Source organism: Rhodococcus sp. BUPNP1, from assembly GCF_002215235.1.
Classification (GTDB): Bacteria; Actinomycetota; Actinomycetes; order Mycobacteriales; family Mycobacteriaceae; genus Rhodococcus.
In genome coordinates this window covers 1-43998 of record NZ_NERM01000032.1, presented here as the reverse complement: position 1 = coordinate 43998, position 43998 = coordinate 1, and the positions used below count along the sequence as shown (strand labels likewise).

38 protein-coding genes, 3 tRNA genes, 1 other RNA gene and 2 pseudogenes are annotated in these 43998 nt (G+C 68.2%); 17 read left to right on the top strand and 27 right to left on the bottom strand.

Annotated elements, in window-relative coordinates; genetic code table 11:
* The first annotated feature begins 204 nt into the window (after positions 1–204).
* From B9C99_RS22635 to B9C99_RS22625, 3 genes and pseudogenes are all read left to right on the top strand, one after another.
* Positions 205–891 (top strand): TetR/AcrR family transcriptional regulator, encoded by a 687-nt coding sequence (locus tag B9C99_RS22635; RefSeq protein WP_229565158.1) that lies wholly within the window; start codon positions 205–207, stop codon positions 889–891.
* Positions 892–904: 13 nt separating this feature from the next.
* Positions 905–1762, top strand: coding sequence for a 3-hydroxyacyl-CoA dehydrogenase (locus tag B9C99_RS22630; protein WP_024101447.1), 858 nt, complete (start codon positions 905–907; stop codon positions 1760–1762).
* Between the two features lie 45 nt (positions 1763–1807).
* Positions 1808–2895 (top strand): annotated as a pseudogene (locus B9C99_RS22625) (oleate hydratase).
* Positions 2896–3088: 193 nt separating this feature from the next.
* Here B9C99_RS22625 and B9C99_RS22620 read toward each other — a convergent pair.
* Positions 3089–3400, bottom strand: a complete 312-nt coding sequence (locus B9C99_RS22620) for a putative quinol monooxygenase (RefSeq protein WP_006247389.1) — start codon at positions 3398–3400, stop codon at positions 3089–3091.
* 107 nt (positions 3401–3507) lie between these two features.
* On the opposite strand from B9C99_RS22620, the gene B9C99_RS22615 reads away from it, so the two are divergent.
* Complete coding sequence (locus B9C99_RS22615) at positions 3508–4449, top strand: GlxA family transcriptional regulator (RefSeq protein WP_039586057.1); 942 nt, start codon at positions 3508–3510, stop codon at positions 4447–4449.
* Positions 4450–4864: 415 nt separating this feature from the next.
* Here B9C99_RS22615 and B9C99_RS22605 read toward each other — a convergent pair whose 3' ends face one another.
* The 18 genes and pseudogenes from B9C99_RS22605 to prfB all read right to left on the bottom strand — a co-directional run bounded on the left by B9C99_RS22605 (position 4865) and on the right by prfB (position 17916).
* Positions 4865–5350, bottom strand: coding sequence for a hypothetical protein (locus B9C99_RS22605; RefSeq protein ID WP_033097161.1), 486 nt, complete (start codon positions 5348–5350; stop codon positions 4865–4867).
* A 26-nt stretch (positions 5351–5376) separates the two neighbouring features.
* The gene (locus B9C99_RS22600) at positions 5377–5778 is read right to left on the bottom strand and encodes a hypothetical protein (RefSeq protein WP_088899420.1); all 402 of its coding nucleotides are present in this window, start codon (positions 5776–5778) and stop codon (positions 5377–5379) included.
* A gap of 7 nt (positions 5779–5785) precedes the next feature.
* Positions 5786–6151, bottom strand: a complete 366-nt coding sequence (locus tag B9C99_RS22595; RefSeq protein ID WP_143543586.1) for a hypothetical protein — start codon at positions 6149–6151, stop codon at positions 5786–5788.
* Positions 6152–6359: 208 nt separating this feature from the next.
* Positions 6360–6521: pseudogene (locus B9C99_RS26195) on the bottom strand (IS256 family transposase); the annotation flags it as partial.
* Positions 6522–6663: 142 nt separating this feature from the next.
* A tRNA-Ala gene (locus B9C99_RS22585) sits at positions 6664–6736 on the bottom strand.
* Between the two features lie 73 nt (positions 6737–6809).
* Positions 6810–6882: transfer RNA gene (locus tag B9C99_RS22580), tRNA-Ala, on the bottom strand.
* Positions 6883–7028: 146 nt separating this feature from the next.
* Positions 7029–7778, bottom strand: a complete 750-nt coding sequence (locus B9C99_RS22575; protein ID WP_006550359.1) for a DsbA family protein — start codon at positions 7776–7778, stop codon at positions 7029–7031.
* A 41-nt stretch (positions 7779–7819) separates the two neighbouring features.
* Positions 7820–8311: a MauE/DoxX family redox-associated membrane protein gene (locus tag B9C99_RS22570; protein WP_088899418.1), complete on the bottom strand. Its 492-nt coding sequence runs from the start codon at positions 8309–8311 to the stop codon at positions 7820–7822.
* Positions 8312–8337: 26 nt separating this feature from the next.
* Complete coding sequence (locus tag B9C99_RS22565) at positions 8338–9555, bottom strand: MFS transporter (RefSeq protein ID WP_172415061.1); 1218 nt, start codon at positions 9553–9555, stop codon at positions 8338–8340.
* Positions 9556–9615: 60 nt separating this feature from the next.
* Entirely contained in the window at positions 9616–11244 is a 1629-nt protein-coding gene (pgm, locus tag B9C99_RS22560) for a phosphoglucomutase (alpha-D-glucose-1,6-bisphosphate-dependent) (protein ID WP_088899416.1), read from the bottom strand.
* A gap of 478 nt (positions 11245–11722) precedes the next feature.
* Positions 11723–12091, bottom strand: a transfer-messenger RNA (tmRNA) gene (gene ssrA, locus B9C99_RS22555).
* 194 nt (positions 12092–12285) lie between these two features.
* Positions 12286–13143, bottom strand: coding sequence for a DMT family transporter (locus B9C99_RS22550; protein ID WP_172415062.1), 858 nt, complete (start codon positions 13141–13143; stop codon positions 12286–12288).
* Complete coding sequence (gene smpB / locus B9C99_RS22545) at positions 13140–13616, bottom strand: SsrA-binding protein SmpB (protein ID WP_024101458.1); 477 nt, start codon at positions 13614–13616, stop codon at positions 13140–13142. Before smpB ends, B9C99_RS22550 begins: the two co-directional genes overlap by 4 nt.
* 69 nt (positions 13617–13685) lie before the next feature.
* On the bottom strand, positions 13686–14591 hold the full coding sequence (gene ftsX, locus B9C99_RS22540) for a permease-like cell division protein FtsX (RefSeq protein WP_016693133.1): 906 nt from the start codon (positions 14589–14591) through the stop codon (positions 13686–13688).
* Positions 14592–14640: 49 nt separating this feature from the next.
* Entirely contained in the window at positions 14641–15330 is a 690-nt protein-coding gene (gene ftsE, locus B9C99_RS22535) for a cell division ATP-binding protein FtsE (RefSeq protein WP_006550350.1), read from the bottom strand.
* Between the two features lie 55 nt (positions 15331–15385).
* Positions 15386–15892, bottom strand: coding sequence for a hypothetical protein (locus B9C99_RS22530; RefSeq protein WP_016693132.1), 507 nt, complete (start codon positions 15890–15892; stop codon positions 15386–15388).
* The gene (locus B9C99_RS22525; RefSeq protein ID WP_026061332.1) at positions 15889–16776 is read right to left on the bottom strand and encodes a mechanosensitive ion channel family protein; all 888 of its coding nucleotides are present in this window, start codon (positions 16774–16776) and stop codon (positions 15889–15891) included. Before B9C99_RS22525 ends, B9C99_RS22530 begins: the two co-directional genes overlap by 4 nt.
* Positions 16777–16797: 21 nt before the next feature.
* Positions 16798–17916 (bottom strand): peptide chain release factor 2, encoded by a 1119-nt coding sequence (prfB, locus tag B9C99_RS22520; RefSeq protein WP_016693130.1) that lies wholly within the window; start codon positions 17914–17916, stop codon positions 16798–16800.
* A gap of 145 nt (positions 17917–18061) precedes the next feature.
* Between prfB and hisN the strand changes: the two genes are divergently transcribed.
* Positions 18062–18847, top strand: a complete 786-nt coding sequence (hisN, locus tag B9C99_RS22515; protein ID WP_016693129.1) for a histidinol-phosphatase — start codon at positions 18062–18064, stop codon at positions 18845–18847.
* Here hisN and B9C99_RS22510 read toward each other — a convergent pair.
* A complete protein-coding gene (locus tag B9C99_RS22510) occupies positions 18753–19157 on the bottom strand; it encodes a MerR family DNA-binding transcriptional regulator (RefSeq protein WP_253250168.1) in 405 nt (134 codons plus the stop codon). The two genes, hisN and B9C99_RS22510, sit on opposite strands and share 95 nt — an antisense overlap.
* Positions 19158–19279: 122 nt before the next feature.
* Between B9C99_RS22510 and B9C99_RS22505 the strand changes: the two genes are divergently transcribed.
* The 3 genes from B9C99_RS22505 (at position 19280) to B9C99_RS22495 (ending at position 23829) form a co-directional block, all read left to right on the top strand.
* Complete coding sequence (locus B9C99_RS22505; RefSeq protein ID WP_016693127.1) at positions 19280–20674, top strand: acyl-CoA dehydrogenase family protein; 1395 nt, start codon at positions 19280–19282, stop codon at positions 20672–20674.
* A 28-nt stretch (positions 20675–20702) separates the two neighbouring features.
* On the top strand, positions 20703–21917 hold the full coding sequence (locus B9C99_RS22500) for an acyl-CoA dehydrogenase family protein (RefSeq protein WP_016693126.1): 1215 nt from the start codon (positions 20703–20705) through the stop codon (positions 21915–21917).
* 208 nt (positions 21918–22125) lie between these two features.
* The gene (locus B9C99_RS22495; RefSeq protein WP_088899414.1) at positions 22126–23829 is read left to right on the top strand and encodes an acyl-CoA synthetase; all 1704 of its coding nucleotides are present in this window, start codon (positions 22126–22128) and stop codon (positions 23827–23829) included.
* A 48-nt stretch (positions 23830–23877) separates the two neighbouring features.
* Here the strand turns inward: B9C99_RS22495 and B9C99_RS22490 are convergent.
* Positions 23878–23954: transfer RNA gene (locus tag B9C99_RS22490), tRNA-Met, on the bottom strand.
* 468 nt (positions 23955–24422) lie between these two features.
* On the opposite strand from B9C99_RS22490, the gene B9C99_RS22485 reads away from it, so the two are divergent.
* Complete coding sequence (locus B9C99_RS22485; protein WP_088899413.1) at positions 24423–24869, top strand: transglycosylase family protein; 447 nt, start codon at positions 24423–24425, stop codon at positions 24867–24869.
* 95 nt (positions 24870–24964) lie between these two features.
* Here the strand turns inward: B9C99_RS22485 and B9C99_RS22480 are convergent, their stop codons facing one another.
* On the bottom strand, positions 24965–27982 hold the full coding sequence (locus B9C99_RS22480; RefSeq protein WP_172415060.1) for a UPF0182 family protein: 3018 nt from the start codon (positions 27980–27982) through the stop codon (positions 24965–24967).
* Between the two features lie 192 nt (positions 27983–28174).
* Between B9C99_RS22480 and B9C99_RS22475 the strand changes: the two genes are divergently transcribed.
* Positions 28175–28780, top strand: a complete 606-nt coding sequence (locus tag B9C99_RS22475) for a PPA1309 family protein (RefSeq protein ID WP_088899412.1) — start codon at positions 28175–28177, stop codon at positions 28778–28780.
* A gap of 41 nt (positions 28781–28821) precedes the next feature.
* Here the strand turns inward: B9C99_RS22475 and B9C99_RS22470 are convergent, their stop codons facing one another.
* Positions 28822–29847, bottom strand: a complete 1026-nt coding sequence (locus tag B9C99_RS22470) for a PDZ domain-containing protein (RefSeq protein WP_088899411.1) — start codon at positions 29845–29847, stop codon at positions 28822–28824.
* Positions 29848–29962: 115 nt separating this feature from the next.
* Here B9C99_RS22470 and B9C99_RS22465 point away from each other — a divergent pair, with 115 nt between their 5' ends.
* From B9C99_RS22465 to B9C99_RS22455, 3 genes are all read left to right on the top strand, one after another.
* Positions 29963–31408, top strand: coding sequence for a zinc-dependent metalloprotease (locus B9C99_RS22465; RefSeq protein ID WP_088899410.1), 1446 nt, complete (start codon positions 29963–29965; stop codon positions 31406–31408).
* 84 nt (positions 31409–31492) lie between these two features.
* Positions 31493–32386, top strand: coding sequence for a hypothetical protein (locus tag B9C99_RS22460; protein ID WP_088899409.1), 894 nt, complete (start codon positions 31493–31495; stop codon positions 32384–32386).
* A complete protein-coding gene (locus B9C99_RS22455; protein ID WP_088899421.1) occupies positions 32383–33708 on the top strand; it encodes an AarF/UbiB family protein in 1326 nt (441 codons plus the stop codon). The genes B9C99_RS22460 and B9C99_RS22455 overlap by 4 nt, the downstream gene beginning before the upstream one ends.
* A gap of 19 nt (positions 33709–33727) precedes the next feature.
* On the opposite strand, the gene B9C99_RS22450 is transcribed toward B9C99_RS22455, so the two are convergent.
* Positions 33728–34054, bottom strand: a complete 327-nt coding sequence (locus tag B9C99_RS22450) for a WhiB family transcriptional regulator (protein ID WP_051033099.1) — start codon at positions 34052–34054, stop codon at positions 33728–33730.
* Positions 34055–34587: 533 nt separating this feature from the next.
* On the opposite strand from B9C99_RS22450, the gene B9C99_RS22445 reads away from it, so the two are divergent.
* A complete protein-coding gene (locus B9C99_RS22445; protein WP_016693349.1) occupies positions 34588–34947 on the top strand; it encodes a VOC family protein in 360 nt (119 codons plus the stop codon).
* Between the two features lie 98 nt (positions 34948–35045).
* Here the strand turns inward: B9C99_RS22445 and B9C99_RS22440 are convergent, their stop codons facing one another.
* Positions 35046–37190 (bottom strand): ATP-dependent DNA helicase UvrD2, encoded by a 2145-nt coding sequence (locus B9C99_RS22440; RefSeq protein WP_088899408.1) that lies wholly within the window; start codon positions 37188–37190, stop codon positions 35046–35048.
* A 110-nt stretch (positions 37191–37300) separates the two neighbouring features.
* Here B9C99_RS22440 and B9C99_RS22435 point away from each other — a divergent pair, with 110 nt between their 5' ends.
* On the top strand, positions 37301–37555 hold the full coding sequence (locus tag B9C99_RS22435; protein WP_016693351.1) for a mycoredoxin: 255 nt from the start codon (positions 37301–37303) through the stop codon (positions 37553–37555).
* Positions 37556–37632: 77 nt separating this feature from the next.
* Here the strand turns inward: B9C99_RS22435 and nudC are convergent, their stop codons facing one another.
* Positions 37633–38532, bottom strand: coding sequence for an NAD(+) diphosphatase (nudC, locus tag B9C99_RS22430; RefSeq protein WP_088899407.1), 900 nt, complete (start codon positions 38530–38532; stop codon positions 37633–37635).
* A 9-nt stretch (positions 38533–38541) separates the two neighbouring features.
* A complete protein-coding gene (locus tag B9C99_RS22425; RefSeq protein ID WP_026061388.1) occupies positions 38542–39630 on the bottom strand; it encodes a TrkA family potassium uptake protein in 1089 nt (362 codons plus the stop codon).
* A gap of 120 nt (positions 39631–39750) precedes the next feature.
* Between B9C99_RS22425 and B9C99_RS22420 the strand changes: the two genes are divergently transcribed.
* Complete coding sequence (locus B9C99_RS22420) at positions 39751–40140, top strand: hypothetical protein (protein WP_088899406.1); 390 nt, start codon at positions 39751–39753, stop codon at positions 40138–40140.
* 49 nt (positions 40141–40189) lie between these two features.
* Positions 40190–41254: an NAD-dependent epimerase/dehydratase family protein gene (locus B9C99_RS22415; RefSeq protein WP_088899405.1), complete on the top strand. Its 1065-nt coding sequence runs from the start codon at positions 40190–40192 to the stop codon at positions 41252–41254.
* The last annotated feature ends 2744 nt before the right edge of the window (positions 41255–43998 follow it).

The window sequence follows — 43998 nt, the reverse complement described above, 5'->3', positions numbered from 1 at the left end:
CAGTGGCGTCAGAAGAGCCGTGAGCCAGACCCGCCCACCAGACCCATCCTGCGTCCACCGAGCCGAGACCGTCACGCCCATCAAGGAGTCAGACCAACCGGTCCACGAGATCCATAGTGAAGAGCCACAACACCGGCCACGCCTGTCGCCGATCGCGTGCGTACGCCCTTTGCGGTCCGCAAAAAAATGAGTACGCTCATTAATGTGAGCGAGGTGCAGCAGCTTTCAGAGCGCGGACGGCGCCCGGGCGTTCGGGAGATAGAGTCCCGCCGCGAGCAGAACATGCGGCTCAAGCGGGAGCGAATCTTTCGCGCCGCGTCCGACCTGTTGCGTGCGCGCGGGTTCTCCGCAGTGACGACGCAGGAGGTGTCCGCCGCGGCCGGGGTCGCAGCGGGGACCTTGTTCCGGTACGCAGCGACCAAGAGCGAGTTGCTGCTCATGGTCTACAACGAGGCACTCCGGGCATCGATAGATGAGGGCGCCGCGCGTGCGGCGTTGACGCCGGATCCTGCCGCCGCGGTCTTCGCCCGCCTGCACCCGCTCGTCGTCGCTGCCGCACGTGAGCCGGAGAACAGTGCTGCGTACCAGCGGGAGCTGCTGTTCGGCCCTCACGACGCGAAGTTCCGGGCCGAGGGCATGGCGTTGATCTTCGAGCTCGAGGCGTCCCTCTCCGACACGCTACGACGCGCCGCTCCGACCCTCAGCGACGGGGAGGCACGCGTCGCAGGATCCTCGCTGTTCGCCGTCACGCATCTCGCGATCGCTCGGATGACGGCCTCGGACATCCCCGAGGCTGACGCGATCGACGACCTCAGACGTCAGGTCACGCTCATCGTGACCGGCGTGCCGCACACACCCCGGCGGCCGGATCCGCCGCCCGAGAAGGAATGAAGGAAACAGAACAATGAGCAACATCACACACGTGACCGTCCTGGGAACCGGAGTCCTCGGCACCCAGATCGCCTTCCAGACCGCCTACAGCGGCTTCCAGGTCACCGCATATGACATCAGCAGCGACGCCATCGAGGCAGCCAAGAAGCGGTTCGACGCTCTCGTCACCACCTACAAGGACGACGGAGTCGCGGGGGCAGCCGAGGGGAAGGCGGACGAGGCGCTCACCCGCGTCCGGTTCTCCTCCGACCTCGCCGACGCGGTCGCGGACGCGGATCTGGTCATCGAGGCGATCCCCGAGGTACTGTCCATCAAGCAGGACACCTACCGAAGGCTCGGCGAGCTCGCACCGGAGAAGACGATCTTCGCAACGAACTCGTCGACACTTCTGCCCAGCGACCTCAAGGACTCCACCGGACGCCCCGCCAAGTTCCTCGCGCTGCACTTCGCGAACCGGGTCTGGAAGTTCAACACCGCCGAGGTGATGGGCACCGCCGACACCGATCCGGCCGTGTTCGACGAGGTCGTCGCCTTCGCCGGCAACATCGGGATGGTTCCGATCCCCGTGTACAAGGAGAAGTCCGGCTACGTCCTCAACTCGCTACTGGTGCCGTTCCTCAACGCCGGGTACGCACTCGCCGCCGGCGGATACGCCGAGCCGAAGGACATCGACAACGTGTGGCGGATCGGCACGGGAGCGCCGATGGGCCCCTTCCAGATCACCGATGTCATCGGCCTGGCCACCCCGTACAACATCCTCGCCCACGGCGGGGAGGAGGACCAGGCGCTCGCGGCCTGGCTGAAGAGCGAGTACATCGACCACGGCAAGCTGGGCGTCGCCACCGGCGAGGGCTTCTACACCTACAACTGACCCACGACCGCGGCAGAACAGTCCACGAGAGGACGTGCAAGCCAGATGTACTACAGCAGTGGAAACTACGAAGCCTTCGCCCGCCCCCGCAAGCCCGAGGGAGTCGAGAACAAGACCGCCTGGTTCGTCGGCGCCGGGCTCACCTCGATGGCCTCGGCGGTGTTCATGATCCGCGACGGGCAACTCTCCGGCGACAAGATCACAATCCTCGAGCGCCTGGACCTGCCCGGCGGCGCGCTGGACGGTATCAAGAAGCCGGACAAAGGGTTTGTCATCCGCGGCGGGCGCGAGATGGAAGACCACATGGAGTGCCTCTGGGATCTGTTCCGCACCATCCCGTCGCTCGAGGTCGACGGATCCGTCCTCGACGAGTTCTACTGGCTCAACAAAGACGACCCAACTACTCACTCAACCGGGTCACACACCGGCAGGGCGAGGAGTTCGTCACCAACAATGAGTTCGGCCTGAGCGAGAAAGCTCAGAAGGAGTTGGTCAAGGTTTTTCTCGCCTCGCGTGAGGAGATGGAAGACAAGCGCATCAACGAGATCTTCGGTGAAGAGTTCCTGAGCAGCAACTTCTGGCTCTACTGGCGGACGATGTTCGCGTTCGAGAACTGGCACTCCGCACTCGAGCTGAAGCTCTACCTGCACCGGTTCGTGCACCACATCGGCGGGCTCCCCGACCTTTCGGCGCTGAAGTTCACGAAGTACAACCAGTACGAATCGCTCGTGCTGCCCATGTACCGCTGGCTCCTGGACCAGGGCGTGAGATTCGAGTTCTCCACCGAGGTCACCGACATCGACTTCGTTTTCGACGGCGACCGTAAACAGGCCACCCGCATCCACTGGACAAAGGGCGGCGTGCCCGGCGGCGTCGACCTCGGTCCCGACGACCTCGTGCTCGCCACGATCGGTTCGCTCACAGAGAACTCCGACGACGGCACCCACCACAATGCGGCCAGACTCGACGAAGGCCCCGGGCCGGCGTGGGACCTGTGGCGGCGCATCGCGGCCAAGCATTCCTCTTTCGCCAACGACCCGTCATCGCTGCGACGCGCAACGCGTCTCCCGTCACGGCAACGGATCGCAACCACGACCCGCCCACGGCGCCTCGCGGGACGGAGGGCAAGTTGACACAGTTGCGCTGCCATGGAACCGCGCTGGCTCTCTCGATGACCACCGGTGAAACAGTGCCGCTCCAGGCTTGCGCCTGGTGTTGCCTGGCCTCCTCGTGATCGGCCCGTCGGGGATCGTCAACGTGGTGCGGGTGTCGAGGCGGTCGGGTCCGACGGCTCGGCGGGGCGCGATCGTCTCGTGCGTTGGCGGACTACGGGAGCTTGGACGCGAGGACGTCGGCCGCCAGGATCTCGGGTGCTGCGCCGAGGAGGTGCTGGTTGGCCATCAGGGCTGCGACGATGGCGCCGTTGGCGTGGGCGTCGCGAGCGGCCTCGTCGGGGAATGCATCGAAGATCCAGAAGGTGTCGGCGTGGGTCCTAGCCGCGAACCAGACAATCGTTCCTACTTCTTCGTTGGCGAGTGCGACAGCGCCGGCGAGCAGATCGGCGAGCGCGTCGTGCTGTCCATCGGCCGCGACGATCTTGGCGACGAATGCATACGGAAGTGATGCTGGTGTGGACATGAGGGGTTCTCCTTGAAGTCGGGGTTCTTCGTGGGGCGAGTTCAGCGTATGACGAGCGAGGGCCGGTGGGGAGTGGCGTATACGACAGTCTTGCTATTGTTCGCGCCATGCGTATCGGACTGATCGCGATCGACGGCTGCTTCGGTTCGGCTGTCGCGTCGGTCATCGACATCGTGCGGGTGGCCGACGGAGCCCGCGGCGATGTCGACCCGCGGATCGACCCGATCGAACTCGCCATCCTCGGACCGAAACGGCGAGTGACCACGACGGCATCGATGACCCTGTCGGTAGACCACCCGCTGTCGGAGTCCGGAGAGTTCGACGTGGTCGTCGTCCCTGCGCTTGGAACCCTCACGGCCGCCGCTACCAACGACGCCCTCCAGAGCCGAGATGCACGTTCGGTCATCGCCTCACTCGGGCGCCTCGACGACGCGACCACCCGGATCGCCGCGGCGTGCACCGGCGTGTTCGCCGTCGCCGAGACCGGACGGATGCATCATCGGCGGGCGACGACCAGCTGGTTCCTGGGGCCGGAGTTCCTGAAGCGCTATCCGACCGTCGCCCTCGATCTCGACACCATGGTCGTGGTCGACGGGAACCTCGTCACCGCCGGCGCCGCGTTCGCCCACATCGACCTCGCGCTCTCACTCGTGCGATCGATCAGCCCCGACCTGGCCCAATATGTCGCCAAGCTCCTCATCATCGACGAGCGTCCGTCGCAGGCGGCCTTCGTCGCCTACGAACATCTCCGGCACGAGGACCCGATCGTCGTCGAGTTCGAACGCTTCGTGCGCGCCCGCCTGGACGAACCGTTCAACGTCGCCTTCGTCGCGCAGTCGCTCGGCACCAGCCGGCGCACCCTCGAACGACGAGTCCGTGCGGCGCTCAACCTCACTCCGCTCGGCTTCGTCCAACGGCTTCGCATCGAACGAGCTCGGCACCTCTCAGCAACCACGGACCTCACCTCCGCCGAGATCGCGCTACGGGTCGGCTACGCGAACGCCGAGACTCTGCGCTCCCTCCTGCGCAGGGAGCGACGCCGTTCCTGACCTATCGCCATGCCTGTAGCCGGTGTCCTAGCGCTCGGTTGGAACCACCTCTCAGCACGTCGCGTCGACGCTCCTGCGTCGCCCCTGGACGACCCACTCGACACGCCCGCAGCACAGGCCATGTGACGTGCCCCGGCTTCCCGGACGGTCGGGGTTGGGTGGCTGTGATGTCGCTGCGTTCTCGTCGAGGAGGTCAGCAGACCCGATCAGGGTCGATTGGGATGAGCCGCGAAGGCGGTCAGGTCAGGGCGGCCGAAGCCGGCCGGCGGGGTAGCGTCGGACACGTCGAGGTCTTTCGGATGGATGGCGTAGGAACCTCCATCGTCGGGAGACCTCGACGTCTATCTGCGGACCGACGCGCCCGGCCGACCTACACCGTCATCTGGGAAGAGCCTGTAATGGTCGCACGGAATGCTCAGGCTGGGGAGAAGCGGTAGAAGTATTTGGTGACGTAGAGTTCGTCGACGATGGTGGTGACCATCAGGATGAGGTCGGGGCCGTCGGTGAACAGGTTGCTGTTCATGTCGAGGTCGCTGTCGGAGTACTTGCTCACCCAGGTGCCGTCCACGAGTCGCTCCATGCGGAGATATGGCGCCACGCTGCTGACGATGCGTCCGTCCTGGTCCTCGATCGAGTCGGTCAGGACGCCCTGCTCCTTCTCGGCGGAGGTCCAGGGGACCTTGGCGCCGCCTCGCATGGAGAAGTGGACCTCGCCGTCGGAGTCGGTGATCTCGAGCGTTTCGCCTCCGGCGGGGGAGATGGTTTCCGGGGTGTAGAGCGAACGGTCGCGGAAGATGATCGCGTAGCTGCCCGAGCGGTGTCCGGCGTCCTGTTCGGAGAAGCCGGTCAATTCCCACCGGCCGAGCAGCGCTGTCGGGTCAGTCGTCTGGGGAGCGGGCATGCCAAGTCCTCTCAGTGGGGGTCGGGTCAGGGGGGCAGCGCGGCTCGAAGCTCCATGGAGTTGTCATCGTTGAAGCGCCAGGCCTCGGCTTCGTTGCCGAGGTGGTAGGTCACGGTTGCGGACTTCGCCTTGAGGTCGCACTGGATCACCCCTGCGACAGGTTCGCCAGGTTGGTCTTCCCGGTTGTCGAGCCAAGTGTTGTTGACTACCGCTTTTAGAATCCCAAACGTCTTGGGGTGGATGTCGCCGACGTTATCCTCACGCTGAGGCCCATAAGCGGCGGCAAGGAGTTTTATTGTGTTTGACTCGTAAAAGAGGATAAAGGCAGCGTGGTCTGCGGGATATTCGGCGAGAAAATAGCGGTCGTTGGCGAGTTTCTCGACAAGAGCTTCGACTGTTTCGTTATCAACTGTCAATGTGGTTGGCATTGCTGTATCACTTTATCTTTGATCGGCTAAACGTCTGGCCTGCCTCGTTTTTGAATCTCTCGGTTATGGTTTCGGGGAGGCCAAGTGAACTGTATCCAACGGTAACTTCTGACGCCCGAGAGCCATCCGGTGGGTGGCTTAAAACTATCTCACCTCGGACCACCGCCGAGGCTCGATCCTCCAGCCCGAGATCGAGTTCGTGCTGGTTAGCGTTGATTCGTTGCTTAGCAATCTCGATCAATGCCGCAAGCTCGCCGGGCGTGTGGGCCGAGCCGATGTGCGCGATCATCTGGCGCCGACCGCGGATCTTCTCCCAGATCTGCACGCCGATGGCCCCGGAGGCGGTCTTGGACTGCACCACGTACAGATCCACCTCCTCCAAACTCCGCTCGATTAGTGACCCGCGCGCCACATGCTCGAACTCGTGACCTGCAGCGATCCTAACGAATTGGCTAGAAACGACGTCAACTTGTGGAACTCAGGTCTGACACGGGGTGATCCTCGCTGATGCCCTGCACCCGTTTGACGAATTCGTCGCCGGGCTGAACCTCGACCGCGTCGACACTCTCGTCGGCTCGTTCCTCAGCGTCGAGTGCGGTTTCGAGCACGGTCTTCGTCAACTGCCCGAGCAGTCCGTTCGGGCCCATCAGTTAGACGCCTTGTTCCTCGGCCTGGGCCAGTAGTTGCTGCGCCAACTCCAGCTGGTTCATCTCGTCCGCCATGGGCTCCAGTGTTTCCGTCATGGTCGATCCTTCCGCCAAGCTCGCTGCTCGGCGTGTCAGGCCGACCCGGATCACGTCAACACCGACATCCCCGAGCCGGTGACCGCAGAAACGAGCCTGCCCCGCACTCAGGCGGGGCAGGTTTCGATTTGCTCAACTTACGTGGAGCTAAGGGGACTCGAACCCCTGACCCCCACACTGCCAGTGTGGTGCGCTACCAGCTGCGCCATAGCCCCTTGCACGGCCCTGACGGGGACCGCCACCGAAGACTACAGGCGAGAGCGTGAACTCTCGCCTGTAGCGATCTTGTGGAGCTAAGGGGACTCGAACCCCTGACCCCCACACTGCCAGTGTGGTGCGCTACCAGCTGCGCCATAGCCCCGTATTCGGTTGTACCGTCGCGCTCCGGTTGACCCCTTCGCGCTGAAAGAAAACTACACCATCGCGCTCGACGCCAACAAATCGGCTGGTAGACAGCGTGACTGTGGCGGGAGCACGCACCGTGCGCAGCTCCCGCCACCGCTCCGTCTATCCGACGAGTTCGGTCACCCAGTTCTCGTCGCCGAGGGCGTCGATAACGGTCCCCTCGTACACGACAGCCGGCGTGCCGGCCGCTCCGGTCGTCGCGAGCAGACGGCGTCCCGCCTCCGCGTCGGCCGAGGCCTGATCGATCCGGGCGCCGTCGGTGATGCACTGCGCGACGTCCTCGGAGGCACCCGCGTCGCGCGCCATCTGCGCGAGACCCGCGTTGTCGATGTCACCGTCGCCACCCTCGGCCGGTTGGTTGTCGGGCGACAGCAGGGCGTCGTGGAATGCGGAGAACGCGCGGGCATCGCCGCTCTCGGCGACGCACTGCGCCGCCGCCACCGCGCGGGTCGAGTAGTCGCCGCTGCTCGACGCCCGGTCGAGGAAAGCGAGCATCCGGTACCGGATCGCCAATTGGCCGTCGTCGATCGCCTGGGCGAGCTCCTGCGAGTGCTTGTGTTCGAGTTCGGCGCAGTAGGGGCACAGCGGGTCCTCGAACAGGTCGACGGTCCGTGGGGCGTCGGGGCGGCCCAGCAGGATTGCGCCGTCGTCCTCGATCGACACTTCCACCGCGCCGTTCTGCACGGAGCCGTAACCGTCATTGCGGGGATCGCCGCTGCCCGACGACCACAGGACACCACCGATGACGAGCGCACCGATCACCAGGATCGCGATGCCGCCGAGAATGTAGGTGACCCTGTTCGACGTCGGCTGCGGTGTGTACTTGCCGGATGAGACCTTCTTCGCGCTCACGGATGCTGCCCTCTACTGCTCGTCGGTGGGGAAGGACGATCTCACTCTGCCATCGACGGCTGAGGGGCCGCTGAGAGGGAAGCACATGAACCCGGACCGAGCGCGAACCAGGTGCGCGGCCGGACGACCAGCCATATCGACATCGCCAGGAAGCCGACGTCGCGGGCGATCTCGATCGCGTAGTCGCGGCCGTCGACGCCCTCGACCACACCTCCTCCCCCGAAGCAGCCGCAATCGATCGACAGGCCGCGCGCCCACGCCGAGGCGATCGCGACGACGAGCGCGACCAGCCCCAAGGCGCTGACGAGCGCTGCGAAGCGCGTCGCGAGACCGACGAGCAGGACCAGGCCCAGGGCCAGTTCGAGAACGGGGAAGGCGGCGGCGAACGGCCGCACCCAGTCGGTGGGCAGAATGTGGTACGCCCGAACCGCGACGACGGTTTGTGTCGGGTCCGAGAACTTCACCCAACCGGAGACGAGCCACACCGCTGCCAGACCGAATCGGGCGAGCGTGGAGACGAGACCGACCCACATGCGGGCGACAGTACCCGGCGGGCGACTCACCGCGCTGTGTCGCCGGTCACCGGTGCCGCCTGCTCGGCGACGCGGGTGCGCCCGGCCAGGAACCACGGCAGGGTTGCCGCGAGCATGATCACGCCCGTGACCGCGAAGGCCGTCGAGTACGACACCCGGTCCGCGAGGAAACCGGCCGCGATCGGACCGATCACCGCGCCGACGTCGGCGACCATCTGGAATGCGGCGAGCACAGGCCCGCCCCGGGCCTTGCTGCCCACGACGTCGGCGACCGCCGCCTGCTGCGAGGGGTTCGACAGTCCCGAGCCCATGCCCGCCACGAACGAGGTGATGAGGAACCACACGACGCTCTCGGTGAATCCCATCGCGATCGTGCTGACCCCGCACACCAGCAGACCGGCCAGGACGAAGGGGCGCCGCCCGAACCGGTCGGACAGCTTGCCGGACTTGATGAGGACGAGTGCGTTGCCCACTGCGAACGCCGTCAGCGCGACACCCGCGAAGGCCTCCCCTTCCTCGAGGGCCTCGACGACGAACAGCGGCACCATCGCGACGCGGACCCCGAACACCACCCAGCCGTTGGCGAAGTTCGATCCGAGGGCCGCGCGGTAGACCGGCGAGCGCAGCGCGTCGCGCAGGCGCATGACGGGCACGCCGTCCCCCTTGTCGGGACGGGCGAGATCCGACGAGCGCAGGCTGATCCCCACGACCGAGGCCGCCACGAGCAGCGCCACGGCGTAGATCAGGAAGGGTGCGCGCAGACCCAGCCCGATCAGCGCACCACCGACGAGCGGGCCGAGAATGTTGCCCATGAGGAAGCTCGTCGCGTACAGACCGGACACACGCCCCCGGGCATCGGGGGGCGCGATCCGCACGAGCAGGCCGAGCGCCGACACCGTGAACATCGTCGACCCGATGCCGCCGAGCGCTCGGAAGACGAGCAGCTGCCAGTAGCTCGCCGCGAATGCGCACGCGCCCGTCGACAGGGCGACGATGAGCAGACCCGTGATGTAGACGGGCCGCTCCCCCAGCTTCTGCACCAGCGACCCGCTCGCCGGCGCGAAGAGCAGCCGCATCGCCGCGAACGACGACACGACGACCGTCGCCGCCGTCACACCGACGTCGAAGCTGCGCGCGAATTGGGGCAGCGCGGGAGCGACGAGACCGAAGCCGAGCGCGATCACGAAACTCGCGACGACCAGAACCCAGATTTCCCGCGGCAACGCCGCGTCACGTGTCCGCATGATGCCCACGATGTTAGCGAGGCACACGACCTCGCCCGGTCGCGCGGTGGGCGAGCGGCCTCAGGACAGGACGGACGAGACGAGTTCGCGTGCCGCCTGCTGGACCTCGGCGAGATGGTCGGGGCCGCGGAACGATTCGGCGTAGATCTTGTAGACGTCCTCGGTTCCGGAGGGGCGGGCGGCGAACCACGCGTTCTCGGTGGTGACCTTCAGGCCGCCGATCGCGGCGCCGTTGCCGGGTGCCGCGGTGAGCGTCGCGGTGATCGGTTCGCCGGCGAGTTCGGTGGCGCCGACCTGCTCGGGCGACAGCTTCGACAGCACCGCCTTCTGCTCGCGCGTCGCCGGGGCGTCCACGCGCGCGTAGGCGGGGTCGCCGTACCGGTCGACGAGTTCGGCGTAGTAGCGGGACGGACTCTTCTCCGTCACCGCGGTGATCTCCGCTGCGAGCAGGGCGAGGACGATGCCGTCCTTGTCGGTGGTCCACACCGAGCCGTCGCGCCGCAGGAAGGACGCACCGGCGCTCTCCTCACCGCCGAAGCCCAGCGAACCGTCACTCAGGCCGGGGACGAACCACTTGAAGCCCACCGGCACCTCGAGCAGGTCGCGGCCGAGTCCGGCGGCGACCCGGTCGATCATCGACGAACTCACGAGTGTCTTGCCCACCTTGCTCGACTCCGCCCACCCGGGGCGGTTCCGGAACAGGTAGTCGATCGCGACGGCGAGATAGTGGTTCGGGTTGAGCAGACCGGCGTCGGGGGTGACGATGCCGTGCCGGTCGGCGTCGGCGTCGTTGCCGGTCGCGAGGTCGTAGGCCTCGCGGTTGCCGATCAGCGACGCCATGGCGTTCGGCGACGAGCAGTCCATGCGGATCTTCCCGTCGCTGTCGAGCGTCATGAACCGCCAGGTGGCGTCGACGAGCGGATTGACGACGGTGAGGTCGAGGGCGTGCCGTTCGGCGATCGCGCCCCAGTAGTCGACGCTCGCACCGCCCATCGGGTCGGCGCCGATCCGTATCCCGGCAGCGCGGATGACGTCGAGATCGACGATATTGGGCAGATCGTCGATGTAGGCGGCGAGGAAGTCGTGTCGTCCGGCGGACGCGAGGGCCGAGGAGAGCGGCACTCGCTTCACCCCGTCGAGTCCGGCAGCGAGCAGTTCGTTGGCGCGGGCGGCGATGACCGACGTCGCGTCGCTGTCGGCCGGCCCACCCGACGGCGGGTTGTACTTGAAGCCACCGTCGCGCGGAGGATTGTGCGAGGGGGTGACGACTATACCGTCGGCACGGGCACCGGAGCCGGAATTGTGCTGCAGGATCGCGTGACTGACGGCAGGGGTCGGGGTGTAGCGGTCGCGGGAGTCGACGACCACCTCGACGCCGTTCGCAACGAGCACTTCGAGCGCGCTCGCCCACGCCGGTTCGGACAGGGCGTGGGTGTCGCGGCCGAGGAACAGTGGGCCCGAAGTGCCCTGCTGGGCGCGGTATTCGACGATGGCCTGGGTGATCGCGAGGATGTGGGCTTCGTTGAACGCACCGTCGAGGCTCGAGCCGCGATGGCCGGATGTGCCGAAAGCCACCTGCTGCGAGGCGTTCTCGGGATCCGGTTGCACGGTGTAGTAGGCGGTGACAAGGTGTGCGAGATCTTCGAGATCCGCCGCGGTGGCCGGCTGCCCCGCTCGTTCGTGCGCCATGTGCTCTCCTCGTCGATGGTGGTGTTCTCATCTTGCCGCCGATCCGCGGCACGCGCGGGATGAGTACCCCGATCCGCGCGTCGGTACGGATACGGACGAAAAGGTCATCACGGCCGTGGGACCAAAGTTTCTGACCCGAAAGTAATATTGGCGCTCACAATCAGGTGGGCTAACTTCAGTGAACGAAATGAAGACGATGCCGGGGAGGACATTTCTTCGTTTCGCTCTCGCTGTTTCGGCGCCGTCTCCGACGTCTCCGGGACCGACAGCGACCGTGCCCGTCGTCGAGAACTCTCACACCCTGAGTCTCGACGGCGGGCACTGCCGTTTCCAGCGCACTGCCGTTTCCAGCGCACTGCCGTTTCCAGGGCACTGTTGTTTCCAGGGCACCGCTGTTTCCCGACACTGCCGATCAGGCTCACCCGGACAACAAGAAACCCGGGTAGGTGATCGATGGTCGATCTCCTACCCGGGTCGATGGTGGAGCTGCCGGGAATCGAACCCGGGTCCTCCGCCGCCTCGCGAGGGCTTCTCCGTGTGCAGTTCGCTATGTCTCTACTCGGATCTCCCGTTCTCGCGAACAAGACGAGATGACGATCCCAGTCGCTGTTTGTTGTCCCGTACGACTCCGCGACCGAGCCGGACGGTAGAGCTCTCTAGTCGATGCCAGGATCCGGGTCGAGAGCAAACCCGGGCTGACAGAGACGCGCTCGCTTAGGCAGCGAGGGCGTACTCGCGCTGAGTGGACTCGGCGCTTAATTGGTTGCAACGACGCTTACGGTGGTCTCTTGCCTGCACCGACACGCTTCCCCTTGCTCAACGTACGCAGTCGAAACCGTTCAGCCCCGTACGCACCTGCGACCTTCGCAGGACTACCTACTGTAACGACCCGAAGGCCCGATGTCATTCCCATTTCCGGAAACGATTCGCGGCCGGGTCATGAGCCTGCTCACATTGCCGCTCACCAGCCGCGGAACCGCGTCGGAGTCACCCGGACGGGAACGGAGTAGTCGGCCAGGAAGGCGTCCGGGCTGGGACGAATCAGCCAGGCAGGCTGACGAGTGCGACGGCAACGCCGGCTGCGAGCAGGCCGAGCAGTTTCACCCGGCTCACGCGCTCACCGAGCACGATCACGGCGAGCAGCACCGTCACCGCCGGATACAGCGCCGCGATCACACTCACCAGGGAGAGCAGTCCGTGCTGGTAGGCGAACAGCAGTGCACCGTTCGCGATCACGTCGATCGCGCCGATCCCGATCAGGATCGGCAGGAGCGACCGGACCGGCCACACCACGGCGCGCCACGAGAAGGCGATCACGAGCCAGACCACGAGGGTGGCGGTCGCGCGGGAGGAGGCGAGCGGCCACAGTCCGGTGCCGGTCCCGACCTGACCGAGGCCGATGAACGACAACGCGAAGGCGATGCCCGATCCGACCGTCCACCACGCGATCCTCGAGGTGAAGCGCGGGTGTCCCACACCGGTGACGGTCTCGTCGGATTCGCGGCTGACCAACCCCACCGCGATCACCGCGACGACGATGCCGAGATAGGCGAGCAGACCGGGCCGGTCCCCCGTCGCGATCCCGACGAGCACAGGGATACCTGCCACGACGACGGCGGTGACCGGTGAGACGACCGACATCGGCCCGTTCGCCAGTGCGAGATAGAACCACCAGACGGCGATGCCGCCGGCCACACCCGCCGCGGCACCCCACGCGAGGGAGGCCGCGGTGAGGTCGCCGCCGGCGATCGACGCGGCGATCAGGGACACGACGAGCGAGACCGGGTAGGTGACGGCGACGACGCCGAGTGCGCTCGCGCGCCGGGAAGCGGCGCCTCCCGCGAAATCGCTGAGGCCGTAACCGACTGCCGCGAGCAGCGCGAGCGCGACCGCGATCAGCGGCTCATGCCCTTCACCCGCCGGCCGAGCTCGCGGGTCACCTCACGTTCGGCGGTCCGGCGTGCGAGATCCTGACGCTTGTCGTAGTCCTGCTTGCCCTTGGCGAGCGCGAGTTCGACCTTGACCTTGCCGTCGGAGAAGTACATCGACAGCGGCACGAGGGTCTGGTTGCCCTCACGGGTCTTGCCGACGAGCGCGTCGATCTCCCGACGGTGCAGCAGCAGCTTGCGGGTGCGGCGCGGAGCGTGGTTGGTCCACGTGCCGTGCCCGTACTCCGGAATGTGCAGACCCCGCAGCCACACCTCGCCGTCGTCGACGGTCGCGAACGCGTCGACCAGGGAGGCCTTGCCCTCCCGCAGGCTCTTGACCTCGGTACCGACGAGGGCGATACCCGCCTCGTAGGTGTCGAGGATGGTGTAGTTGTGGCGCGCCTTCCGGTTGGTCGCGATGACCTTCCGGCCCTTTTCCTTCACGTGCAGGCCTTTCCGGTCCACGATCGATCGAACAGAACACCGTCCAGCATAGGAACCTCGCACAACACCTTATTCACGCACGTACAGACGCAAGGTCACATACGAGGTGAGAGCGGCCATTCCCACACCCACGAGCACCAGGAACGGCGAGACCAGAAGGATGTCGCTGTCGGTGATGCGGGCGACGATGTTCGCGTCGTAGACCTCGGTGAGCATGTCGTCGACGAACATGCTCTTGGCGACGAACAGACCACCGATGGCGAGCGCGGCACCCACGATCGCGGCGATCACCGCTTCGAGGAGGAAGGGCAGCTGCGTGTACCAGCGGGTCGCGCCGACCAGCCGCATGATGCCGACCTCGGTGCGGCGGGTGAAGGCGGCGATCTGCACCATGTTGGCGATCAGGAGCACGGCCGCGATCGCCTGGATCGTGGCGATGGCGAACGCGCCGTTGCGGATGCCGCCGAGCACACCGAACAGGCGCTCGACGAGATCCTGCTGGTTGAGCACGCTGTCGACGCCGGGTCTGGTGCCGAAGTCGTCCTGGATCGCCGCGAAGCGATCCGGATCGGACATCTTGATCTTGAAGGAGGCCGGGAAGCTGTCGGCGCTCACGAGTTCGGCGAGTTCGGGCTGATCGGCGAAGACGCGGTCGGTGGCGTCGGCGACGGCGTCGTCGCGGCTCAGGTACTGGACCGACACCACGTCGTCGGTGCCCTCGAGGTCGCTGCGCAGGGCGGAGCAGAGGTCCTGCTCGCACTCCGGATCGAGCGAGGAGATGTCCTCGGTCAGGAACACCTGCACCTCGACGCGGTCGAGGAAGATCCGTTCCGTCTTGCCCGCCATCTGGACCACGAGCAGACCCGCACCGAACAGCGCGAGGGAGATCGCCGTGGTGAGGATCATCGCGATGGTCATGGTGAGGTTGCGGCGCAGGCCGGTGGTGACCTCGCTGAACAGGAAGCTGGCACGCATCGGGTGGGAATCCTTCGGTTGCCTGGTGGGGATGCTCGGGTGACGGGATCTACCGGCCGACGCCGTAGACGCCGCGCGCCTCGTCGCGCACGACGCGTCCGAGATCGAGTTCGACGACCCGCCGCCGCATCGAGTCGACGATGTGGTGGTCGTGGGTCGCCATGAGCACCGTCGTGCCCGTGCGGTTGATGCGTTCGAGCAGCAGCATGATGTCCTGGCTGGTCTCGGGGTCGAGGTTGCCGGTCGGTTCGTCGGCCATCAGCACGAGCGGCCGGTTGACGAACGCGCGCGCGATCGCGACGCGCTGCTGTTCGCCGCCGGACAGTTCGGCGGGCAGCCGGTCGGCCTTGCCGGACAGTCCCACCAGGTCGAGCACCTCCGGCACCGTCCGTTCGATCACCCCGCGCGGCTTGCCGATCACCTCGAGAGCGAACGAGATGTTCTCGGCGACGGTCTTGCGCTGGAGCAACCGGAAGTCCTGGAAGACGCACCCGAGATTCTGGCGCAGCTTCGGCACACGACGCGCCGGCAGCCGGTTGACATGGAAATCCGCCACGTGGATGTCGCCGGTGGTGGGCTTCTCCTCGCGCAGGAGCAACCGGAGGAAGGTCGACTTCCCCGATCCGGAGGGACCGATGAGAAAGACGAACTCGCCCTTCTCGACGTGCACCGAGACCCCTTCGAGTGCGGGGCGCGTGGACGTCTTGTAGGACTTGGACACATTCTCCAGCCGGATCACGTGGACATGCTAACCGTTACCGGACGGTGACCTACGGCACCGGCTCGTCGGCGCTCTACGACGGCGGGGCGTCGGTGTCCTCGGTGACCGTCGGATTCTGCTGGTCGTTCAACCCGGGGATCCGCGGCAGATCGAACGGGAACTGCCTGTTCGTCGTGGTGGGAATCTCCGTGGTCGGCACGTCCCGCTGCGGCACGACCCCCTGTTCCGAACCCGGACCGTCGGTCGCCGTCGTGGGCGGGTAGAGCGACGAGGTCGTCGGCGGATAGGGCGTGTCGGTGGTCTCCGGCACGTACTCCTCCTGCGGGGCCGTGGTCGCCGGCGGCACGTACGGCACGTACGGGGTCTCGGAGATGAGCACGGCGGTCGACGGTGCCTCGGGGGTGTCCTCGGGCTGGTTGAGGAACAGGTAGGTCACCCACAGCGCGAGCCACAGGGTGCACAACGCGAAGGTCGTGGTCCTGATCCGTCCGCCCAGCAGGTGCGACGGGATGCGCCTGCGGTGCGTCTCCTCCGGCTCGGTGGCCGCGCCTCCACCCGACGTCCCTCCACCCGGTGTCACTGTGCCTCCACTCGATCGACCACGCTGGCGGTGTCGAGCTGGGGCGTGACGGTGATGCCCTGTTCACGCAGCGCTCGCGCGATCCGCGCACGCAGCAGACGGCCCACCTGGAACTGCTTGCCGGGCAGCGTGCGCGCGACCATGCGGACGCTGAGCTGATCCACCTCGAGGCTCTCGACACCCATCACGCTCGGCTCGTCGAGCAGCAGCTCCCGCAGGCGGGGTTCCTTGTATGCGGCGACACCCAGTTCGCGCAGGATCTCGGTGACGTCGGCGATGTCGGCGCTCACCGGGATCGGCACGTCCACCACGGCGCGCGCCCAGTCCTTCGACAGATTGACGGCCTTGTTGATCTGCCCGTTGGGGACGGTGATGACCTCACCTGCCGTGCTGCGAACCCGGGTGACGCGCAATGTGACGTCCTCGACGGTGCCGATCGCGTCCTCGGACGCACCGGTCACGGAGATCTGCACGGTGTCGCCGAAGCCGTACTGCCGTTCGGTGATGATGAAGAACCCCGCGAGGATGTCCTGCACGATGCGCTGGGCACCGAAGCCGAGTGCCGCGCCGAGCACGGTCGCCGGCGCAACCAGGCTGCCGATGGGCAGCTGGAGATAGTCGAACACCTTCAGGGTCGCGACGATGTACACGAACGAGATGGCCATCCACGTGACCACCTGGGCGACCGAGTGGCGATGCTTCGTCGCCTCGGACCGCACGAGGTCGTCGGACTGGGTGTAGCGATCGTCGATGCGCCGCGTGATGCGGCTGCCGAGCCAGGAGACGAACCGGGCGATGAGAACCGCGCCCAGGATCGTGAGCGCGATCAGCAGCCCGCTCGTCGACAACCAGTCGAGCAGTCTAGCTCCGGGAAGAAACGGCACAGGCCCCTCTCCTGTTTCCGATCACGACTTCTGCTCTTCCCGCATACGCCAGCGGATGCCCGATTCGAGGAATCCGTCGATGTCGCCGTCGAGCACCGCCGAGGGGTTGTTGACCTCGTACTCGGTGCGAAGGTCCTTGACCATCTGGTAGGGGTGCAGCACGTACGAGCGCATCTGGTTGCCCCACGAGCTGCCGCCGTCGCCCTTGAGCGCATCCATCTCGGCGCGCTCCTCCTGGCGCTTGCGCTCGAGGAGCTTGGCCTGCAGGACGCGCATGGCCGCGACCTTGTTCTGCAGCTGCGACTTCTCGTTCTGACAGGTGACGACGATGCCGGTCGGGATGTGCGTCAGACGCACGGCGGAGTCGGTGGTGTTGACCGACTGGCCACCCGGGCCGGACGAACGGTAGACGTCGACGCGGACGTCGTTCTCGTCGACATCGATGTGGTCGGTGGTCTCGACGACGGGCAGCACCTCGACCTCGGCGAAGGAGGTCTGGCGGCGGCCCTGGTTGTCGAAGGGGCTGATGCGGACGAGCCGGTGCGTGCCCATCTCGACCGACAGGGTGCCGTAGGTGTAGGGCGCCTTCACCGCGAAGGTGGCGGACTTGATGCCGGCCTCTTCGGCGTAGGAGGTGTCGTAGACCTCGACGCCGTATCCGTGCTTGTCGGCCCAGCGGATGTACATGCGCATGAGCATCTCGGCCCAGTCGGCGGCGTCGACGCCACCGGCGCCCGCGCGGATGTTGACGAGCGCGTCGCGCTGGTCGTACTCGCCGGACAGCAGCGTGCGTACCTCCATCGCCTCGATGTCGGCGCGCAGGCTCTCGCGTTCGGCATCGGCGTCGGCCATGGCGGCGGTGCGGGCCTCACCCTCCTCGCCCTCGGCGAGTTCGTACAGAACCGGCAGATCCTCGAGTCGCTGACGCAGACCCTCGACCCGGCGCAGCTCACCCTGTGCGTGCGACAGCTCGCTGGTGACCTTCTGGGCGTGCTCCTGGTCGTTCCACAACTCGGGATCGGCGGCCTGGTGCTCGAGTTCGTCGATGCGCCGTCGCAGCTCCTCGACGTCGAGGACCGACTCCACGGTGCGGAGGGTCGTGTCGAGCTCGGTCAGGGCTGCGGAAACATCGGGATGCACGATTCAACAGGTTACCGGAGCGACGAACCGGCCCGCCGTGGGCGGCGATCGACACGTGCAGGGCCCGAGCCGGGTCGAGCATCGCCGACCCCGGAGTGGACGGCAAGCTGCTCGGCCCGGAGCGACGGCGGCTAGCGTTTCCGTCATGACCACCGACTACACCGCCGACCTGGACCTCGCCCTCCGACTCGCCGACGCATCCGACTCCATCACCCGCGACCGTTTCGGTGCGCTGGACCTGAAGGTGGACGACAAGCCGGACCTGAGCCCGGTCTCCGATGCCGACCTCACCGTCGAGCGCACCATCCGCGAGACGCTCGGCGAGCAGCGACCGGACGACGCGGTGCTCGGCGAGGAGTTCGGTGGCGACGCGGTCTTCCGCGGACGGCAGTGGGTCGTCGATCCGATCGACGGCACGAAGAACTTCGTGCGCGGTGTGCCGGTCTGGGCGAGCCTCATCTCGCTCCTCGAGGACGGTGTGCCCGTCGTCGGCGTGGTCAGCGCCCCGGCACTGAACCGTCGGTGGTGGGCGGCTGCGGGCGGCGGCGCCTGGGTATCGCACGACGGCGCCGAGCCCCGACGCATCTCGGTGTCGCAGGTGACCGATCTCGCATCGGCGTCGCTGAGCTTCTCGAGCCTGAGCGGCTGGCACGAGCGCGGCATCCGTGATCGTTTCGTCGCCCTGACCGACGACGTGTGGCGGGTGCGCGCCTACGGCGACTTCTTCTCCTACTGCCTGCTCGCCGAGGGCACCCTCGAGATCGCGCTCGAACCCGAGGTCTCACTGTGGGATCTGGCCGCCCTCGACGTATTGGTGCGCGAGGCCGGTGGACGGTTCACCAACCTCGAGGGCGCGGACGGCCCGCACGGCGGCAGCGCGGTCGCGACCAACGGCACGCTGCACGACGAGGTGCTCGGTCGACTGAAGTGAGGGGCCGGCCGAGTTCGAGTTCCTCCTCCAGCACACGGCGCTGCAGTCGCAGGGCCTGCGTGTAGGCGGGGGTTCCGGCCGTCGCCAGTAGTGCCCCGATGGCGGACACGCCGAAGCCGACGTCGCGCAGGCGCCGGATGCGCGCGGCATCGGCGGTCTGCTCGGGGAGGTATCGGCGGTAACCGCTGACCTCGTCGACCACGGCGGGGATCAGCACTCCGTGCGAGTCGTAGTGCCGCAGCATCCGCACGCTGATCCGGGTCAGGGACGAGAACTCTCCGATGGACATCAACCTGGTGGTGTCGGTCATGGCGCCGAGTCTGCGACCTCACACGGTGTGAGGGTCAACCCGCGGAACTTACCGCGCAGTAGACACCGACCTTACTCAGAAGTAAGATCGGAGCCGTCCGCTGCCGCATCGAGAGACTTCTGGTGATCATGAGCAAGCAAGACAGCGTGGCCCGCCACACGCCTCGCGACACGTCCGCCGTCGGCCTCAATCCGATCAAACGCGACGCCATGGGCGCTGCCATGCGCGTGCTCACCCGGATCACGGGCTCCGAACTGGCCGACCGGTACAAGATCCGCGAGACGATCGACCGGATCACGTACCAGTCCACGAAGACGGGCTTCAAGACCCTGGGTGCCGCCACGCGCACCTTCAAGAAGATGTCGGGCGGCGCGAGCGGCCCGCAGCGTCTCGCCACCGCGAAGAACGCCGACTTCTTCGATCTCACCCCCACCGACGATCAGCAGATGATCACGGAGACGGTGCGCGAGTTCGCCGCCGAGATCCTGCGGCCCGCCGCGCACGACGCCGACGAGGCCGCCGCGGCCCCGGCCGACCTGCTCGCGCGCGCAGCCGAACTCGGCATCACCATGGTCAACGTGCCCGAGGCGTTCGACGGCGCCGCCGACGAGCGCGGCGTGGTCACCAACGTGCTGGTCGCCGAGGCCCTCGCGCACGGCGACATGGGCCTGGCCCTGCCGATCCTCGCACCGAGCGGTGTGGCCGTGGCGCTGACGCAGTGGGGCACCGAGGACCAGCAGAAGACCTACCTGCCGGCCTTCGCCGGCGACGACGTCCCCCAGGCGTCCGTCGTCATCGCCGAGCCGCGCGCCCTGTTCGATCCCTTCGCGCTGCAGACCAAGGCGGTCCGCTCCCCCAGCGGCTACCGGCTCAACGGCGTGAAGTCGTTCGTCCCGGCCGCGGGCAGCGCCGAACTGTTCGTCGTGGCAGCCGAACTCGACGGCAAGCCGTCCCTCTTCCTCGTCGAGGCGAAGAGCAAGGGCGTCGTCATCGAGGCCGATCCGGGCATGGGCCTGCGCGCCGCCGGGCTGGGCCGCCTCCTGCTCGAGGACGTCGCGGTGCCGGAATCGGCACGTCTCGGCGACGACGACGCCGACATCCGCGCCGAGCAGTACGCCGATGCCGTGCGCCTGTCCCGCCTGGGCTGGGCCGCTCTGGCGATGGGCACCGGTCAGGCCGTGCTCGACTACGTGGTCCCCTACGTCAACGAGCGCGAGGCGTTCGGCGAGCCCATCAGCCACCGGCAGGCGGTGGCATTCATGGTGGCCAACATCAAGATCGAGCTCGACGGTCTGCGCCTGGTCACCCTGCGCGGTGCGTCGCGGGCCGAGCAGGGCCTGTCGTTCGCTCGCGAGGCGGCCCTGGCCCGCAAGCTCGCCACCGACAAGGGCATGCAGTTCGGCCTCGACGGCGTCCAGCTGCTCGGCGGCCACGGCTACACCAAGGAACACCCCGTCGAACGTTGGTACCGCGACCTGCGAGCAATCGGAGTCGCCGAGGGCGTCGTCCTCGTCTGATCGGCCCGACCCGAACAAGGAACCTGTGATGATCAATCTCGAACTTCCCCGGAAGCTCAAGGCTTCCGCGAACCAGGCCCATCAGGTCGCCGCGCAGATCTTCCGGCCGATCTCCCGCAAGTACGACCTCGCCGAGCACGAGTACCCCGTCGAACTCGACACGATGGCCGCGATGGTCGAGGGACTCAACGACTCCGGTCAGGGCGCGGCGGGCGCCACGCTCGGCCGCGACAGCAAGGCCAAGCAGGACGGTGCCGCCGGAAATGCCAACGGCGGCAACATGGCCGGCCTCCTCAATGTCATCGAGACGTGCTGGGGCGACGTCGGCCTGACCCTGTCGATCCCCTACCAGGGCCTCGGCAACTCCGCGATCGCTGCGGTGGCCACCGACGAGCAGCTCGAACGTTTCGGCAAGGTGTGGGCCTCGATGGCGATCACCGAGCCCGGTTTCGGGTCCGACTCGGCGGCCGTGACGACCACGGCCGTGCTCGACGGCGACGAGTGGGTCCTCAACGGCGAGAAGATCTTCGTCACCGCCGGTGAGCGTTCCACGCACATCGTCGTGTGGGCGTCCGTCGACAGATCGAAGGGCCGCGCCGCGATCAAGTCGTTCGTCGTGCCGCGCGAGGCTCCCGGACTCTCGGTCGCGCGTCTCGAGAAGAAGCTCGGCATCAAGGCGTCCGACACCGCCGTGCTCGTGCTCGACAACTGCCGCATCCCGAAGGACAACATCCTCGGTTCCCCGGAGGTGAACACCGAGAAGGGGTTCGCCGGGGTCATGCAGACCTTCGACAACACGCGTCCGATCGTGGCCGGCATGGCCGTGGGTCTCGGTCGCGCGGTGCTCGAGGAACTGCGCACGATCCTGAAGGAGGCGGGCGTCGAGGTCTCCTACGACATCCCCGCGAACAACCAGCACGCCGCGGCCGCCGAGTTCCTGGCGCTCGAGGCCGACTGGGAGGCCGCCTACCTGCTCGCGCTGCGCGCGACGTGGATGGCCGACAACAAGAAGCCCAACTCCCTCGAGGCGTCGGTGTCCAAGGCGAAGGCCGGCCGTACCGGCACCGCGGTCTCGCTCAAGGCCGTCGAACTCGCCGGCACCTACGGGTACTCGCAGCGGCCGCTGCTCGAGAAGTGGGCACGTGATTCCAAGATCCTCGACATCTTCGAGGGCACCCAGCAGATCCAGCAGCTCATCGTCGCTCGACGAGTGCTCGGAAAGTCGTCCTCCGAACTGAAATAACGTCCGGGGCATGGGGTCCGTTCGCGGGTCCCGGCGGGATGGGACCAGGGGCCGGCGACGGTACCGGGCGTTTCGGAGGATCCATCGGGGGATGAGCCCTCGCCGCAGGTGCGGCGAGGGCTCTACCCGTTCGAGGACATTTGCCTGGAATGTGAGCTATGTCACGGCTACTGTGTGTCCTGACACCGACACACAGCCAGGGGGACGGATGCTCGGTCAGGACATTCTCGGCAGGATCACGGGCGGGCGGATCACGCTCGACGACACGATCGGCCAGGTCAAGGACACCGTCGGATCACTCGCGGTACTCCATCGCGCAGGTCTGCTGCACTTCCCACGCGTGGACCACAGCATCGGGACGATCATGGCGGCCAACAAGTACGGCCCCTTCGCCGGTGCCGTGCACGCACAGGCCGAACGCGGTCTGGACGCCGTCGCACTGATCGACGAGGCCGGCGACGTCACCTACAAGGAACTCGAGGCCCGCTCCAACGCCCTCGTACGTGCGTGGCAGCGCGCCGGGGTCGAACCGGGATCGGTCATGGGCATCATGGCCCGCAACCACCGCGGTCTCGTGCTGACGATGCTCGCCACCGCCAAGCTCGGCGTGCGGCTCGTGATGATGAACACCGGCTTCGCCCCACGGCAACTCGTCGACGTCGCCGCGCGCGAACAGGTCTCGACGTTCGTCTTCGACAGCGAGTTCGCCGAGGTCGCCGCCGCGCTCCCGGACGACGTGCGCCGGTACGTCTCCTGGGTGGACGACGAGGTCCCCGGCATCCCGACGCTGGAGCAGTCGATCGAAGGGCTGGACGGCTCGTCCCTGCCCGCCCCGGACGTCTTCGGTGGATTCGTATTGCTCACCAGCGGCACCACCGGCACCCCGAAGGGCGCGCCGCGCGGCCGCACGTCGCCGTTCGCGTCGGCCCAGTTCCTCGACCGGGTTCCGCTGCGTCCCGGACAGACGATGCTCATGGCCGCCCCCGCCTTCCACGGCACCGGCGTCTCGCAGTTCGCGCTCGCCCTCGCGCTCGGTCAGACCGTGGTGATGATGCGGCGCTTCTCCCCCGTCGACACCCTGGGTCTCGTCGAGCAGCACGGGGCGAACGTGCTGGTCGTGGTCCCGACCATGCTGCAGCGGATCCTCGACCTCGGACCGGAGAAGATCGCCGAGTACGACACCTCGAGCCTGAGGATCGTCTTCTCCGCGGGTTCGTCGCTCTCGCCCGACGTGTGCCGCCGGACGACGGAGGCCTTCGGGCACGTGCTGTACAACCTGTACGGATCCACCGAATGCGCCGTCGCGACGGTCGCGACCCCCGACGACATCCGGCAGGCCCCCGGCACGGCCGGTCGCCCTCCGGTGACCTGCCGGGTGGTGCTGTTCGACGACGACGGCAAGCGCATCACCGAACCGCACGTCTCCGGCCGCATCTTCGTCTCGAGCGGTCTGTCCTTCGCCGGCTACACCGACGGTCGCGACAAGGAACGCATCGACGGACTGCTGTCGATCGGCGACATCGGGCACTGGGACGAGAACGGCCTGCTCTTCGTCGACGGCCGCGACGACGACATGATCGTCTCCGGCGGCGAGAACGTCTATCCGCTCGAGGTCGAGAACCTGCTCGCCGAACGGGAGGACGTGCTCGACGCCGCCGTGGTCGGTGTCGCCGATTCGCAGTTCGGGCAGCGGCTGCGGGCCTTCGTGGTCCCCTCCCCCGATTCCTCCCGCGACGCCGAGGACATCAAGGCGTTCGTGAAGGCGAATCTCGCCCGGTACAAGGTCCCGCGCGAGGTGGTCTTCCTCGACGAGCTGCCACGCAATGCCACCGGGAAGCTGCTGCGCCGGGTGCTGGAGGAGATGGATGTGCCCGAGGATCCCGAGAAGGGGTACACCGCGGCCCGGGGCTGACCCTCGAACGAACGAAGGCCGGTCGTCCGAGACGACCGGCCTTCGTGGTGGTAGCGGGGACAGGATTTGAACCTGCGACCTCTGGGTTATGAGCCCAGCGAGCTACCGAGCTGCTCCACCCCGCGTTGCATGAACGAACCTACACGAGCGCGGAAACGGAATGCAAATCGCCTCGTCGGACGCGGATGCGCCTCGACGACAACCGGAATCGCGCCTTCCCGCAGGTGGTCCGGTTCACATTTCCACCATGACTATCACCACATAACGGAGGTGTAACGATCTTGCATCGACCCCCGTTATCATCTTCCTGAACTGGGGAAACCCGACGCCGTCATCCCATCAGGTGGACAGGCTCCCCTCTCGGCGCGGGGATGACGGGCCGCGACCCGCTTTGTACTGTCGGTCCCGGCTCGAAACAGCCGAGCCACCACCGGCCCGTCGCCGCCAGTCTGCCCCGCGGGATCCGGTGCCTACGAAGACCCGAGGGGCAGGGACGCGACCGACACGGTCCCCGATCCGGACGGAGACATTCTCCGTCGGCCGAGATCGACGAGGGCCGTCGCGCTCCGCGAGCGCGGGAAGGACTCCACAGCATGACCAACTTCAGCACGCGTGCATTCCGCACTGCCGTCGTCACCGGTGCACTCGCCGCGGTTCCGTTCGCGCTCGCCACCGGCACCGCGTCCGCCGCCCAGCACAACTGGGACGGCGTCGCCCAGTGCGAGAGCGGTGGCAACTGGGCCATCAACACCGGCAACGGCTACTACGGCGGCCTGCAGTTCTCGCAGAGCACCTGGGAGGCCAACGGCGGCAACGGTCGCGCAGACCAGGCCTCGAAGGCGGAGCAGATCCGCGTCGCCGAGAACGTCCTGCAGACGCAGGGCCCCGGTGCATGGCCCGTCTGCGGTCAGTACCTGACCACCGAATCCGCGCCGGCCGAGGTCGCCCAGGCCGTCGACACTGCGAACCAGCTCGCCCAGCAGTACGGCTTCGGCGCCGAGTTCGCGCAGATCGTCGACATCACGCTGGCCGGTCGCTGACGCAGACCGCCTCCAAGAACACGACGAAGGCCCGCGGTTCGCACCGCGGGCCTTCGTCGTGTCCGTTTCCGTTACCGGATCAGCCGCCGGTGGACTCAGCCGCCAGTGGATTCGTAGGCGTCGACGGCCTGCTGCACCCGCCGCAGCGCCCGACCGTAGGCTTCGAAATCGCCGCTGGTCTGCGCGTTGGCCAGCTCCGCAAGTGCCGAATCGAGCTCCGCGACCGCGGCATCGCGATTCGCGGGAGCGGTCGGCGCCGGCGAGGCGGGCTGCTGTTGCTGCTGATCGGAAGGCTGGTTCTGCTCCTCCGTGCCCTCGCCGATCGCCTCACCGCGGGTCTCGTCGTCGACCTCGGCGGTGGGCAGCGCCTCACCACCGGGAGCGGTGGCCGCGTCGCCGACACCGGATCCGAAGACCTGGTCGAGCGCCCCGGCCAGGGTGGGCGCGTAACCGATCCGGACACCACCGCTGGCACCGGGCTCCCGGTAGCTGACGAGCACGCGCGACAGCTGCGGGAAGGTCGACGTACTGCCCGCCGTCGCATTGCGCTCGGTGTACATCGGCTGGACGTACAGGATGCCGCCGTCCGCGATGGGCAGGGTGAGCAGATTGCCGTACTGGATCCGGTTGGACCGTTCGAGCAGGGTCCGCTCCGAAGCCACTCGGGTGTCGGAGATCATCGCGTTCTGCGTCTGCTCCGGACCGAAGGTCTGCGTGTCCGTCGGTAGCTGCAGGATCGTGAACTTCCCGTAGTTCTCCGGATCGGACTCGACCGAGATGTAAGCCGACAGGAACTGCCGGTTGTAACCCACCATCGCCGAGGTCAGACGGAACCGCGGATCCGCCGACTCACGATCGCCCATCAGCAGGTAGTAGGGCGGCTGGTTCGCGCTCGTGTCGACCGTCGGATCGGCCGGCACCGACCAGAACGCGTTGTTCGTGAAGAACTCGCGCGGGTCGTCGACGTGGTACTTGGCGAGCATCTCGCGCTGCACCTTGAACAGATCCTCCGGGTACCGGAAGTGCGCCCGCAGTTCGTCGGAGATCTGGTCCTGCGGGGTCACCGCCTCGGGGAAGACACCCATCCACGCCTTCAGGACCGGATCCTGATCGTCGACCTGGTAGAGCGTGACGGTGCCGTCGTAGGCGTCGACCGTCGCCTTGACCGAGTTGCGGATGTACGAGACCTCCTTGCGGGGCAGCAACCGGCCGGTGTTCTGGTCGATGCTGTCCTCGACGAGGCCCTCGAGCGACGCGCGCTGCGCATACGGGTAGTAGTCGAGTGTGGTGTACGCGTCGACGACCCACTTGATGCGGCCGTCGATCGCCGCCGGGTAGGCGTCGCCGTCGGCCGTCAGCCACGGCGCGACCTTCGTCACGCGCTCACGCGGGTCGCGGTTGAACAGGATCTTCGAGTCGCTGCCGATGGCGCTCGAGAACAGGATGTTGCGTTCGCCGTACTTCGCGGCGAAGGCGAGCCGGTTGAACCAGTTGCCGATGTCGACGCCGCCCGTACCGGTGTAGGTGTACTTCTCGGTGTCGGTGTCGTACTCGCGCGGACCGGACGAGTCGGCGCTGTTGCCGACGATCGCGTAGTCCGGATCGGCCTCGGCGATGACCTCGCCGTAGTAGATGCGGGGCTGCTCGACGGGGATGACCTGGTTCTCCGCGGCGAGCGACGCCAGGTCGCTGACGAAGTAGACCGGGTAGCCGCTGTTGCTGTTGGCGGCCTCCTCCGCCGAGGCACTCGCGGCGGCGTTCACACGGTTGGCGGGCGCCGCGACGAGACCGTTGCCGTGCGTGTACACGGTGTGGCGGTTGATCCAGTCGGTCTGGTTGCCGGTCAGGCTCGTGGGCGAGAGCTCACGCGCCGCGACGATGTAGTCCTCCATACGACCGTCGAGCTCGTACCGGTCGATGTCGAGCGACTCGGGGTAGCCGTAGAAGTTCTTCAGCTGCGTCTGCTGCGTGAAGGTGCGGGGAAGCACGTTCGGGTCGAGCAGGCGGGCGTTCGCGATCGTGGTGATGTCGGCCGGGATGTTCTCGGGCGAGGTGGTGCCCACACCCGGGTAGTCCTCGTACGCCACCTTGTCGTCGGTGATGCCGTACGCCTCACGGGTCGCGGCGATGTTGCGCTCGATGTACTCGCTCTCCTTGTCGGCAGCGTTCGGGCGCACCGAGAACTGCTCGACCATGAGCGGGTACACCGCGCCGACGAGGATCGACGAGAGCACGAGCAGCGCCGTCGCGAGCGCGGGGATCCGCAGGTCGCGCAGGAAGATCGCGGCGAAGAACGCGATCGCGCAGATGACGGCGATCGCGAGCAGGATGAGCTTGGCCGGCAGCACCGCGTTGATGTCGGTGAAGCCACCACCGGTGAAGGTGGGTTCCTTGCGGCTGCTCCACAGCAGTTCGTACCGGTCGAGCCAGTAGGCGACCGCCTTGAACGCGACGAACAGTCCGGCGAGGACGGCGAGCTGGACACGCGAGGCCGTCGACATGCTTCCACCCCGACCGGCGAGGCGGATGCCGCCGAAGATGTAGTGCGTGACGAGGTTCGCGATGAACCCGAGCACGATCGCGACGAAGAACCAGTTGAGCAGGAATCGGTAGAACGGCAGGTCGAAGGCGTAGAAGCCGACGTCGAGACCGAACTGCGGATCGGTGGTGCCGAAGTCACCGCCGTTGAAGAACATCTGCACGGTGACCCAGCCGGCCTGGGCGACCAGACCGGAGAGCACACCGAGCACGACCGGGATACCGATCCCGAAGGCGCGCATGCGCGTCATCACGGTGGTGCGGTAGCGCGCCACCGGATCGTTGGGTCCGGTGGTCGGTACGAAGACCGGGCGCGACCGGTAGGCGAGCAGCATCGCCAGCCAGACGACACCGCCGATGAACAACCCGACCACCAGGAACAGTGCGATCCGGGTCAGGAGAACCTTGACGTATACGTCCCGGAAGTCGACCTCGCCGAACCAGAGCCAGTTGGTGTAGGTGTCCACCAACCGCGGTCCGAGCAGGAGCAGCACTGCGGCCACCACTGCCAGGATCAGCAGAACTCTGCTCCGCTTCGACAATGTAGGTACTCCGGTCGGGGGCCTCATGCCCACGTGCCACGCTCCCAACTCGTCCGGCGGCGCGATCGCACCGCATCTGTACATCTCGCGCTCGACGAACGCGTACGAACGCGCCTCGTTCTCACGGAGTGACCGTTTCGCCCCACTCTACGGAATCCTCCTACCGGGGGTCGTACGACGCAGGTCCGGCAGCGCCCACCCGCGTACGGGTGCCAGGATAGGCCGGTGAACCAACGTCTTCCCGTACCTTCCGAACAAGCACTCGCGCGCGCCGTCCACGAGATCATCGATTTCGCGGATGCGGAGGGTTGGGACCGCCCTCCCGTGATGTTCGCGCTCGTCCCGACCGTGCTTCTCGCAGCCGCCGAACCCACCCTCGCCGACCAGCTCGACGAGGGGCACGAGTACACGCCGATCGCGCAGGAGGACTTCCCCGACGACATCGAGGGCGGCAGTCCCGCACTCGAGGAGTTCCTCGCCACGACCACCTGGCCCGGCTCGGTCGCCGGGTGCGCCCTCGTGCAGGAGGTGGTCGTGTTGCCGCCGAGCGCCGAGAACGAACTCGACGACGCCTTCGCGCCGCTGCTCGCCGATGCCCACGCGGCGGACGAGGCGGCACGACTCGCAGCGCACAGTCACCCGGAGCGGCGCGCCGCCCGTCTCATCTCCGCCGTGCTGCGCGACGGGCCGTCGCTCTCGCTCCTGCAGTTGCGTCCGCTCGACGACGACGATCCGTTCGCGGGCGCCGAGCTGCGGACCTACGACAACCTCGCCCCGCATGTCGTGGCGGCGTTGTACGCGACCCTCGAGGCGAGCGACGACGACTACTGAGCTGCCGGATCACCGAGCTGTCGGTGCTGCGGCGAGTGTGATCAGCTGCAGGCCGGCGCGTCGCTTCCGTCCGCGATCGCGGCCAGCGCGTCGATCGCGCCCTCGAGCGTCTCGACCTTCACGAGTTGCACGCCCTCGGGGGCGCCGCTCTGCGCCTCCGCGCAGTTCTCGGCGGGCACCAGGAAGACCGTCGCGCCGTCCTCCGACGCCGCGGTGAGCTTGTGGGTGATCCCGCCGATCGGCCCGACCATCCCGTCCGAGTCGATCGTGCCGGTACCGGCGACGTCCAGGCCACCGTTGAGCAGGCCCGGGCTGAGCTTGTCCACCACGGCCAGGCTGAACATCAGGCCGGCGGACGGGCCACCGATGTCGGCCAGGTTGAAGGTGACCTCGAAGGGCACCTCGGGGACCTCCTCGGTGGCGATGCCCAGGAAGCCCTTGTCCGGGTCGCCGGGCCGGGGACCGACCGGAACGTCGAACGACTCCTCGGCATCGCCGCGCAGGACGGTGATGCCCACCGACTCACCGGGCGGCACGTCGCCGACCGCGCGCTGCACCTGGCCGGCCGTGCGCATCTCCTCGCCGCCGACGGCGACGATCCGGTCGCCCGCCTCGAGCAACCCGGAAGCGGGAGCCTCCTGACCCACCTCCGCGATCCGCAGGGTCACCGGCAGGTCGAGATAGTGCAGGGCGGCCAGTTCGGCGGAGCGCTCCGACTGGGCGAACTGCGCCTGGTCGACGGCCTGCACCTCGTCCTTGCTGCGGTCGGGCGGATAGACCTGTTCGCGCGGCGCGACGCCGTAGCGACCGCTGATCCAGGCGGTGAAGGTCTGCGCGAGGGTGAGATTGTCGGTGACCCCGACGGTCGTCATGAACAGACTGCCCTCGGTCTCGTCCGCCTCGATCCCCTCGAGCGCGACGACCGGGGTGCCCTCGATCTCGCCGAGCGTGTCGAAGACGGGGCCCGGACCGAGCGCCACGTACGGCGCCCGGACGTTGAACGCCACGACCACGATGACGAGGATCGGGAGCACGAGCGCGAGCGGCAGGACGTAGCGACGATTCACCCGGCCAGGGTAACGGTCGCCCGACCGCCCCCTTCACACCACGACCGTGTCGTGTTCGCCATGAGCGTGACCACGATGCCGGTCCCCGCCCCGGCCGCCTTGTACCGTTGGATACATGAGCGACACGCCCTTCGGATTCTCGAATCCCGACGACGACCCCGACCGCAGGAAGGACGAGGGTTCCGGTAGCGGCGGCTCCGGTGGCGGCATCCCGTTCGGATTCGGACTCCCCGGCAGCGGCGGGGGCGACAACCCGTTCGGCGGTCAGGGCTTCGATCCCGCGCAGTTCGGTCAGATGCTCAGCCAGTTCGGTCAGATGCTCGCCGGCATGGGCAGCGCCATGGGTTCCGGCGGCGGCTCGGGCCCGGTCAACTACGACATCGCGACGAAGCTCGCACGCCAGCAGATCGGGTCCGTCGACCCGGTCCCGCCCCGCACCACCGACGCCGTGGCCGACGCCGCGCGCCTCGCGGAACTGTGGCTCGACGCGGCCACCACGCTGCCCGCGGGTGCGTCGAAGGTCGTGGCGTGGACGCCCGTCGACTGGCTCGACAACACCCTCGAGACGTGGAAGCGCCTGTGCGATCCGATCGCCGAGCAGGTCAACGGCATGATGCTGAACGGCCTGCCCGAGGAGGCCCGCGCGATGGCCGGGCCCATGCTCGGCATGTTCTCGCAGATGGGCGGGGTCGCCTTCGGCTCCCAGCTCGGCCAGGCCCTCGGCCAGCTGTCGAAGGAAGTGCTCACCTCCACCGACATCGGTCTTCCGCTCGGCCCGGAGGGCACCGCCGCCCTGCTGCCGGCCGCGGTCGAGAGCTTCGGTGAAGGACTCGAACAGCCCGCCCAGGAGGTGCTCGTCTTCCTCGCCGCACGCGAGGCCGCCCACCAGCGCCTCTACAGCCACGTGCCGTGGCTGCGTCAGCGGATGCTGGCGACCGTCGAGGAATACGCACGCGGCATCCGCATGGACATGTCGTCGATCGAGGATCTCGCGCAGGGACTCGACTCGTCGGCTCTCACCGACCCGTCCAAGCTCGAGGAGATCCTCAAGCAGGGTGCGTTCGAACCCCAGACCACCCCGGAGCAGAAGGCCGCCCTCGAACGGCTCGAGACGATGCTCGCGCTCGTCGAGGGCTGGGTCGAGACGGTCGTCGCCGACGCCCTCGGCGAGCGGCTCCCGGGCGCCTCGGCCCTGACCGAGACCCTGCGCCGTCGCCGCGCCACGGGCGGACCGGCGGAGCAGACCTTCGCCACGCTCGTCGGCCTCGAACTCCGGCCCCGGAAGGTGCGCGAGGCCGCCGCGCTGTGGCGACGCCTCACCACCGATGCCGGCACCGAGGCCCGCGACCACGTGTGGGCGCACCCCGACCTGCTGCCGGACTCGTCGGATCTCGACAACCCGGCAGCCTTCGTCGACCGTGTGATCGGCGGCGGCACCGGAGCCTTCGACGATCCGATCGCCCAGTTGCAGGCGACCATGGAACGCGAGCAGGCCGAACGCGATCGCGCCGCCGAGGAGGGATCCGACGAGGATCGTCCCGGGGACGACAGCACCTCCTAGAACGACCCGACAGAGGCACCCGCGCCTGTGGACAACTGCTCCTCGTGAGCCGTCCACGGGCGCGGGTGCTGTCAGTCTGTCTCCATGATCACCGCATCGCGCGAGACGACCACGAATCCTGCGCCGCCCGAGGCGGCGGTTCTCCGGGTCGATCCCGAACTGGCCGTGCTCGAACGGTCCGACGGCTCGATCCAGCTCGGTTGGGGTCCCGGCACCGCGACCGTCGTCCTGCCACCCGAAGGCATGGACAGCTTCGACCTCGGCGTTCTCGTCCGGCTGCTCGACGGCCGGCTCACCCTCGACGAGGTGCTCGACGCCGCGGCCGAGCGTGGGCTTCCGTCGGGACGGGTGCGCCAGGTGCTCGACGAGCTCACCGCCACGGGCGCGGTCCGGCAGGTCCCCTCGTCGCCGGTCGGTCCGGCGCGACCGCGGCGGGTGCGGGTCCACGGCTCGGGTCCGCTCGCCTCGGCGATCGTCGACGATCTCCCGGTGTGGGACGTGCGGTGGGTGCGCTCGTCGTCCGGTGACGAACCGCAGGGTCCGGCCGACTGCGTCGTCCTTGCCGACGGCCAGGTGCCCGACCCCCATCTCGTGAGCATGCTCGTACGGGTCGGGATCCCTCATCTCGCGGTGCGGATCAGGGACGGACGCGGCATCGTCGGGCCGTTCGTACTCCCCGGCCGGAGCAGTTGCCTGCGCTGCGCCGATCTCGTGCGGACCGATCTCGATCCGTCCTGGCCACGGCTGGCGAGTCAGCTGTACGGGCGGCAGGGCCACGCCGGCCGGGCGGTGACGTCGGCGACCGCGGCGATGGCCGTCGGCCAGATCGAGGCGTTCCTCTCCGCCGATCCGTCGGTGACTCCGGCGGTCGATCGCACGCTCGAACTGGACCTACGATCCCACCGCATCGTCACGCGTCGGTGGTTCCGTCATCCCCGGTGCGACTGCTCGGCCGTCGCTCGGGTCGGTCAGGCATGATGGGGGGCGTGCCAGACATCCCTCGCAGAAGCTCGTCCCGCACTGCCAAGCTCGCGAGCATTCCTCTGGGAATCGCCGGGCGCGCTGCCGTGGGTTTCGGTCGTCGGCTCGCCGGTGGAGATCGGGAGGAGATCGACGCCGAGATGACGGCGAAGGCCGCCGAACAGTTGTTCAGCGTGCTGGGCGAACTCAAGGGCGGCGCCATGAAGTTCGGCCAGGCCCTGAGCGTGATGGAAGCCGCCGTCCCGGAGGAGTTCGCCGAGCCGTATCGGGAGGCGCTCACCAAACTGCAGGCCGAGGCCCCTCCCCTGCCCGCCCGGGCCGTGCACCGCGTGCTCGACCAGCAACTCGGCACGAAGTGGCGCGAGCGCTTCGAGTCGTTCGACGACGTGCCCGTCGCGTCGGCCAGTATCGGCCAGGTGCATCGGGCCGTGTGGTCGGACGGACGCGAGGTCGCGGTGAAGGTCCAGTACCCGGGCGCCGACGAGGCACTGCGCGCCGACATGCGCACGCTGTCCCGGTTCGCCGGATTGTTCGCCACGATGATGCCGGGCGCCGATGTGCGTGCGCTGCTCGACGAGTTGTCCGCACGCACCGAGGAAGAACTCGACTACCGGATCGAGGCCGACAACCAGCGGGCCTTCGCCAAGGCCTTCGCCGGCGACGAGAAGTTCCTGATCCCGCGTGTCGTCGCGAGTGCACCGAAGGTCGTCGTGACCGAATGGCTTTCGGCCACTCCGCTGTCGGCGATCATCAGCGGTGGTACGCGGGAGCAGCGCAACCGGGCCGGTGCGCTGCTCGCGGAGTTCCACTTCTGCTCGCCCGCACGGGCCGGTCTGCTCCACAGCGACCCGCATCCGGGCAACTTCATGCTGCTCGACGACGGCCGTCTCGGGGTCATCGACTTCGGGGCCACGGCAGCGATGCCCGACGGCTTCCCGCCGGTGCTCGGACGGATGGTCCGGCTCGCCCTCGACGAGCGTTTCGACGAACTCACCCGGCTGCTCTACGACAACAAGTTCGTGCTGCCCGGCCGCACGGTCACCGACGAGGAGATCGCCGACTACCTCCGGCCGTTCACCGATCCGATCCACACCGAGTCGTTCCACTTCACCCGCGCATGGCTGCAGCGGGTGGCGGGCACGGCCACGGACTTCTCGAGTTCCACCTTCAAGACGGCCCGGACGCTGAACCTTCCGCCCGAGTACGTGAGTGTGTTCCGGGTACTGCTCGGTTCGGTCGGCATCTGCGCTCAGCTCGACGCCGAGGCACCGTACATGCGCATCCTCAGCGAATGGCTACCCGGCTTCGTCGAGGAGTGACGAAGCCGGGCAACCGTATTCACGCACAGACCAGTTCCTTGCGGGGTTCGGGCAGCGGATTCTTCCGAGGCCGGCCCCGCGGCCGCTTGCGGGCCACGACGACACCACGGTCGATGATCTCCCCGCCCCACACGCCCCAGGGTTCCTCCCGCTCGAGAGCGGCGTCGAGGCACCGGGCACGCACCGGGCAGCCCGCGCACAGCGTCTTGGCATACTCGAGATCGGCCGGGGTCTCGGCGAACCACAGGTCGGGGTCGTTGTCGTGGCACGGCAGGGTGTCGCGGTCGCGGTCGTCGCGTGACACCGCGAAAGTGTCGCTGCGCGACAGGATGTCGGTACGACGCATCTCGTCTCCTTCCGTTCGGTTCGACAGGCTCGACGGGTATTCGCTCGGCACGTGAGCTCCTTCGTTGGTTCGGTGGAATGCGATGCGAACCCGGCCGGAGAACGAGAAAGGCCACGGTCCGCTGGGCGGGGTCCGTGGCCTGGAGGAGACGAAGGTCTACCGGGAGATACTTCCCGATCGACTTCCGACCACGGACGAGACGGCGGCGGCGTACACACGTCGGCGTGCACGCGGCGCGGCTACCACTGCGGCAGCCACAGGTGTGGCGGCGGTACCAGCCACAGGTGTGGCGGCGGTACGAGCCACAGGTGTGGCGATGCGAGTGGTAGCGGCGGCCACAGCGACACGAGGGGCCGCTGTCGCTGCAAGAGCATCGAAGCCGAGCATCGGGGCCACCTCACTTTCTCGTCGCGCACGGGCCGTCTCCCGTGACATCGTCATCCAGCCTAGATTCGTGGACACGATCGGCACAAGTTATTTTCTACCTGCGGTTTCGTGCCGCGTTCTTCGTCCCGGCACTACAGTCGGAGGGCATGTCCCTCGCGACCACGAGATTCCTGCCCGTCCTCGACTGCCCGGATCCGCGCGCGCTCGCCGACTTCTACCGCCGGTTGCTCGGATGGACGATCACCAACGAGCGAGAAGACTGGGTCGAACTCGCCCGTGACGACTCGACGGCCATCGCGTTCCAGCGCGATCCCGACTTCACGCCGCGGCACTGGCCCGCCGACGGTGTGCACGCCCATCTCGACTTCCACGTACCCGACCTCGACGAGGCCGAACGTCTCGTCCTCGGGCTCGACGCGCTGCGCGCCGACGACGGCTCGAACAAGACCACCTTCCGGGTGTTCCGCGATCCGGCCGGGCACTACTTCTGCCTGTGCGCCGAGTGATCCCCGCCGGGTAGTCCTCAGAGGTCGAGAGTGTCGACGGTGCGCTGGAGGTCGAGAGTGTCGACGGTGCCCTAGAGGTCGAGAGTGTCGACGGTGCCCTAGAGGTCGAGAGTGTCGACGGCGCGCTCCCCTCGCACGAGGGCGAGCACGTCGGCGCCGTACTGCTCGAGCTTCTTCGCCCCGATCCCCGGGATGGCGACCAACGCACGATCGTCGCGCGGCTGCTGTTCGGCGATCGCGACGAGGGTGTTGTCGCTGAAGACGACGTAGGCCGGAACCTTCATCTCCTTCGAGCGTTCCCGGCGCCATTCCTTGAGCGCGACGAGCAGGTTCTCGTCGAGATCGGACGGGCAACCCTCGCAGCGGCCGAGCATGGTCGAGGTGGTGCCCATGAGCGGCTTGCCGCAGACACGGCACTGCGGGCGCTTCTTCCGCGGGGAGGCCCGTTCGGCGATCTTCGAGGCAGGTGAACTGTCGGGGATGAGCCCGTGCAGGAAGCGGGAGCGTCGCCGCGACCGGCGACCGCCCGCCGTGCGGGACAACGCCCACGACAGTTGCAGGTGCACGCGGGCACGGGTAACGCCGACGTAGAGCAGCCGCCGTTCCTCCTCGATGCCGGCCTCGTCGGGTGGGGTGTCCTTGTCGCCGGTGACGTGGGTGATCGGCAGGGTGCCGTCGGTGAGTCCGACGAGGAAGACCGCGTCCCATTCGAGGCCCTTCGCCGCGTGCAGCGACGCGAGCGTGACCCCCTGGACGGTCGGTGGCTGGCGCGCTTCGGCACGGGCCGCGAGATCGCGCAGCAGACCCTGCAGATCGAGGTCGGGTTCGTGCTCGAGCAGTTCCTCGGTGAGCTGCACGAGCGCGACGAGCGACGCCCAGCGCTCGCGTGCCTGCGCGCCCACCGGTTCGGTGTCGGTCAGGCCGAGCGGCACCAGGGTGGCCCGGACGAGGCTGAGCAGCCCGGCACCGCGACCGGCGTCCTCCGGCAGGTCGTCACGCGTACCCACCTGGCGCAGCGCGTTGACCGCCTGCCGGACCTCCGCGCGGTTGAAGAAGCCTTCGCCGCCGCGCACCTGGTACGGGATTCCTGCCTGCGTGAACGCCTGCTCGTAGGCCTCGGACTGGGCGTTGATGCGGTAGAGCACCGCGATCTCGGCCGCCGGGACCCCCTTGCCCATCAGCTTCGCGACGGCCTTGGCGACCGCCTGGGCTTCGGCGGGTTCGTCGTCGAACTCGGCGAAGGTGGGCTCCGGCCCGGACGGACGCTGACCGACGAGCTTGAGCCGGGTGCCGGCGATGCGGCCCCGCGCCGCACCGATCACGCGGTTGGCGAGGTCGACCACCTCCGGGGTGGAGCGGTAGTCGCGTTCGAGGCGCACGACCGTGGCGTCGGGGAACCGGCGCGAGAAGTCGAGCAGGTGCTTCGGGGTGGCGCCGGTGAACGAATAGATGGTCTGGTTGGCGTCGCCGACCACCGTGAGATCGTCGCGCTCGCCGAGCCATGCGTCGAGCACGCGCTGCTGCAGCGGCGTGACGTCCTGGTACTCGTCGACGACGAAGCAGCGGTAGCGGTCGCGGAACTCCTCGGCCACCGCGAGGTTGTCCTCGAGGGCCGCGGCGGTGTGCAGCAGCAGGTCGTCGAAGTCGAGATACATCCCGTCGCCCGACCGGGTCTTGAGCTGCTCGTACGTCTCGTAGACACGCGCGACCCGCTCGGGATCGGCCGGTGGGGTGCGGTGGGCGCGGGCGGCCGCGGCCGGATAGTCCTCGGGTGCGACGAGCGTGCCCTTGGACCATTCGATCTCCGACAGCAGGTCGCGCACGGTGTCGGTGTCGGTCGGGAAGCCGCACCGGTGCGCCGCCTGCGAGACGGCCGCGAACTTGCGGTCGAGCAGTTGCCACGGCGTGTCGCCGACGACCTGCGGCCAGAAGTACCGCAGCTGCCGCAACGCCGCGGCGTGGAAGGTGCGGGCCTGCACCTGCGTGCCGTCGCCGCCGATACCCAGGGCGCGCAGGCGTGAGCGCATCTCCCCTGCCGCGCGGGCGGTGAAGGTGACGGCGAGGACCTGACTCGCGGAGACGTGACCGGCGGAGACGAGGTGGGCGATGCGGCGCGTGATGGTGCGGGTCTTGCCGGTGCCGGCACCGGCGAGCACGCAGACCGGCCCGCGTGGGGCGAGTACCGCTGCTGCCTGCTCGGGGTCGAGACCGTCCACCACATCCGCACACATGGCCTCCATCATGACAGCGACCGCCGACAGCGCAGCCCACCGGTGACCTCGCCCGCTGTGGTGAGGACCACAGCCCACCCCGGTCGCGGAACATGTTCGACGGCTGTGATGTTCTCGAAGACATGACGACCACCGACGCACCCGCCCTGACCGTCTACTCCACCACCTGGTGCGGTTACTGCAGGCGGCTGAAGACCCAGCTCGACCAGAACGGCATCGCGTACACCGAGATCGACATCGAGTCGGATCCGGCAGCCGCGGAGTTCGTCGGCAGCGTCAACAACGGCAACCACGTGGTGCCCACCGTCAAGTTCGCCGACGGCAGCACCGCCACCAACCCGTCGCTCGCCGAGGTCCAGCGCGCTCTGGGTCTGTAGTTCCTGCTCGTTCGGAAAGGCCGGTCGCGTCCGTCGCGGCCGGCCTCTCTCGTGCCCGGGCTTCTACTCCGGGCCTTCTACTCCTTGGCCCAGCCTTCGAGCATCCCGCGCGCGATGGAGATCGAGCCGGGCAGCAGCAGCGGGGCGTCCTCGGCGGAGGCCCAGTCACCCGTCGCCAGCGCCGCACGGACCTCGTCGCGGGTGAACCACCGCGCCTCGGTGATCTCCCCGTCGCGGAAGTCCAGCGCCTGCTCGGGATCGGCGATGGCCGCGAATCCCAGCATGAGCGACCGAGGGAACGGCCAGGGCTGACTGCCGAGATACCGCACGTCGCGCACCTCGACACCGACCTCTTCGCGGATCTCCCGCACCACGCACGATTCGAGCGACTCACCGGCTTCCACGAAGCCCGCGAGAACGGAGAAGCGCCGCTCGGGCCACACCGGCTGGCGGGCGAGCAGCACCCGGTCGTGTCCGTCGTGCACGAGGCAGATGATCGCCGGGTCGGTGCGGGGGAACTCCTCGTGCCCGGTCTCGGTGCTGATCCGGGACCAACCGGACATCGTCGGGCGGGTGGGCGAGCCGTCGACCGCGCTGTAGCCGGCGTTGTCGTGCCAGTTCAGCAACGCGACCGCGCTGACCATCAGGTCGGCGTCGGCATCGTCGAGACGCTCGCCGACGCGCCGCAGATCGGCCACCGTGCCCGTCTGCGCCAGGACGCGGGTCGCCCAGACGTGGTGTCCGTCGCGGATACCCAGGAAGATCGCGCCCTCGACCGGTTCGGGGCCGAGTTCGGACGCCTCACCGAGCACGAGCGCGCTGTCGGAGACGCGGACCTGGTTACGCCGGTCGACCCGCAGAAGTTTCGCGTCGGCCCAGCCGGCGCGCAGGGCGTCCTCGTCCTTACGCAGTTCCTCCGCCCGGTCGACGACGGTACGTGAGAGCAGCGGGGTACCCGACAGAGCGAAACCGGTCACATCAGCACCCTAGCCACGCATGGCGCCCGGCGGCGAACCCACCAGGCGGATGTAGAGCAGTTTGTCGTTCGCTTCGAGCGCGTCGACCTCGGGCGAACCGATCCGCCACATCCGCCCGTCCCGGACGACGGCGAGAACGATGTCCTTGAGATGCCGCGGGGATCCCCCGACCTCGCTGGGGTCGACGTCGCGTTCGGCGATGGCGAATCCCGCCTCCGGGGTGAGCAGGTCCTCGATCATCTCGACGACGTTCGGCGTGGTCGTGGCGATACCGAGCAGGCGACCCGCCGTCTCCGACGAGATGACCACCGAGTCGGCTCCCGACTGACGCAGCAGGTGGGTGTTCTCCGACTCGCGGATCGCGGCGACGATCTTCGCGCGCGGAGCGATCTCGCGGGCGCTGAGGGTCACGAGTACCGCGGTGTCGTCTCGGTTCGCGGCGACGATCACGGCGGCTGCGTGCTGCACTCCGGCGAGGCGGAGCACATCGGATTTCGTCGCCGAACCCTGGACCGTCACGAGTCCCTGCCCTGCGGCGGACTCGAGAACGACCGGATCGGTGTCGACGACGACGATCTCGGACGGCGGGACTCCGTCGCCGAGCATCGCGTCGACCGCGGTACGGCCCTTGGTACCGAAGCCGATGACGACGGTGTGATTACGCACGCGGCGCCTCCAACGCTGGATCTTGAATGCTTGCCGGGAACTCTCGGTCAGTGCAGAGAGCGTGGTACCGACCAGCACGATGAGGAAGAACACCCGCAGTGGAGTGATCACCAGGATGTTGATCAGTCTCGCTTGGGGGGTGAAGGGGGTGATGTCGCCGTAACCGGTGGTCGAGAGCGACACGGTGGCGTAGTAGATGCAGTCGAGCAGCGACAGTTCGCTGCCCTGCGAGTCGCGGTAGCCGTCGCGGTCGAGGTAGACCACGAGAACCGCGAGGATCAGCGCAGCGAAGGCGTAGCCGATGCGACGCGCGATCGCGAAGCCGGGACTCGTCTGCTCCTGCGGTACGCGCAGCACACCGACGAGCGCGAAGTCGGGGCGCTCGGTGAGCTGATCGGAGCGGCTGAACCGCGCACGCAACCTCCCGGGCATCGCGGTGTCCCACCTTCCTGCTGTCGACCTGCGCCGGAGACCGCCCTCCGCCGTCGCGGCACCGGGCGGACCGCCTCGATACCGGATCGCAGCCTACCGCCGCGCGCTAGTCTGGCACGCATGTCCACGAAAGCGTCGCAGCGCTCTGCGATCCGGCTGGCAAGTCTCCTCCTCGGCGTGGGGGTCCTGCACTTCGTGCGACCGGAACCGTTCGACGGCATCGTGCCCCGCGCCCTGCCGGGCGATGCCCGTACCTACACCTACGCCTCGGGGGTCGCGGAGATCGCCGTCGCCGGCGCGCTCGCCGTGCCCCGCACCCGGCGCCTCGGCGGTTCCCTGGCCGCGGCGCTGTTCCTGGCGGTCTTCCCCGCCAACGTGCAGATGGCCGTGACGTGGCTGCGCAGCCCGAAGATCTCCCCCGCCGCCAAGGCGGTGTCGCTTGCCCGGCTTCCGCTGCAGATCCCGCTCGTCACCGAGGCGCTGAAGGTCCGCCGCACCTCCTCCCGCTGAGCTACCCACACGCGGTGATTGAGGTCACATCGAGCGGGTATGCGTCGGTATGGACACCGCACGTGGTCTGAAGGTGGTCGTCGTCGGCGCGACCGGAAACCTGGGAACCGGGATCGTCGAGGCGCTCGGGCGCGAACCCGACGTCGCCGAGATCGTCGGCGTCGCGCGACGACCGGCGGAGTGGACGTCCCCCAAGGCGACGTTCACGGTCGCCGACACCACCACCGACGACTTCCGCCCGATCGTGCGGGGCGCCGACGCGGTGATCCACCTGTCGTGGCTGTTCCAGCCCACGCACCGCCCAGAGGTGACCTGGGAGAACAATGTGCTCGGCGCGATCTCGGTCTTCGAGGCGGCGGCCGCGGAGAAGGTTCCCGCGCTGATCTACTCGTCGTCGGTCGCGGCCTATTCGCCCGGAAGCTCGACGGATCGCGTCACCGAGGACTGGCCCACACACGGGTGGCCGGGTGCCGCCTATCCCCGCGAGAAGTCGTATCTGGAACGTTTTCTCGACACCCTCGAACTGCAGGCGCCGGAGACACGCGTCGTGCGGATGCGCCCCTACTTCATCTTCAAACGCGAATCTGCGACCTCGCAGCGACGCCTGTTCGTCGGCCCCCTGCTCCCGGGGAACTTGCTGCGCAGCGGATTGCTCCCCGTGATGCCGTTGGTCGAGGATCTGCGTGCCCAGGTACTGCACACGAGCGACGTGGCCGACGCCTTCGTCCGTGCGACGGTCCGGCCCGTCCGCGGCGCGTTCAACCTCGCCACGGAACCACCCGTGGACGGCGCGTTCCTGGCAGAGATGTTCTCCGCCAGAAAGATTCCGGTGCCGCGCGCGGCACTCCGCGAGGCCGTGCGGGCGGCCTGGCACGCGCATCTCGTCCCGGCCTCGCCCGGCCTGCTCGACACCGTGCTGCAACTTCCGCTGCTCGACAGCACCCGCGCCCGCACCGAACTGGGCTGGGAACCGCAGTATTCGCCGCCCGAGATCCTCGAGGAATTCCTGTCGGGCCTCCGAGAGGGAGCCGGGATGCCCACCGCTCCCCTGGCACCCGACACCGCCGGCCGCCGGGCACACGAGGTGGCCACCGGCGTGGGGCAGCGCCCCTGAGGCCGCATCACTCGCCGTCGGCACGCCCTCGCAGATTCCCCGCCTCGAGCACGAGGCGTTCGAGCATCGCCGCATTCGGCAGTTCCTCGGGGGCGACGGTGCGTCCGGTGCGGACGTAGTGGAAGGCCGCTCGGACCTTGTGCAACGGCAGTTCGGCCGGCCGGCCGGTGAGCCGCTCGGTCCGCGCCGCCATCAACTGGGCCCAGGCGAGCCGGTACGCGGCGAGCTGCACACCCACCGCGGCGAGCTTCTCACCTTCCGGTTCGGCGCCGGTCTTCCAGTCGATGACCGTCCAGCCGCCGTCCGGATCCTCGAAGACGGCGTCGATGCGGCCGCGGATCACGGTGCCGCCCAGGGCCGTTTCGAACGGCACCTCGACCTCGACGGGGTTGCGCGACGCCCATTTCGATCGCAGGAACGCCTCCTGGAGCCGGTCGAAGTGCGAATCGTCGCCGTCCTCGTCGTCGGCACCGGGAAGCTCGTCGAGGTCGAGCAGGCGTGTCGCGCCGAATCTGCGCTCGAGCCACGCGTGGAAGGCGGTGCCGCGACGCGCGAGCGGATTGGGCCGGAACGGCAACGGACGACGCAGACGGGCAGCGAGAGCGTCGGGATCGGTGGCGAGATCGACGAGCTGACTGACGGACAGCTGGGCGGGCAGCACCACCTCGGCGCTCTGCTCGGCGCGCTGTTCGCGTTCGGCCAGAAGCGCATCCACGTCGGTGGCCCACTCGTCGGGATCGTCGTCGTACTCGGTCGGGAGGTCGGTCCGGTCGAACTCGGCGAGGACCAGTGCCGCACCGCGTTCGACCTCGGTGCGCCGCGCACCGAGCGGGTCGCGCGGCCACAGTGCGCTGCGCGGTGACGCCGTGAGCGGGTTCTCCTCCTCCGGTTCGGGTTCCGGAGCCCAGTGGTCGACCGCACCGAGTTCGGGCCGGGCCGTGACGATCTCGTGCAGTTCCCCGAGGAACGGCGAGGGCCCCTTCGGTTCGGATCCGGTGTCGGCCCAGTGGTGGGCGGAAACGAACAGTGCTCGTTCGGTGCGGGTGAGAGCGACGTAGAACAACCGGCGGTCCTCGTCGAGCTTGCGGCGTTTGAGCGCGTCCTTGTGGGCGTCGATGGCCCGCTCGAGCATCTTGCGGTCGGAGACGTCGTCGAGGTCGAGCACGGGCACACCGTCGGTGCTGCCCGGATCGTCGTCGGGCAGCACCCGGTCGCCCCGCAGATGCGGGGGCAGTTCGGTCGTCGAGCCGAGCCAGGTCGCGGCGACCGTGGACGACGGGAATACCCCGGCGGCGACGTGTGGGACGGCGACGACCTCCCATTCGAGACCCTTCGCCGAGTGAACGGTGAGGACCTGCACCCGGTCGGGGTCGACCTCCACCTCACCGGGCGCGAGCCCCTGTTCGATCTCCTCCGCCGCCGCGAGGTAGGACAGCAGACCGGGCAGGGTCGCGTTGGTCCGTCCCGCATAGGACGCGACGACGGAGGCGAAGGCGTCGAGATGTTCGCGGCCGGCGACACCGCGTCGGCTGCCCACGCGGGCCTCGGTCTCGATGCCGATACCGAGAACACGCTCGACCTCGGCGACGAGTTCGGTGAGCGGCTGGCCGAGCCGCTCGCGCAGGGAGGTCAGTTCGCGGCCGAGCGCGACGATGCGCGCGTAGCCGAACTCCGAATAGCGGCTGCTGTCGCCGGGATCGGAGATCGCATCCGCGAGACCGGCCTGGTCGGCGTACTCACCGGGCAGTGCCGAATCGAGGGCGTCCTCGAGCGCGTCGGGATCGGTCACCGCACCGGCGACACCCCAACGCCCGGCGATGGCCAGTTCCTGGGCGCGTTCCCACAGTGCCTTCAGGTCGGCGGCACCGAGCTGCCAGCGCGCGCCGGTGAGCACCCGCACGGCCGCGCTCCCGGCCAGCGGATCGGCCGCGAGACGCAGCATCGCGAGCACGTCGGCGACCTCCGGCGTGTGCAGCAACCCGCCGATGCCGACGACCTCGACCGGAAGGTCGCGGGCGCGCAGCGCCTCGGCGATCGGCGCGGCGTCGGCGTTGCGTCGGACGAGGACCGCAGCGGTCGGCGGTGTGCGTCCGGCCTCGCGGGCGGCGGCGTACTCGGCGGCGATCCGGTCGGCGACCCAGTCCCGTTCGACCGCGACGTCGGAGTGCAGCGCGAGGCGGACGTCACCGGCGGTCGCGTCGGGGCGGGGACGCAACCGGCTGACCGACACCCCGCGATCGCGCAGAGGTTCGGACGAGACATTCGCCAGTTCGAGGGCCTGCGGCGGATTGCGCCAGCTGGTGAGCAGTTCGCGAGTGGGTGCCGGTTCGCCGTCGGCCGCCGGGAAGTCGGTCGCGAACCGCGGCAGGTTGGCGGCCGACGCGCCGCGCCAGCCGTAGATGGACTGCATGGGATCGCCGACCGCGGTGACCGCGAGACCGGGATCGGCGCCCCCGCCGAACAGGGCGGCGAGCAGCACGCGCTGGGCGTGCCCGGTGTCCTGGTACTCGTCGAGCAGCACGGCCCGGAATCGTTCCCGCTCACCGGCTCCCACCTCGCGGTGATCGCGGGCGACCCGCGCGGCCAGCGACATCTGGCTGCCGAAGTCGAGGGCACCTTCGCGACGCAGTGTCTCGGACAGCCGTTCGACGAGCGGAAGCAACTGCAACCGCGCGTGCTGGGTCTCGAGGTAACCGAGCAGCTGTCTCTTATACACATCTCCGAGCCCACGAGACCGTCTCCTA

What these genes read in the sequence shown, in the direction of transcription:
- B9C99_RS22630 (WP_024101447.1), top strand. Translation starts at nt 905, where the DNA reads ATGAGCAACATCACACACGTGACCGTCCTGGGAACCGGAGTCCTCGGC.
- B9C99_RS22620 (WP_006247389.1), bottom strand. Translation starts at nt 3,400, where the DNA reads ATGTCCACACCAGCATCACTTCCGTATGCATTCGTCGCCAAGATCGTC.
- B9C99_RS22615 (WP_039586057.1), top strand. Translation starts at nt 3,508, where the DNA reads ATGCGTATCGGACTGATCGCGATCGACGGCTGCTTCGGTTCGGCTGTC.
- B9C99_RS22605 (WP_033097161.1), bottom strand. Translation starts at nt 5,350, where the DNA reads ATGCCCGCTCCCCAGACGACTGACCCGACAGCGCTGCTCGGCCGGTGG.
- B9C99_RS22600 (WP_088899420.1), bottom strand. Translation starts at nt 5,778, where the DNA reads ATGCCAACCACATTGACAGTTGATAACGAAACAGTCGAAGCTCTTGTC.
- B9C99_RS22570 (WP_088899418.1), bottom strand. Translation starts at nt 8,311, where the DNA reads ATGTGGGTCGGTCTCGTCTCCACGCTCGCCCGATTCGGTCTGGCAGCG.
- B9C99_RS22565 (WP_172415061.1), bottom strand. Translation starts at nt 9,555, where the DNA reads ATGCGGACACGTGACGCGGCGTTGCCGCGGGAAATCTGGGTTCTGGTC.
- pgm (WP_088899416.1), bottom strand. Translation starts at nt 11,244, where the DNA reads ATGGCGCACGAACGAGCGGGGCAGCCGGCCACCGCGGCGGATCTCGAA.
- ftsX (WP_016693133.1), bottom strand. Translation starts at nt 14,591, where the DNA reads ATGCGTGCCAGCTTCCTGTTCAGCGAGGTCACCACCGGCCTGCGCCGC.
- hisN (WP_016693129.1), top strand. Translation starts at nt 18,062, where the DNA reads ATGACCACCGACTACACCGCCGACCTGGACCTCGCCCTCCGACTCGCC.
- B9C99_RS22510 (WP_253250168.1), bottom strand. Translation starts at nt 19,157, where the DNA reads ATGACCGACACCACCAGGTTGATGTCCATCGGAGAGTTCTCGTCCCTG.
- B9C99_RS22500 (WP_016693126.1), top strand. Translation starts at nt 20,703, where the DNA reads ATGATCAATCTCGAACTTCCCCGGAAGCTCAAGGCTTCCGCGAACCAG.
- B9C99_RS22495 (WP_088899414.1), top strand. Translation starts at nt 22,126, where the DNA reads ATGCTCGGTCAGGACATTCTCGGCAGGATCACGGGCGGGCGGATCACG.
- B9C99_RS22485 (WP_088899413.1), top strand. Translation starts at nt 24,423, where the DNA reads ATGACCAACTTCAGCACGCGTGCATTCCGCACTGCCGTCGTCACCGGT.
- B9C99_RS22465 (WP_088899410.1), top strand. Translation starts at nt 29,963, where the DNA reads ATGAGCGACACGCCCTTCGGATTCTCGAATCCCGACGACGACCCCGAC.
- B9C99_RS22460 (WP_088899409.1), top strand. Translation starts at nt 31,493, where the DNA reads ATGATCACCGCATCGCGCGAGACGACCACGAATCCTGCGCCGCCCGAG.
- B9C99_RS22455 (WP_088899421.1), top strand. Translation starts at nt 32,383, where the DNA reads ATGATGGGGGGCGTGCCAGACATCCCTCGCAGAAGCTCGTCCCGCACT.
- B9C99_RS22450 (WP_051033099.1), bottom strand. Translation starts at nt 34,054, where the DNA reads ATGCGTCGTACCGACATCCTGTCGCGCAGCGACACTTTCGCGGTGTCA.
- B9C99_RS22445 (WP_016693349.1), top strand. Translation starts at nt 34,588, where the DNA reads ATGTCCCTCGCGACCACGAGATTCCTGCCCGTCCTCGACTGCCCGGAT.
- B9C99_RS22440 (WP_088899408.1), bottom strand. Translation starts at nt 37,190, where the DNA reads ATGATGGAGGCCATGTGTGCGGATGTGGTGGACGGTCTCGACCCCGAG.
- B9C99_RS22435 (WP_016693351.1), top strand. Translation starts at nt 37,301, where the DNA reads ATGACGACCACCGACGCACCCGCCCTGACCGTCTACTCCACCACCTGG.
- B9C99_RS22425 (WP_026061388.1), bottom strand. Translation starts at nt 39,630, where the DNA reads ATGCCCGGGAGGTTGCGTGCGCGGTTCAGCCGCTCCGATCAGCTCACC.
- B9C99_RS22420 (WP_088899406.1), top strand. Translation starts at nt 39,751, where the DNA reads ATGTCCACGAAAGCGTCGCAGCGCTCTGCGATCCGGCTGGCAAGTCTC.
- B9C99_RS22415 (WP_088899405.1), top strand. Translation starts at nt 40,190, where the DNA reads ATGGACACCGCACGTGGTCTGAAGGTGGTCGTCGTCGGCGCGACCGGA.